The sequence below is a fragment of the Pseudomonas sp. Irchel 3H3 genome, from assembly GCF_900187635.1.
GTDB lineage: Bacteria > Pseudomonadota > Gammaproteobacteria > Pseudomonadales > Pseudomonadaceae > Aquipseudomonas.
In genome coordinates this window covers 1-55,543 of the sequence record NZ_FYEC01000026.1, presented here as the reverse complement: position 1 = coordinate 55,543, position 55,543 = coordinate 1, and the positions used below count along the sequence as shown (strand labels likewise).

At 61.8% G+C, this 55,543-nt stretch carries 53 protein-coding genes, 4 tRNA genes and 1 riboswitch; of the genes, 37 read left to right on the top strand and 20 right to left on the bottom strand.

Translation table 11 applies throughout. From position 1 onward, the window contains the following. Window positions 1-69: 69 nt before the first annotated feature. From CKW24_RS22385 to purM, 3 genes are read right to left on the bottom strand one after another with little or no spacing between them, the layout of a single operon-like run. On the bottom strand, window positions 70-783 hold the full coding sequence (locus tag CKW24_RS22385; RefSeq protein WP_095170346.1) for a DUF3108 domain-containing protein: 714 nt from the start codon (window positions 781-783) through the stop codon (window positions 70-72). An 8-nt stretch (window positions 784-791) separates the two neighbouring features. Then, complete coding sequence (gene purN, locus CKW24_RS22380) at window positions 792-1,442, bottom strand: phosphoribosylglycinamide formyltransferase (protein ID WP_095170345.1); 651 nt, start codon at window positions 1,440-1,442, stop codon at window positions 792-794. After that, window positions 1,442-2,500 carry a phosphoribosylformylglycinamidine cyclo-ligase gene (gene purM / locus CKW24_RS22375; RefSeq protein ID WP_095170344.1) on the bottom strand — a complete coding sequence of 353 codons (1,059 nt, stop codon included), beginning with the start codon at window positions 2,498-2,500 and terminating at the stop codon, window positions 1,442-1,444. Before purM ends, purN begins: the two co-directional genes overlap by 1 nt. 386 nt (window positions 2,501-2,886) lie before the next feature. On the opposite strand from purM, the gene CKW24_RS22370 reads away from it, so the two are divergent. The 6 genes from CKW24_RS22370 (at window position 2,887) to CKW24_RS22345 (ending at window position 8,178) form a co-directional block, all read left to right on the top strand. Next, complete coding sequence (locus CKW24_RS22370) at window positions 2,887-3,927, top strand: DUF2066 domain-containing protein (protein ID WP_177440692.1); 1,041 nt, start codon at window positions 2,887-2,889, stop codon at window positions 3,925-3,927. Between the two features lie 34 nt (window positions 3,928-3,961). Continuing rightward, window positions 3,962-5,035 carry an AI-2E family transporter gene (locus CKW24_RS22365; protein ID WP_095170342.1) on the top strand — a complete coding sequence of 358 codons (1,074 nt, stop codon included), beginning with the start codon at window positions 3,962-3,964 and terminating at the stop codon, window positions 5,033-5,035. Window positions 5,036-5,181: 146 nt separating this feature from the next. Next, complete coding sequence (gene hda, locus CKW24_RS22360; RefSeq protein ID WP_008033543.1) at window positions 5,182-5,886, top strand: DnaA regulatory inactivator Hda; 705 nt, start codon at window positions 5,182-5,184, stop codon at window positions 5,884-5,886. Window positions 5,887-6,099: 213 nt separating this feature from the next. Next, window positions 6,100-6,723 (top strand): C40 family peptidase, encoded by a 624-nt coding sequence (locus CKW24_RS22355; RefSeq protein WP_095170341.1) that lies wholly within the window; start codon window positions 6,100-6,102, stop codon window positions 6,721-6,723. 232 nt (window positions 6,724-6,955) lie between these two features. Continuing rightward, entirely contained in the window at window positions 6,956-7,489 is a 534-nt protein-coding gene (locus tag CKW24_RS22350) for a C40 family peptidase (protein ID WP_095170340.1), read from the top strand. Window positions 7,490-7,515: 26 nt separating this feature from the next. After that, the gene (locus tag CKW24_RS22345) at window positions 7,516-8,178 is read left to right on the top strand and encodes a class I SAM-dependent methyltransferase (protein ID WP_095170339.1); all 663 of its coding nucleotides are present in this window, start codon (window positions 7,516-7,518) and stop codon (window positions 8,176-8,178) included. A gap of 9 nt (window positions 8,179-8,187) precedes the next feature. Here CKW24_RS22345 and CKW24_RS22340 read toward each other — a convergent pair whose 3' ends face one another. Further along, a complete protein-coding gene (locus CKW24_RS22340; RefSeq protein ID WP_095170338.1) occupies window positions 8,188-9,501 on the bottom strand; it encodes a sorbosone dehydrogenase family protein in 1,314 nt (437 codons plus the stop codon). Window positions 9,502-9,638: 137 nt separating this feature from the next. Continuing rightward, window positions 9,639-9,876, top strand: a riboswitch (cobalamin riboswitch). A gap of 80 nt (window positions 9,877-9,956) precedes the next feature. Here CKW24_RS22340 and cobO point away from each other — a divergent pair. From cobO to CKW24_RS22275, 14 genes are all read left to right on the top strand, one after another. Continuing rightward, window positions 9,957-10,568, top strand: coding sequence for a cob(I)yrinic acid a,c-diamide adenosyltransferase (cobO, locus tag CKW24_RS22335; protein ID WP_095170337.1), 612 nt, complete (start codon window positions 9,957-9,959; stop codon window positions 10,566-10,568). Window positions 10,569-10,578: 10 nt separating this feature from the next. Beyond that, window positions 10,579-11,910 (top strand): cobyrinate a,c-diamide synthase, encoded by a 1,332-nt coding sequence (locus tag CKW24_RS22330; protein WP_095170336.1) that lies wholly within the window; start codon window positions 10,579-10,581, stop codon window positions 11,908-11,910. After that, window positions 11,907-12,557: a 5,6-dimethylbenzimidazole synthase gene (bluB, locus tag CKW24_RS22325; protein WP_095170335.1), complete on the top strand. Its 651-nt coding sequence runs from the start codon at window positions 11,907-11,909 to the stop codon at window positions 12,555-12,557. Before CKW24_RS22330 ends, bluB begins: the two co-directional genes overlap by 4 nt. Next, complete coding sequence (gene cbiB, locus CKW24_RS22320) at window positions 12,554-13,462, top strand: adenosylcobinamide-phosphate synthase CbiB (RefSeq protein ID WP_095170334.1); 909 nt, start codon at window positions 12,554-12,556, stop codon at window positions 13,460-13,462. Before bluB ends, cbiB begins: the two co-directional genes overlap by 4 nt. Further along, the gene (gene cobD, locus CKW24_RS22315) at window positions 13,455-14,456 is read left to right on the top strand and encodes a threonine-phosphate decarboxylase CobD (protein ID WP_095170333.1); all 1,002 of its coding nucleotides are present in this window, start codon (window positions 13,455-13,457) and stop codon (window positions 14,454-14,456) included. The genes cbiB and cobD overlap by 8 nt, the downstream gene beginning before the upstream one ends. Continuing rightward, window positions 14,444-15,895, top strand: a complete 1,452-nt coding sequence (locus tag CKW24_RS22310; protein WP_095170332.1) for a cobyric acid synthase — start codon at window positions 14,444-14,446, stop codon at window positions 15,893-15,895. Before cobD ends, CKW24_RS22310 begins: the two co-directional genes overlap by 13 nt. An 84-nt stretch (window positions 15,896-15,979) precedes the next feature. After that, the gene (cobU, locus tag CKW24_RS22305; RefSeq protein WP_095170331.1) at window positions 15,980-16,501 is read left to right on the top strand and encodes a bifunctional adenosylcobinamide kinase/adenosylcobinamide-phosphate guanylyltransferase; all 522 of its coding nucleotides are present in this window, start codon (window positions 15,980-15,982) and stop codon (window positions 16,499-16,501) included. Continuing rightward, window positions 16,498-17,553, top strand: coding sequence for a nicotinate-nucleotide--dimethylbenzimidazole phosphoribosyltransferase (gene cobT, locus CKW24_RS22300; RefSeq protein WP_095170330.1), 1,056 nt, complete (start codon window positions 16,498-16,500; stop codon window positions 17,551-17,553). The genes cobU and cobT overlap by 4 nt, the downstream gene beginning before the upstream one ends. Further along, complete coding sequence (gene cobC, locus CKW24_RS22295; RefSeq protein WP_095170329.1) at window positions 17,550-18,125, top strand: alpha-ribazole phosphatase family protein; 576 nt, start codon at window positions 17,550-17,552, stop codon at window positions 18,123-18,125. The genes cobT and cobC overlap by 4 nt, the downstream gene beginning before the upstream one ends. 2 nt (window positions 18,126-18,127) lie before the next feature. Then, window positions 18,128-18,859, top strand: a complete 732-nt coding sequence (locus CKW24_RS22290) for an adenosylcobinamide-GDP ribazoletransferase (RefSeq protein WP_095170328.1) — start codon at window positions 18,128-18,130, stop codon at window positions 18,857-18,859. 61 nt (window positions 18,860-18,920) lie between these two features. Beyond that, complete coding sequence (locus CKW24_RS22285; RefSeq protein ID WP_095170327.1) at window positions 18,921-19,325, top strand: MarR family winged helix-turn-helix transcriptional regulator; 405 nt, start codon at window positions 18,921-18,923, stop codon at window positions 19,323-19,325. Between the two features lie 61 nt (window positions 19,326-19,386). After that, window positions 19,387-20,586 carry an MFS transporter gene (locus tag CKW24_RS22280; protein WP_162530236.1) on the top strand — a complete coding sequence of 400 codons (1,200 nt, stop codon included), beginning with the start codon at window positions 19,387-19,389 and terminating at the stop codon, window positions 20,584-20,586. After that, window positions 20,583-20,705, top strand: a complete 123-nt coding sequence (locus tag CKW24_RS28505; protein ID WP_256585528.1) for a hypothetical protein — start codon at window positions 20,583-20,585, stop codon at window positions 20,703-20,705. The genes CKW24_RS22280 and CKW24_RS28505 overlap by 4 nt, the downstream gene beginning before the upstream one ends. 70 nt (window positions 20,706-20,775) lie before the next feature. Then, window positions 20,776-21,327: a glutathione peroxidase gene (locus CKW24_RS22275; RefSeq protein WP_095170325.1), complete on the top strand. Its 552-nt coding sequence runs from the start codon at window positions 20,776-20,778 to the stop codon at window positions 21,325-21,327. 87 nt (window positions 21,328-21,414) lie between these two features. Here CKW24_RS22275 and CKW24_RS22270 read toward each other — a convergent pair whose 3' ends face one another. The 3 genes from CKW24_RS22270 to CKW24_RS22260 form a co-directional block, all read right to left on the bottom strand. After that, on the bottom strand, window positions 21,415-22,686 hold the full coding sequence (locus tag CKW24_RS22270; RefSeq protein WP_095170324.1) for an OmpP1/FadL family transporter: 1,272 nt from the start codon (window positions 22,684-22,686) through the stop codon (window positions 21,415-21,417). Window positions 22,687-22,831: 145 nt separating this feature from the next. After that, window positions 22,832-23,314 (bottom strand): hypothetical protein, encoded by a 483-nt coding sequence (locus tag CKW24_RS22265; RefSeq protein ID WP_095170323.1) that lies wholly within the window; start codon window positions 23,312-23,314, stop codon window positions 22,832-22,834. A 280-nt stretch (window positions 23,315-23,594) separates the two neighbouring features. Further along, a complete protein-coding gene (locus tag CKW24_RS22260) occupies window positions 23,595-23,819 on the bottom strand; it encodes a hypothetical protein (RefSeq protein WP_007898912.1) in 225 nt (74 codons plus the stop codon). An 870-nt stretch (window positions 23,820-24,689) separates the two neighbouring features. On the opposite strand from CKW24_RS22260, the gene CKW24_RS22250 reads away from it, so the two are divergent. Then, a complete protein-coding gene (locus CKW24_RS22250; protein ID WP_095170322.1) occupies window positions 24,690-25,013 on the top strand; it encodes a hypothetical protein in 324 nt (107 codons plus the stop codon). A gap of 175 nt (window positions 25,014-25,188) precedes the next feature. Then, window positions 25,189-26,553: a DNA recombination protein RmuC gene (rmuC, locus tag CKW24_RS22245; RefSeq protein ID WP_162530235.1), complete on the top strand. Its 1,365-nt coding sequence runs from the start codon at window positions 25,189-25,191 to the stop codon at window positions 26,551-26,553. 78 nt (window positions 26,554-26,631) lie between these two features. Here the strand turns inward: rmuC and CKW24_RS22240 are convergent, their stop codons facing one another. Beyond that, window positions 26,632-30,102 carry a PAS domain-containing hybrid sensor histidine kinase/response regulator gene (locus CKW24_RS22240; protein ID WP_095170320.1) on the bottom strand — a complete coding sequence of 1,157 codons (3,471 nt, stop codon included), beginning with the start codon at window positions 30,100-30,102 and terminating at the stop codon, window positions 26,632-26,634. 198 nt (window positions 30,103-30,300) lie between these two features. On the opposite strand from CKW24_RS22240, the gene CKW24_RS22235 reads away from it, so the two are divergent. The 3 genes from CKW24_RS22235 to CKW24_RS22225 all read left to right on the top strand — a co-directional run bounded on the left by CKW24_RS22235 (window position 30,301) and on the right by CKW24_RS22225 (window position 33,817). Continuing rightward, window positions 30,301-30,612: a cupin domain-containing protein gene (locus CKW24_RS22235; RefSeq protein WP_095170319.1), complete on the top strand. Its 312-nt coding sequence runs from the start codon at window positions 30,301-30,303 to the stop codon at window positions 30,610-30,612. 106 nt (window positions 30,613-30,718) lie between these two features. Beyond that, complete coding sequence (locus tag CKW24_RS22230; RefSeq protein WP_095170318.1) at window positions 30,719-31,870, top strand: TDT family transporter; 1,152 nt, start codon at window positions 30,719-30,721, stop codon at window positions 31,868-31,870. 72 nt (window positions 31,871-31,942) lie between these two features. After that, window positions 31,943-33,817 carry an MFS transporter gene (locus CKW24_RS22225; RefSeq protein ID WP_095170317.1) on the top strand — a complete coding sequence of 625 codons (1,875 nt, stop codon included), beginning with the start codon at window positions 31,943-31,945 and terminating at the stop codon, window positions 33,815-33,817. Window positions 33,818-33,871: 54 nt separating this feature from the next. Here the strand turns inward: CKW24_RS22225 and sugE are convergent, their stop codons facing one another. From sugE to rdgC, 3 genes are all read right to left on the bottom strand, one after another. Next, window positions 33,872-34,189 (bottom strand): quaternary ammonium compound efflux SMR transporter SugE, encoded by a 318-nt coding sequence (gene sugE, locus CKW24_RS22220; protein WP_095170316.1) that lies wholly within the window; start codon window positions 34,187-34,189, stop codon window positions 33,872-33,874. Between the two features lie 118 nt (window positions 34,190-34,307). Then, window positions 34,308-35,273 (bottom strand): bile acid:sodium symporter family protein, encoded by a 966-nt coding sequence (locus CKW24_RS22215; protein WP_095170315.1) that lies wholly within the window; start codon window positions 35,271-35,273, stop codon window positions 34,308-34,310. A gap of 126 nt (window positions 35,274-35,399) precedes the next feature. Next, complete coding sequence (gene rdgC / locus CKW24_RS22210; protein WP_095170314.1) at window positions 35,400-36,320, bottom strand: recombination-associated protein RdgC; 921 nt, start codon at window positions 36,318-36,320, stop codon at window positions 35,400-35,402. A gap of 159 nt (window positions 36,321-36,479) precedes the next feature. Here rdgC and CKW24_RS22205 point away from each other — a divergent pair. From CKW24_RS22205 to CKW24_RS22185, 5 genes are all read left to right on the top strand, one after another. Next, a tRNA-Val gene (locus tag CKW24_RS22205) sits at window positions 36,480-36,555 on the top strand. A 19-nt stretch (window positions 36,556-36,574) separates the two neighbouring features. Further along, a tRNA-Asp gene (locus CKW24_RS22200) sits at window positions 36,575-36,651 on the top strand. Window positions 36,652-36,838: 187 nt separating this feature from the next. Next, window positions 36,839-36,914 (top strand) — tRNA-Val (locus CKW24_RS22195). A gap of 19 nt (window positions 36,915-36,933) precedes the next feature. Then, window positions 36,934-37,010 (top strand) — tRNA-Asp (locus CKW24_RS22190). Window positions 37,011-37,319: 309 nt separating this feature from the next. Continuing rightward, window positions 37,320-39,362 (top strand): c-type cytochrome, encoded by a 2,043-nt coding sequence (locus CKW24_RS22185; protein WP_095170313.1) that lies wholly within the window; start codon window positions 37,320-37,322, stop codon window positions 39,360-39,362. Window positions 39,363-39,409: 47 nt separating this feature from the next. On the opposite strand, the gene CKW24_RS22180 is transcribed toward CKW24_RS22185, so the two are convergent. After that, entirely contained in the window at window positions 39,410-40,546 is a 1,137-nt protein-coding gene (locus CKW24_RS22180) for a catalase family protein (RefSeq protein ID WP_095170312.1), read from the bottom strand. A 28-nt stretch (window positions 40,547-40,574) separates the two neighbouring features. Then, on the bottom strand, window positions 40,575-42,383 hold the full coding sequence (locus CKW24_RS22175; RefSeq protein WP_095170365.1) for a di-heme-cytochrome C peroxidase: 1,809 nt from the start codon (window positions 42,381-42,383) through the stop codon (window positions 40,575-40,577). A gap of 270 nt (window positions 42,384-42,653) precedes the next feature. Between CKW24_RS22175 and CKW24_RS22170 the strand changes: the two genes are divergently transcribed. The 5 genes from CKW24_RS22170 (at window position 42,654) to CKW24_RS22150 (ending at window position 45,343) form a co-directional block, all read left to right on the top strand. Then, the gene (locus CKW24_RS22170; RefSeq protein ID WP_095170311.1) at window positions 42,654-43,367 is read left to right on the top strand and encodes an FKBP-type peptidyl-prolyl cis-trans isomerase; all 714 of its coding nucleotides are present in this window, start codon (window positions 42,654-42,656) and stop codon (window positions 43,365-43,367) included. 293 nt (window positions 43,368-43,660) lie between these two features. Next, entirely contained in the window at window positions 43,661-44,116 is a 456-nt protein-coding gene (locus CKW24_RS22165) for a YkvA family protein (RefSeq protein ID WP_095170310.1), read from the top strand. A gap of 115 nt (window positions 44,117-44,231) precedes the next feature. After that, window positions 44,232-44,573, top strand: a complete 342-nt coding sequence (locus tag CKW24_RS22160; RefSeq protein ID WP_095170364.1) for a helix-turn-helix domain-containing protein — start codon at window positions 44,232-44,234, stop codon at window positions 44,571-44,573. Beyond that, complete coding sequence (locus tag CKW24_RS22155) at window positions 44,570-44,941, top strand: hypothetical protein (protein WP_003179080.1); 372 nt, start codon at window positions 44,570-44,572, stop codon at window positions 44,939-44,941. The genes CKW24_RS22160 and CKW24_RS22155 overlap by 4 nt, the downstream gene beginning before the upstream one ends. Continuing rightward, the gene (locus tag CKW24_RS22150) at window positions 44,942-45,343 is read left to right on the top strand and encodes a sel1 repeat family protein (protein WP_095170309.1); all 402 of its coding nucleotides are present in this window, start codon (window positions 44,942-44,944) and stop codon (window positions 45,341-45,343) included. A 240-nt stretch (window positions 45,344-45,583) separates the two neighbouring features. Here the strand turns inward: CKW24_RS22150 and CKW24_RS22145 are convergent, their stop codons facing one another. Further along, window positions 45,584-47,671, bottom strand: a complete 2,088-nt coding sequence (locus CKW24_RS22145; RefSeq protein WP_177440690.1) for a carboxy terminal-processing peptidase — start codon at window positions 47,669-47,671, stop codon at window positions 45,584-45,586. A gap of 138 nt (window positions 47,672-47,809) precedes the next feature. Here CKW24_RS22145 and CKW24_RS22140 point away from each other — a divergent pair, with 138 nt between their 5' ends. After that, window positions 47,810-48,772: a zinc-binding dehydrogenase gene (locus CKW24_RS22140; protein ID WP_095170307.1), complete on the top strand. Its 963-nt coding sequence runs from the start codon at window positions 47,810-47,812 to the stop codon at window positions 48,770-48,772. Window positions 48,773-48,827: 55 nt separating this feature from the next. Here the strand turns inward: CKW24_RS22140 and CKW24_RS22135 are convergent, their stop codons facing one another. From CKW24_RS22135 to CKW24_RS22110, 6 genes are all read right to left on the bottom strand, one after another. Next, complete coding sequence (locus CKW24_RS22135) at window positions 48,828-49,481, bottom strand: HAD family phosphatase (protein WP_095170306.1); 654 nt, start codon at window positions 49,479-49,481, stop codon at window positions 48,828-48,830. Between the two features lie 34 nt (window positions 49,482-49,515). Then, on the bottom strand, window positions 49,516-50,505 hold the full coding sequence (locus CKW24_RS22130) for an ABC transporter ATP-binding protein (protein WP_095170305.1): 990 nt from the start codon (window positions 50,503-50,505) through the stop codon (window positions 49,516-49,518). Then, the gene (locus CKW24_RS22125; protein ID WP_095170304.1) at window positions 50,502-51,302 is read right to left on the bottom strand and encodes an ABC transporter permease; all 801 of its coding nucleotides are present in this window, start codon (window positions 51,300-51,302) and stop codon (window positions 50,502-50,504) included. The genes CKW24_RS22130 and CKW24_RS22125 overlap by 4 nt, the downstream gene beginning before the upstream one ends. After that, window positions 51,289-52,152 carry an ABC transporter permease subunit gene (locus CKW24_RS22120; protein WP_174244591.1) on the bottom strand — a complete coding sequence of 288 codons (864 nt, stop codon included), beginning with the start codon at window positions 52,150-52,152 and terminating at the stop codon, window positions 51,289-51,291. The genes CKW24_RS22125 and CKW24_RS22120 overlap by 14 nt, the downstream gene beginning before the upstream one ends. Further along, window positions 52,131-52,937, bottom strand: coding sequence for an alkaline phosphatase family protein (locus CKW24_RS22115; RefSeq protein ID WP_095170302.1), 807 nt, complete (start codon window positions 52,935-52,937; stop codon window positions 52,131-52,133). The genes CKW24_RS22120 and CKW24_RS22115 overlap by 22 nt, the downstream gene beginning before the upstream one ends. Window positions 52,938-53,077: 140 nt before the next feature. Continuing rightward, the gene (locus CKW24_RS22110; protein ID WP_095170301.1) at window positions 53,078-54,145 is read right to left on the bottom strand and encodes an ABC transporter substrate-binding protein; all 1,068 of its coding nucleotides are present in this window, start codon (window positions 54,143-54,145) and stop codon (window positions 53,078-53,080) included. 362 nt (window positions 54,146-54,507) lie between these two features. On the opposite strand from CKW24_RS22110, the gene phnR reads away from it, so the two are divergent. Beyond that, window positions 54,508-55,221: a phosphonate utilization transcriptional regulator PhnR gene (gene phnR, locus CKW24_RS22105; protein ID WP_095170300.1), complete on the top strand. Its 714-nt coding sequence runs from the start codon at window positions 54,508-54,510 to the stop codon at window positions 55,219-55,221. The last annotated feature ends 322 nt before the right edge of the window (window positions 55,222-55,543 follow it).

The following is a 55,543-nucleotide window of genomic DNA, read 5'->3' as shown; positions in this document are numbered from 1 at the left end:
GGCCGGTGACGGCGAATCTACAGGCGAAAAAAAGCCCCGCTTTCGCGAGGCCTTTGGGTATTTCCAGGCTTAGCTGCCTTTGACCGACTTGCCGTTGACGGTGCCGTCCAGGAGCATGATGTTGTACTCCTTGCCGTCGGTTTCGACCTGTTGCAGGCGAACCAGCAGGTAGTCCCAGTCCTTGGCGAACCACATCACGGTGATGCGTTTGCTTTGTGTCGGGTCGCGTACGCGCTCCACCTTGATCGCGTCGATCTGGCCGGCCTTGGTGTCGACTTTCTCGGAGCCCAGGACGCGGAAGTCGTAGGTATCGACTTCGCCGTCATCGACCACCTGGTAGCTCATGCTTTTCTTGCCGGCGGCGACATCGTGCTGCAGGGCCAGCTGATAGGTAGATTTGTCGACCATGCCGCGGTTCAGCGGGATCTTGACCGCGTCACCGCGATCAGTGCCGGTGACCATCTTGGTGGTCCAGTCGAAATCCAGATCAGCCTTCTTGGCCTTGCCCAGGCCGCCACGCTCGAAATGATACGACTGCGGCAGCAGGGTGTCCTTGTCGAGTGTCAGGGTGCTTTCTTCGGTCAGGCTGGCAATCATCATGGAGGCCTTGAAGCTGAGCTTCCAGACACCATTGGCTTGTTTGGCCAGGCTGCGTTCGGCAGTGCCGCTCATCGGCAGCTGTTTCCAGTCGGCGGTGTAGCTGGCGGAGAACGGTTGAAGGTCTGCAGCCTGCGCGAGTGGCAGGGCGAACAGAGCGCAAGCGAAGAGCAGGGCGCGACGCATAAAATCTCCTAGTTACGAATCAAGTGACCGCTGGCCTCGAGCAACTGGCCATCCAGTAAAGCACCTTCTTCGCCAAGGCTCAGGCGGCCCTCGGCAAACCAGCGAACAGCCAACGGATAAATCTGGTGTTCGCGTACGTGTACGCGTTGCGCCAGACTTTGCGGCGAATCATGCAACTCTACCGGTATTACTGCCTGTACGACCAGTGGGCCGCCGTCGAGTTCCTCGGTAACGAAGTGCACGCTGCATCCGTGTTCAGTGTCGCCGGCCTCCAACGCTCGCTGATGAGTGTGTAACCCTTTGTATTTGGGTAGCAGCGAAGGGTGGATATTGAGCAGGCGGCCCTGATAGTGGCGCACGAAATCAGCGCTGAGAATGCGCATGAAACCGGCCAGTACCACCAGCTTGGGCTGGAATTCATCGATCAGTTCGATCAAGGCGGCATCGAAGGCCTCGCGGCCTTCGAAAGCCTTGTGATCCAGGGCGCGGGTGTCGATACCCGCGTCCCTGGCGCGCTGAAGGCCGTAGGCATCGGCGCGGTTCGAGATCACGGCGCGGATGCGGACAGGGTTGTCCGCATGCTGTGCGTCGTCGATCAAGGCCTGCAAGTTACTGCCGGTGCCGGACAACAGCACCACCACATCACAGGTCTTGGACATCAATGAGCCTTGAGGTTCTTCAGTTCAACCTGAGCCGCGCCTTCGGCAGCGGTGGAGATCTGACCGATGACCCAAGGCTGCTCGCCGGCTTCACGCAGTACGTTCAGCGCGGTTTCAACGTGCTCTTGAGCGACGCAGATGACCATGCCCACGCCGCAGTTCAGCACGCGGTGCATTTCGTTTTCGTCGACGTTGCCTTGCTCTTGCAGCCAGTCGAACACGGCAGGACGGGTCCAGCTCGCAACGTCAACCACGGCTTGTGCGCCTTTTGGCAGGACGCGCGGGATGTTGTCCAGCAGGCCACCACCGGTGATGTGGGCCATGGCTTTTACGGCGCCGGTGTCCTTGATCAGCTTGAGCAACGGCTTGACGTAGATACGGGTCGGCGCCATCAGCAGGTCGGTCAGCGGCTTGCCATCGAGTTCGATGTTCTCGATGTCGGCACCGGATACTTCGATGATCTTGCGGATCAGCGAGTAGCCATTGGAGTGCGGGCCGGACGAAGGCAGGGCGAGCAGGGCGTCGCCGGCGGCCACTTTCGAGCCGTCGATGATCTCGGCTTTCTCGACCACACCGACGCAGAAGCCGGCCAGGTCGTAGTCTTCGCCTTCGTACATGCCAGGCATTTCAGCGGTTTCGCCGCCAACCAGGGAGCAGCCGGACAGTTCGCAGCCAGCGCCGATGCCTGTGACCACCTGGGTGGCGGTTTCGACGTTGAGCTTGCCGGTGGCGTAGTAGTCCAGGAAGAACAGCGGTTCGGCGCCGCACACCACCAGGTCGTTAACGCACATGGCCACCAGGTCGATGCCGATGCTGTCGTGCTTGTTCAGGTTCAGTGCCAGGCGCAGCTTGGTGCCAACACCGTCGGTGCCGGAAACCAGTACAGGCTGCTTGTAGCCGGCCGGGATTTCGCAGAGGGCGCCGAAACCGCCCAGGCCGCCCATGACTTCCGGGCGCGCAGTGCGCTTGGCGACGCTCTTGATGCGTTCGACCAATGCTTCACCGGCGTCGATGTCTACACCGGCGTCCTTGTAGCTCAGGGAGGGTTGCTTGCTCATGATCCAGGCCTTTAGGGGGGATTCAGGGGTAACGACCGAGTCTGGCGGGAAGGCTGAAAGCGTCCTGGCGGGAGTGCCGCGCAAAACATTTCAGATCACCCGGCCATTGCCGGTCTGCGAAGGCGCGCGATTTTATCAGGCTTGAGGGGCAGCGGCCATCCTCGGGCCGACGGGCAGGGGCATATCGGCAAAAAAAAGCAAAAAATGCCGGCGTTGGTGATCTCGTGTGTCGCTGTATAAGGTAGAGCTGTTTACCGTCTATGGTTATGACGGAGTAAAAACTTCCAGCGATCGCGTGAATGTTTTGCTGGGGCGTGTGGTCACAGCCCTGTTCAAATTGATTCATGCGGTGCGTTCCAGCCGCTTTCTGTCGTCGGGAATCTTCCATGCGTCTGTGTAAATTGCTGTTTGCCGGTGTGTTGTCAGTGCTCAGCCTGGCCAGCCAGGCCCAAACCGTCAAAGGTCTCTATCAGGTGCGCGAACCGGTCAGCAACCAGACCCCGCAAGAGCGCGACCAGGCCACCCAGCGTGCGCTCGACACCCTGGTGTTGCGCCTTACCGGAGATGCCAAGGCCTTGCAGAGCCCCGGCCTGGCCGCCTTGCGCAAGGACCCGCAACAAATCATCAGCCAGTACGGCTACGATGCCGGGCCGCCGGAAAGCCTGCAGGTCGAATTCGATCCGGCGAGTACCGATCGCGCGTTGCGCCAGGCCGGGTTGGCGGTGTGGGGCGCCAATCGGCCATCGATCCTCGGTTGGTGGCTCAACGACTCCAGTGAAGGCTCGAGCCTGGTGGGCGACGGCCAGTCCAGTGCCGAGCCCTTGCGCCGTGCGGCCCAGCATCGTGGGTTACCCTTGCGCCTGCCGCTGGCCGACCTGAGCGAGCAACTGGTCGCCACCGCACCCAATCTGCAAGGTAGCGATGCCACTGCGCTGCGCAGCGCCTCCGAGCGTTATGGTGCCGATGGCCTGCTGGCGGTACATGCGCGTGAGGATGGCGGTGCATGGCAGGCCAAATGGCATCTGTGGCTGGGAGACCAGCGTGAGCAGGGCAGCGTGCAGGGGGCGGATAGCGCGGAGGTTGCCGACGCGGTGTTGCTGGCAGTGAGTGAGCGCCTGGCGCCGCGCTTTGCCTCCAAGCCGGGGGCGTCCGGCGAGCAGGTGCTTGAAGTGCAGGGCATGAACCTTGAACGTTATGCTGCGCTGGGGCGCTTGCTGGAGCCCTTTGGTGCCCGTTTGCAGCGGGTGGTGGGTGACCGGATCGTGTATCGGGTCAATGGCAGCAGCGAGCAACTGCGTGCGCAGTTGAGCCTGGCCAAGTTGCAGGAGGTGCCCGTAGCGGCGCCTGCGCCACTGGCCCCGGGCGCCGAGGGTACGCCTGCGGCAGTGGCGGCAGCACCCAAGGCGCAATTGAGTTTTCGCTGGTAGTTTTTCTTTTCCTATATAGAAGCAGGAGTGGTACATGGCCGATTCGCGGCGTTGGGTTTGGCTGGGTGGGGTCGTCCTGCTGTGTCTGTTCATTTATCTGTTGCACCCGATCCTCACGCCGTTCCTGGTGGCGCTGGGGCTGGCGTACCTGTTCGATCCGATGGTCGACCGTCTGGAAAAGTACGGTCTGTCGCGGACCTGGGGCGTGGTGGCGGTGTTTGCCGTGTTCACCTTGATCGTCATGGCCTTGTTGCTGGTGCTGGTGCCGATGCTGGCCAAGCAGTTGTTCAGCCTGTACGAACTGGCTCCGCAGATGCTCGACTGGCTGCAGCACACCGCGATGCCATGGGTGCAGGCCAAGTTGGGGCTGGCGGACGGGTTCTGGAAGTTCGACAAGGTCAAGGCTGCCATCAGTGAGCACATGGGGCAGACCACCGACATCGTCGGGGTGGTGCTGAGCCAGGCCACGGCGTCCAGCCTGGCGCTGATCGGGTTGCTGGCCAACCTGGTGTTGATCCCGGTGGTGAGCTTTTACCTGCTGCGCGATTGGGATGTGATGATGGCCAAGATCCGCAGCCTGCTGCCGCGTGATCGTGAGGCGCGGCTGGTGTCGCTGGCCGGCGAATGCCATGAGGTGCTGGGCGCCTTCGTGCGTGGGCAGTTGCTGGTGATGCTGGCGTTGGGGGTGATCTACGCGGCGGGCCTGATGCTGGTCGGCCTGCAACTGGGGTTGTTGATCGGCCTGATTGCCGGTCTGGCGGCCATCGTGCCCTACATGGGCTTTGTGATCGGGATTGGCGCGGCGTTGATTGCCGGACTGTTCCAGTTTGGTGGCGACCCGTACCCGATGATCGGGATTGTCGCGGTGTTCATGGTCGGCCAGGCCCTGGAAGGCATGGTGCTGACGCCATTGCTGGTGGGTGACCGGATTGGCCTGCATCCGGTGGCGGTGATCTTCGCGATCCTGGCCGGCGGCGAGTTGTTCGGCTTTACCGGGATCCTGCTGGCGTTACCGGTGGCGGCGGTGATCATGGTGCTGGTGCGTCACGTGCAAGATTTGTACAAGGATTCGGGAATGTATAGTGGGGCCCAGGGGCCCGAGGCGTGAGCGCGTCTGGCCCGATACTGGCAAGTTAACGCAAACCTTTGATTTTGCTTATGGTCTGTTGCATTGTGCGGCTGGCTTCACGGGTATAAACTTTGCAAACTTTACACAGAGGCCACTAACGGTTCCTTTGGAACTGTTCAGTCAGCATGAAACCGATTCAGCTGCCCCTAGGTGTGCGTCTGCGTGATGACGCCACCTTTATCAATTACTACCCTGGCGCCAACGCCGCTGCACTCGGCTATGTCGAACGCCTGTGCGAAGCCGACGCCGGCTGGACCGAAAGCCTGATCTATCTGTGGGGCAAGGACGGCGTGGGGCGTACGCACTTGTTGCAGGCGGCGTGCCTGCGCTTCGAGCAGTTGGGCGAGCCGGCGGTGTACCTGCCGTTGGCCGAATTGCTGGATCGGGGTATCGAGATCCTCGACAACCTCGAGCAGTACGAGCTGGTGTGCCTGGATGACCTGCAGGCGGTTGCCGGGCGAGCAGACTGGGAAGAGGCGCTGTTCCACCTGTTCAATCGGCTGCGCGACAGTGGTCGGCGCTTGCTGATCGCAGCGTCGACTTCGCCGCGGGAGTTGCCGGTCAAGCTGGCCGACCTCAAGTCCCGTTTGACCCTGGCGTTGATTTTCCAGATGCGTCCGCTGTCCGATGAGGACAAACTGCGCGCCCTGCAACTGCGTGCCTCGCGCCGCGGTCTACACCTGACCGACGAGGTCGGGCATTTTATCCTGACTCGCGGTACCCGCAGTATGAGTGCCCTGTTCGAGCTGCTTGAGCGCCTCGATCAGGCGTCCCTGCAGGCTCAGCGCAAGCTGACCATTCCCTTCCTCAAAGAAACCCTGGGCTGGTAAAACCGCGGCCTGTAGCGAGTTTCGGCAAATTTCAGGCGTCAGAAAAACCGCAGGCGAACGGCGTTCGTCATGCGTGCAGATTTAAAATGGGCTTAAGCGCTTAGATGGCGGGGCGAAACTGCAAAGTCACATTTAAATCGATTGAATTTGCAAATGAGGGTGATAGAAGGCATAGTCTCGGCTTCTTTACACAATTCAGCCACGGTCGTGCCCATGCTAAAGCGCTTCGCACCCCTCGTGCCTCTCGCACTCGTCACCCTGTTGTTTGGTTGCGCTGCACACTCCCCAGTGTCCCAGCAAGAGCCCCAGCAACAGGTCAAGAACTCTGTTACCGCGCAGTCTTCCGCTGTTTATCAGGAAGAACTGGCAACCGAAAAAGAGCTGGCCGCGTTTGCGGGCCGCAAGCCTTACCAGATGCCGGTCCTGGCCGACAGTATCCTCGAACGTGGCATGTCCCTGATCGGTACCCGTTACCGTTTCGGTGGTACCTCTGAAGCCGGTTTCGATTGCAGCGGCTTCATCGGCTACCTGTTTCGCGAAGAAGCGGGCATGAACCTGCCACGCTCCACCCGCGAAATGATCAACGTTGATGCGCCACTGGTTTCGCGCAGCAAGCTGGAACCGGGCGACCTGCTGTTCTTCGCCACCAATGGTCGTCGCGGGCGTGTCAGCCACGCCGGGATCTACCTCGGTGACAACCAGTTCATCCACTCCAGCAGCAGCCGCAGCGGCGGTGTCCGGGTCGATAGCCTGGGCGACAGCTACTGGAGCAAGACCTTCATCGAAGCCAAGCGCGCCCTCGCCATGGCTCCGACCACGGTCACTGCCCGCAAGTAAGCGGGCAGGCTGGCAAAGGCGCTCCAGGCGAGCGCCGGCCAGCGCAAAGACCATCTTCTCGGCAATACCCCTTCTTTTTGTAGTGCAAACTTAAAGTCTTACTTGAAGTTTGGCGCGTAGCCGCTAGAATCCTGATCTATTGTTGATCAACTAACCGCGTAAGCCCTGCTTACGCGGTTTTGTTTTCAGCCTCCCGGCAGTGACAGCCGCAGCCAGATCAGGATGTTCGGTAATGACGATGTCGGCCCGCCTTGCACTCATGTTCTGCGTCGCGCTGCTCAGCGCCTGTGCCAGCCGTACGCCGCCACCGGCCAAGGTGGTCCGCGCACCGATTTTTGCCCCTACCCAGAATTTCTCCCCGGCTGCCGAAGACGTGCTGTTTCGCGCCTTGGGCCTGGTGGGCACTCCCTATCGCTGGGGCGGCAATACTCCGGATTCGGGATTTGATTGCAGTGGCTTGATTGGCTATGTCTACCGGGATGCAGCGGGTATTTCCCTGCCGCGCACCACCGGTGAAATGATCGGCATGCAGGCCCCGAGCGTCGGCAAAGAGGCCCTGCAGACTGGCGATGTGATCTTCTTCGCGACCAACGGCGGCTCACGGGTCAGTCACGCCGGCATCTACGTCGGCGAAGGGCGCTTCGTGCACGCGCCGGCCACCGGTGGTACGGTCAAGCTCGACAGCTTGTCCAAAGCCTATTGGCAAAAAGCCTACCTGAGCGCCAAGCGCGTATTGCAACCCGAGCACCTGGCGCACAATCCCTAGTTCACAACGGGTTGGCAGAGGTGGTAATGACCGCGCGTACGCTCAATCTCGACGATGCCCTCTATCAGTACCTGCTCGACGTCTCGCTGCGCGAAACGCCGCTGCAACGTCGTCTACGTGACGAAACCCAGGCGCTGCCCATGGCGCGTTGGCAGGTAGCGCCGGAGCAGGGCCAGTTCCTCGCGTTGCTGGTCAAGCTCAGCGGTGCGCGCCGGGTGATTGAAGTGGGGACGTTCACCGGTTACAGCGCCCTGTGCATGGCCGCGGCCCTGCCGGACGACGGGCAACTGATCTGCTGCGACATCATTGGTGACTACAACGCCACAGCGCGGCGCTACTGGCAGGAAGCCGGCCTCAGCGAGCGCATCGAACTGCGCCTGGCGCCGGCGTTGCAGACCCTGGAGCAGATCGAGCAGCAAGGGCAGGGCGGCGCTTTCGACTTGATTTTCATCGATGCCGACAAGGCCAACTATCCGGCCTATCTGGAAAGTGCCCTGCGTTTGTTGCGCAGCGGCGGCCTGGCGGTATTCGACAACACCCTGTGGAGTGGCCGGGTCCTGGAGCGTCAACCCGAGAGTGCCGATACCCGCGCCATCCAGGCACTCAACCTGGCCTTGAAGGATGATCCGCGGGTCGACCTGTCGTTACTGCCCTTGGGGGATGGCCTGACGCTGTGCCGCAAACGCTAGGCGCTGGGGTCATTGGCGGGCGGATACCCGCCACACCTTGTTGCCCACATCGTCGGCCACCAGCAAGTTACCCTGCCGATCGATCACCACTCCCACCGGCCGCCCCATGGCCTCTTCGTCCTGATTGAGGAAGCCGCTGAGCACATCCAGCGGTTGCCCGCTTGGCTTGCCGGCACTGAAGGGTACGAAGATCACTTTATAGCCGCTGTGAGGTTTGCGGTTCCACGAGCCGTGCTGGCCGATAAACGCGCCTTCGGTGAACGGGGCTGGCAACGTGCTGCCTTCGGCGAAGGCCAGGCCCAGGGAGGCGGTGTGTGGGCCCACTGCGTAGTCCGGGGCGATGGCCTTGGCCACCTGATCCGGATCTTGCGGGCTGACGCGGACATCGACGTGCTGGCCGTAGTAGCTGAACGGCCAGCCATAGAAGCCGCCATCCTTGACCGACGTAATGTAGTCCGGCACCAGGTCGCTGCCGATCTCGTCTCGCTCATTGACCGCCGTCCACAGTTTGCCCGAGTTCGGCTCCCAGGCCATGCCATTGGGATTACGCAGGCCGGAAGCGAAAATCCGCTGATTGCCGGTGGCACGATCCACCTCCCAGATAGCGGCGCGGCCCTGTTCCTGCTCCAGGCCGTTTTCCCCGACATTGCTGTTGGAGCCCACCGTGACATACAACTTGCTGCCGTCCTGGCTGGCAATGACGTTTTTGGTCCAGTGGTGATTCAGCGTGCCACCGGGCAGGTCGATGACTTTCATGGGTTTGGTGGTGATCGAGGTTTGTCCCTCGACATAGTTGAAGCGCAGCAAACGATCGGTGTCGGCGACGTACAGGTCGTTGCCGACCAAGGTCATGCCAAACGGCGAATTGAGGTTTTCGATAAAACTGCTGCGGGTTTCGGCCACGCCATCGTGGTTGCTGTCGCGCAGCAGGGTGATGCGGTTGGCGCTGGGCACCGCGGCCCCAGCGCGGTCCATCACCTTGCCCATGACCCAGCCACGGATGCCCTTGCCATCTTCAGGCTTGGCTGGCGCATTGGTTTCTGCGACCAGTACATCGCCGTTGGGCAGCACGTAGAGCCAGCGCGGATGCTCCAATCCTTCGGCAAAGGCGACTACCTGGGTGCCGGGCGCTGCGGTCGGCTTGGCGCCATTGGCCCAGCCGACAGCGGGCGCGATGTTGACCGTCGGTATCAGGGTTTTGTTGGGTTCAGGCAGCTTGGGCGAAGACCCGGTGCCATCCTCGACCCTGAGGCTCGAGGATTCTCCACAGGCGACCAGGCCTGCGGCCAGGGCGATGACACCAACGAGGCGGGACGTGGACATGCGGCTCTCCCTTTGAATGCACTGCTTAAGCCATAGAGGCGTCAGCATGACCTTAGGTTCAATTCGTCAGGTGGCGCTTTGCATTCTTGCTGCCGATTAGCCCGGCTTTAATTGACGCTCCACCCCCAACCCACTAACCTTCGCGACTTGTTTCAGGTGCTCGGTGACCCCAGGGTCGATCGAGTGAAACAGGGAAGCCGGTGAGCGCGCGTTCTATGACAGAACGGGTGACGATCCCGGCGCTGCCCCCGCAACGGTAAATGAGTGAAAACGACGCTTTGAGCCACTGTATCGGTGTCCGATATGGGAAGGCGCGTCGTCCGGCCAGCGCGCCACTCATGAGCCCGGAGACCGGCCTGATCCATCCAGCGGCATCACGGTGGGCGATGCCAGGCTTCTTGCCGTCTATTTCTATGCCTGCCCGCCGTTATCCAGCCTCAACGGAGAGCTCCCCCATGACTGATTCCCCTGATCGTGACGAACGCCATCTGGCGCGCATGCAGCGCAAAAAAGCCGTGATCGATGAACGTATTGCCAACTCACCCAACGAATGTGGCCTGCTGCTGGTGCTGACCGGCAACGGCAAAGGCAAGAGCAGTTCGGCGTTCGGCATGCTCGCCCGCGCCATGGGCCATGGCATGCAGTGCGGTGTGGTGCAGTTCATCAAGGGCCGCAACAGCACGGGCGAGGAGCTGTTCTTCCGGCGCTTCCCGGAGCAGGTGCGGTTTCATGTGATGGGCGAAGGGTTCACCTGGGAAACCCAGGACCGCCAGCGCGATATCGCCGCTGCCGAGGCCGCCTGGCAGGTGTCCCGCGAACTGCTGCGCGACCCGGCCATCGGCCTGGTGGTGCTCGATGAGCTGAACATCGCCCTCAAGCATGGCTACCTCGATCTCGATCAGGTGCTCAGCGACCTGCAAGCCCGCCCGCCGATGCAACACGTGGTGGTTACCGGCCGCGCGGCCAAAGAGCAAATGATCGAACTGGCTGACACCGTCACCGAAATGGGCGTGATCAAGCATGCGTTCCAGGCCGGGATCAAGGCGCAAAAAGGCGTCGAGCTGTGAGCCTCTTTTCATGACCAGCAGTCGTTTTTGCCCGGCGGTACTGATCGCCGCGCCAGCCTCCGGGCAGGGTAAGACCACCGTCACCGCGGCCCTGGCCCGTTTGCACCGCAATCAGGGGCGCAAGGTCCGGGTGTTCAAGTGCGGCCCGGATTTTCTCGACCCGATGATCCTCGAGCGCGCCAGTGGCCAGCCGGTGTATCAGTTGGACATGTGGATGGTCGGCGAGCAGGAAAGTCGCCGGCTGTTGTGGGAAGCCGCGGCCGAGGCTGACCTGATCCTGATCGAAGGGGTCATGGGCCTGTTCGACGGTACCCCGTCCAGTGCCGACCTGGCGCGCCACTTCGGCGTGCCGGTGCTGGGGGTGATCGACGGCACCGCCATGGCCCAGACCTTTGGTGCACTGGCGTTGGGCCTGGCGCGTTATCAGCCGGACTTGCCGTTTGCCGGCGTGCTGGCCAATCGGGTGGGCACCCTGCGCCACGCTCAGTTACTCGAAGGCAGCCTTACCGAAGGCTTGCGTTGGTATGGCGCATTGTCCCGGGAGACCGGGATTGAATTGCCGAGCCGGCACCTGGGCCTGGTACAAGCCAGTGAGCTGAACGACCTCGACCTGCGCCTCGATGCAGCCGCCGAGGCCTTGGGTAGCAGTTGCCAGGTGGCCTTGCCGCCCGCAGTGGAATTTGCCGCGCCCGACGTGATCCCCGCCGAGCCTTTGCTGGCCGGTGTGCGGATCGCCGTGGCCCGGGATGAAGCCTTTGCTTTCACCTATGGCGCGAGCCTGGACTTATTGCGTGCGATGGGCGCCGAGCTGCGGTTCTTCTCGCCGATCCGCGACAGCCAGTTGCCAGAGGCAGATAGCCTGTACCTGCCTGGTGGCTACCCGGAATTGCACCATGTGGCCTTGTCAGGCAACACCGCGATGCTCGATGCCATTCGTGGCCATCACGCCGCCGGCAAGCCGCTGCTCGCCGAATGCGGCGGCATGCTGTATCTGCTGGATTCCCTGACCGACGTGCAAGGCACGCGGGCCGAACTGGTGGGTTTGCTCAAAGGCGATGCGACGATGCAAAAACGTCTGGCGGCGCTGGCGCTGCAGGCGGTCGAGCTGCCGGAAGGCGCGTTGCGTGGGCACACCTATCACCATTCCCTGACCAGCACCGAGCTTGAGCCGATTGCGCGTGGACTGAGCCCGAACGGCGGGCGAGGAGCGGAGGCGGTTTATCGTGAGGGGCGGATGACGGCTTCTTATGTGCACTTTTATTTTCCGTCCAATCCCAGCGCTGTAGCCGCGTTGTTTGCGCCAGACCCGGTGGGAGCGAGCTTGCTCGCGAAGAGGCCATGAGCAATAACGCATTCTGCGAAGCCGAACGCGCAGCGGTTTACCGCGCCATCGCCGAGCGCCGTGACATGCGCCACTTCAGCGGTGGCACGGTGGAGCCTGAGCTGCTGCGTCGTTTGCTTGAAGCTGCGCATCAGGCGCCCAGTGTTGGCCTGATGCAGCCATGGCGCTTCATTCGCATCAGCGACCGGACCTTGCGCGGGCAGCTCCAGGCGCTGGTGGAGGAGGAGCGCATCCGCACCGCCGAAGCCCTCGGCGAGCGCAGCGATGAGTTCATGAAACTCAAGGTCGAAGGCATCAATGACTGCGCCGAAGTGCTGGTTGCCGCATTGATGGACGATCGCGAACGGCATATTTTCGGCCGCCGTACCTTGCCGGAAATGGACATGGCGTCGTTGTCCTGTGCAATCCAGAACCTCTGGCTGGCCTCCCGTGCCGAAGGCCTGGGCATGGGCTGGGTTTCGCTGTTCGAGCCCCAGGCACTGGCCGATCTGTTGCAACTGCCGGCCGGAGCCAAGCCCGTGGCGATTCTCTGCCTGGGCCCGGTCAAGGCCTTTTACCCGGCGCCGATGCTGGCCCTTGAAGGCTGGGCGCACGTGCGTCCGCTGCATGAACTGCTGTACGAAAATGTCTGGGGAGTGAATCAATGAGTGTGGCGTTGTTGAGTGTCGCTGCCGTTGCGCTGGATGCGCTGCTGGGCGAACCCAAGCGCTGGCATCCGCTGGTGGCGTTCGGTCGATTTGCCGGGCGCATCGAGCAGCGTTTCAATTCTGCCGGGCGTGGCTGGCGCAGTCATGGAGTCACCGCGTGGGTGCTGGCCGTGGTGCCGCTGACCCTGCTGGCCACGGCGTTGTCCTGGCTACCCTACCTCGGCTGGATCGTCGAGATCCTGGCCCTGTATTGCGCCCTGGGCTTGCGCAGCCTGGGCGAACACGTCGAGCCGGTGGCCCAGGCGCTGCGCAGCGATGACCTGGACGAAGCGCGCACCCGTGTCAGTTACCTGGTCAGCCGCCAGACCAGTGAGCTGGACGCCACTGAAGTGGCTCGCGCGGCCACCGAGTCGGTCCTGGAAAATGGCAGCGACGCGGTGTTTGCCGCGCTGTTCTGGTTTGCCGTGGCCGGGGCGCCCGGGGTGGTGCTGTATCGCCTGAGCAATACCCTGGACGCCATGTGGGGCTATCGCAACGAACGTTTCGAGCGCTTCGGCTGGGCGGCGGCGAAAATCGACGACGTGCTCAACTACATTCCCGCACGCCTGGTGGCCCTGACCTACGCTGTGCTCGGCAAGACCCGGCTGGCCCTCAAGTGCTGGCGCACCCAGGGACCGACCTGGGACAGCCCGAATGCCGGCCCGGTGATGGCTGCCGGGGCTGGGGCGCTGGGCGTCGAGCTGGGCGGGGCGGCGATCTATCATGGCGAGCTGCACCAGCGTCCACCCTTGGGCGAAGGCGTGCCGGCGGACGCCAGCTCCATCGACCGTGGCTGGCAGTTGGTCCAGCGCGGGGTATGGTTATGGCTGTTGATCCTCTGTGTGGGGGCTGAGTTTTATGCTTGAACACGGTGGCCGCCTGCGCAAGGCGGCGTTGCACTATGGGATTGCCGAAGCCGACTGGCTCGACCTCTCCAGCGGGCTGGCGCCCTGGCCGTGGGAAATCCCGCCGATTCCCGCCAGGGCCTGGGCCCGCTTGCCGGAAACCGAGGACGGCCTGGAGCAGGCCGCCCGGCAATACTATGGCGCGACTCAGTTGCTGCCGGTCGCCGGTTCGCAGATGGCCATCCAGTTGCTGCCGCGTTTGCGGCGGGCCGGCAAGGTCGGCGTACTGTCGCCTTGTTACGCCGAACACGCCGAAGCCTGGCGGCGTAACGGTTACATCGTGCGCGAGGTGTTGGAGCAGGAGGTGGAATTTTTCATCGACAACCTCGACGTGCTGGTGGTGGTCAATCCCAACAATCCCACGGGCCTTAGCCTGACCCCGGAGCGCCTGCTCGACTGGCATGCCCGCTTGGCGCAGAGAGGCGGCTGGCTGGTGGTGGACGAAGCGTTCATGGACAACACCCCGCACCTGAGCCTGGCGTCTTTCGCCCATCAGGTCGGGCTGATCGTGTTGCGCTCCTTCGGCAAGTTCTTCGGCCTGGCCGGGGTGCGCTTGGGGTTTGTCCTGGCCGAACGGCGGCTGCTCAATCTGCTCGCCGAGCAGGTGGGCCCCTGGGCGGTTGCCGGGCCGACGCGGGTGCTGGGGCAGGCCTGCCTGCTCGACAGCGAAGGTCATCGCCGACAACGCCAGCGTAGCGAAGAGGCGAGCGAACGCCTGGTCGAACTGCTGGAGCGCCATGGTTTCAAGCCTCAGGGCGGCTGCGCGCTGTTCCAGTGGTTGAGCACCGAACGGGCCGAGCACTTGTATGAATTCATGGCGCGCCAGGGCATTTTGCTGCGCCTGTTCAGCCACAACAGCAGCCTGCGCTTTGGCCTGCCAGCCGACGAAACCGACTGGTTGCGCCTGGAGCGAGCCTTTGTCGCCTACGCCAAGGAAACCCCATGCCAACGTTGATGGTTCAAGGCACTACCTCCGATGCCGGTAAAAGCACCCTGGTCACGGCGCTCTGTCGTTGGGCGACACGCCAGGGAGTGCCGGTGGTGCCGTTCAAGCCGCAGAACATGGCACTCAACAGCGCTGTCACCGCCGACGGTGGCGAAATCGGTCGGGCCCAAGCGGTACAGGCCCAGGCTGCGAACCTCGAACCCCACACCGATATGAACCCGGTGCTGCTCAAGCCCAACAGCGATACCGGCGCCCAGGTAATCATTCACGGGCGCGCGGTGACCAGCATGAATGCCGTCGCCTACCACGACTACAAGGCCATCGCCATGCAGGCGGTGCTCGCCTCGCACCAACGCCTGAGCGCGGCCTATCCGCTGGTGATGGTGGAAGGGGCGGGCTCGCCGGCCGAGATCAACCTGCGGGCCGGCGACATCGCCAACATGGGGTTTGCCGAGGCTGTCGATTGCCCGGTGGTATTGATTGCCGACATCAATCGTGGTGGCGTCTTCGCCCATCTGGTGGGCACCCTGGAGTTGCTCTCGGCCAGTGAGCAGGCGCGGGTCAAGGGCTTCATCATCAACCGTTTTCGCGGTGACATCGCCTTGCTGCAGCCGGGCCTGGACTGGCTGGAGGCGCGGACCGGCAAGCCGGTGATCGGAGTCTTGCCGTATGTCATGGACCTGCACCTGGAGGCCGAGGACGGCATCGACCAGCGCCAGGCCGACAAGGCCGAACAGGTACTTAAGGTGGTGGTGCCGGTATTGCCGCGCATCAGCAACCACACCGACTTCGATCCGCTGCGCCTGCACCCCCAGGTCGACCTGCAATTCGTCGGGCCGGGCCAGGCGATACCGCCTGCCGACCTGATCATCCTGCCGGGCTCCAAGAGCGTGCGCAGCGACCTTACGTACCTGCGCGCCAATGGCTGGGACACCGCCATCGCCCGTCACCTGCGCTACGGCGGCAAGCTGCTGGGCATCTGCGGTGGCCTGCAAATGCTCGGCACGCAGTTGCATGATCCGCTGGGCCTGGAAGGGGCCGCGGGCTCCAGTGCCGGGCTCGGCTTGCTGGCCTTCGACACGCTGCTTGAGGCCGAGAAGCAGCTGCGCAATGTGCGTGGTCGCCTGGTCTTGGAAAACGCCGAGGTCAGTGGTTATGAAATTCATGCCGGGGTCACCCGCGGCGTGGCGCTGGAGCAGCCTGCTGTATTGCTCGACGATGGCCGCAGCGATGGCGCCCAGAGTGCCGATGGACAAGTCCTCGGGACTTACCTGCACGGCTTGTTCGAGTCCCCGGCGGCGTGCAGTGCACTGTTGCGCTGGGCCGGGCTTGCGGATGTGCAGGCAGTCGATTATCACGGCTTGCGCGAGCGCGATATCGAGCGCCTGGCGGACCTGGTGGAGAAGCATCTGGATACCGGGTTGTTGCGTGAGCTCTGTGGTTTGTAGGTTGACCGGCCTGGCCTCTTCGCGGGCAAGCCCGCTCCTACACAGAGCCGCCGACCCTGATACCGCTCATAGAAGGTTAAGACCATGCTGCAATTGATCCTCGGCGGTGCCCGTTCCGGCAAAAGCCGCCTGGCTGAAAAACTCGCCGCCGACAGCTCCCTGGCGGTGACCTACATTGCCACCAGCCAGCCGCTGGACGGCGAAATGAATGCCCGGGTCGCCCATCACCGGGCACGCCGCCCGGCCGAGTGGAGCTTGATCGAGGAACCCCTGGAGCTGGCTCGGGTACTGCGCGAAACCGCCAGTGCCGAGCGTTGCCTGTTGGTGGATTGCCTGACCCTGTGGCTGACCAACCTGCTGATGCTCGACAACCCCGAGCGTCTGGCCCAGGAGCGTGAAGCCCTGCTGGACTGCCTGGCGTCGTTGCCGGGAGAGGTGATTCTGGTCAGCAACGAAACCGGAATGGGGGTCGTGCCACTGGGCGAATTGACTCGCCGTTATGTCGATGAAGCCGGTTGGTTGCATCAAGCCCTGGCTGAGCGCTGTCAGCGTGTCGTGTTGACCGTCGCCGGCCTGCCCCTGACTTTGAAAGGTACTGCGTTATGACTCAATCCTGGTGGCTGAACCCGTGCAAGGCGGTTGATCGCCAAGCCCTGCGAGATGCAGAGCAGTTGCAGCAGCAACTGACCAAGCCGGCCGGTTCGCTGGGGCAGTTGGAAACGCTGGCGGTGCAGTTGGCGGGGTTGCAAGGCCGGCTCAAGCCGAGCGTGAACCAGTTGTGGATCGGGATTTTTGCCGGTGACCACGGGGTGGTGGCCGAAGGTGTCTCGGCCTTTCCCCAGGAAGTCACCGGGCAGATGTTGCGCAACTTCGTCAACGGCGGCGCGGCCATCAGCGTGCTGGCGCGCCAACTGCAAGCCCGGCTGGAGGTGGTCGACCTCGGCACCGTGACCCCGTCGCTGAATCTGCCGGGGGTGCGCCACCTGCACCTGGGCCCTGGCACCGCCAACTTCGCCCGTGGCCCGGCGATGACTCCGGCCCAAGGCGCACAAGCCTTGCAAGCCGGGCGCGACACGGTGTTGCGAGCCCTGGCCGAAGGCGCGGAGCTGTTCATCGGCGGCGAGATGGGCATTGGCAATACCACCGCGGCCAGTGCCTTGGCCTGTGCCTTGCTGGATTGCCCGGTGGCCCACCTCACCGGCCCGGGTACCGGCTTGGACACAGCGGGTGTCAGCCACAAGACCCAGGTCATTGAACGCGCCCTGGCCTTGCACGCGGCGCAGCGAGGTGATCCGTTGCAAACCCTGTTCAACCTCGGCGGCTTTGAAATCGCCGCGCTGGTCGGCGCTTACCTGGCCTGTGCCCAAGAGGGGCTGGCGGTGCTGGTGGACGGCTTTATCTGCAGCGTCGCGGCCCTGATTGCCGTGCGCCTCAATCCTGCGTGTCGCGAGTGGCTGCTGTTCGGCCATCGCGGGGCGGAGCCGGGTCATCGGCATGTCCTGCAAGCGTTGAACGCGCAACCGCTGCTCGAACTCGGCTTGCGCCTGGGCGAGGGCAGTGGTGCGGCGCTGGCGGTGCCCTTGTTGCGCCTGGCCTGCGACCTGCACGGGCAGATGGCGACATTTGCCGAGGCGGCGGTTGCCGATCGCCCGGCATGACCTTGCATCTGGACCTGCTACGCCACGGTGAAACCGAACTGGGCGGCGGCCTGCGCGGCAGTCTGGATGACGCGCTGACGCCACTGGGTTGGCAGCAGATGCGCGACGCCGTCGTAGGCGCTGGCCCGTGGGACCGCCTGGTGAGTTCGCCCCTGCAACGCTGTGCGCGGTTTGCCGAGGAACTGGGCGCGCAACTGGGCCTGCCGGTAAGCCTGGAGCAGGACCTGCAAGAGCTGCATTTTGGCGCCTGGGAAGGGCGCAGCGCGGCGGCGTTGATGGAGACTGACGCTGATGCCCTTGGCCGTTTCTGGTCGGACCCTTATGGTTTTACCCCGCCCGAGGGCGAGCCAGTCAGCGACTTTTCGGCGCGGGTGTTGGCGGCGGTGCAGCGCTTGCACCAGGCCTATGCCGGTGAGCGGGTGTTGCTGGTCAGTCATGGCGGTGTCATGCGCCTGCTACTGGCGCGCGCGCGCGGGCTGCCTCGCGAGCAGTTGCTGAACGTCGAAGTCGGCCACGGCGGGCTGTTTTTTCTGCGGGTCGAGGCTGACGCCATGCTTCGGGAAGAGGCGTAGACATGTTGCCAATGTGGATCGCCCTGCAATTTCTCAGCAGCCTGCCGATTCGCCTGCCGGGCATGCCGTCACCTCAGGAGCTGGGGCGCTCATTGCTGTTTTATCCGCTGGTGGGCCTGTTGTTTGGTGGGCTGTTGTGGGGCCTGAACGGACTATTGGGGGGCGCGCCGGCGCTGTTGCACGCGGCCATCCTGCTGACGGTCTGGGTGGTGCTCAGTGGCGGCTTGCACCTGGACGGCCTGGCCGACAGTGCTGATGCCTGGCTCGGTGGTTTTGGTGACCGCGAACGCACCCTGACCATCATGAAAGACCCGCGCAGCGGACCGATTGCCGTGGTCACCCTGGTGCTGGTGCTGCTACTCAAGTTCGCCGCCTTGCTGGCACTGATCGAACAGCAGGCCACGGTCGCGCTGATCCTCGCGCCACTGCTCGGGCGCACGGCCTTGCTCGGCTTGTTCCTGACGACGCCTTATGTGCGGGCGGGGGGGCTGGGGCAGGCATTGGCTGACCACTTGCCACGCCAGGCCGGCCGGTGGGTGCTGCTGCTCAGTGCGCTGGCCTGTGTACTGATCGCGGGCTGGGGTGGAGTGATTGCGCTGGTGGTGGCGGTAGGGGTGTTCGCCGGCGTGCGTCATTTGATGATGCGCCGCCTTGGCGGGACAACCGGGGATACGGCGGGGGCGTTGCTGGAATTGCTGGAAGTGGCGGTGCTGATGGCTTTGGCGCTGGCTTGAGGGGAGGCGGAAATCGTAAGCAAAGCTTGCATAAAGTTAAACGCGGGTATATACACGCACCATGCTAGCCTCTCAGTGTTTATGCACCAACCTGCGTCGCGCCGCCCGTGGCGTCAGCAGGCATTACGACGGCGCCCTCGACGGCTTCGGGATCAACGTTGCCCAGTATTCTTTGCTGTGCAATCTGCAGCGCCTGGATCAGCCGAGTATTTCCACCCTGGCCGAGGCCATGGGCCTGGATCGCAGTACTCTGGGGCGTAACCTGCGGGTGCTGGAAGGTGAGGGACTGGTGCGGATGGTCGAGGGTGAAGACCAGCGCAACCGCATCGTGCAATTGACCGAGGCCGGGCGTGAGCGCCTGGCGGCGGCTTTGCCGGCCTGGGAGGCGGCGCAACAACGTTTGATCGATCGGTTGGGCGCCGAGAAGCGCGCAACATTGCTGGCCTTGCTGGACGAACTCGCATGAAGCGGGTTTTTTCGAGTTTAAGCGGGTATATACCCGCGATTGGAGAATGACAATGACATCGATGTGGCGTACCAGCGGTTGGATTTTACTTGGGAGTGCGCTGATTCTGGCGTTGTCCCTCGGCGTGCGGCATGGCTTCGGCCTGTTCCTGCCGCCGATGAGTGAGCAGTTCGGCTGGGGGCGCGAAGTGTTCGCCTTCGCCATCGCCTTGCAGAATCTGATCTGGGGCCTGGCGCAGCCCTTTACCGGCGCGCTGGCCGATCGCTTCGGCGCCGCGAAAGTGGTGCTGGTGGGAGGTGTCTTGTATGCGGTGGGCCTGGTGTTCATGGGGCTGTCCGACTCGCCCCTGTCACTGTCGCTGAGCGCCGGCCTGTTGATTGGTATCGGCCTGTCCGGGACGTCTTTTTCGGTGATTCTCGGCGTGGTTGGGCGGGCCTTGCCGGCGGAGAAACGCAGCATGGGCATGGGGGTCGCCAGTGCTGCCGGCTCCTTCGGCCAGTTCGCCATGTTGCCCGGCACCCTGGGCCTGATCGGCTGGCTCGGCTGGTCCAGCGCGCTGCTGGTGCTGGGCGTGCTGGTAGCGCTGATTGTGCCGCTGGTGAGCATGCTCAAGGACAAGCCGCTGCCGGTGCTGGGCCATGAGCAGACGCTGAAGGAGGCCCTGCGCGAGGCCTGTTCGCACTCCGGCTTCTGGCTGCTGGCGTTCGGCTTTTTTGTCTGTGGTTTCCAGGTGGTGTTCATCGGTGTGCACTTGCCGGCCTACCTGGTGGATCAGCATCTTCCGGCCACCGTCGGCACCACGGTGCTGGCCTTGATTGGCCTGTTCAATATCTTCGGCACCTACACCGCCGGTTGGCTCGGCGGGCGGATGTCCAAGCCGCGCCTGCTGACCGGCCTGTACCTGCTGCGCGCGGTGGTGATCGGGCTGTTTCTGTGGATGCCGGTCACCCAGACCAGCGCCTACCTGTTCGGCATGGCCATGGGCTTCCTCTGGCTGTCGACGGTGCCTTTGACCAACGGTACGGTGGCGACCCTGTTCGGTGTGCGAAATCTCTCTATGCTGGGAGGTATCGTCTTCCTCTTTCACCAATTGGGCTCGTTCCTCGGTGGCTGGTTGGGCGGGGTGGTGTATGACCGAACAGGAAACTACGACTTGATCTGGCAAGTGGCGATTCTCCTCAGCCTGTTGGCGGCTGCCTTGAACTGGCCTGTGCGTGAGCGTCCGGTGGCGCGCCTGCAAGCCCAGGCGAGCGCGGCATGAGGTGGATCGCCTTGAGGCTGGTGGCGACGGCGGTTGTCGCGCTGCTGCTGGCGCTGGCCTGGTGGGGCTGGCATCAGGGCGGCCTGGCCATGATGCAGCTGGGACTGGGAGCTTGCTAAATAGCCACTTGCCATCATTCGTGCAGGGCGAGTAACGTCGCCCTCTGACGATTTCTCGAGGACACCCGATATGCTGATGCGCTGGCTAGCTGTTCCCGCCCTGCTGTTGCTGGTCGCAGGTCCGACGTTGGCCGCTGAGTGCCCGGCACTGCTGTCGGGCTCATTGCCCAAGCTGCATGCCAAGGAATCCATTGAACTGTGCCAGCGTTTTGCCGGCAAACCGCTGGTGGTGGTCAATACCGCCAGCTTCTGTGGTTTCGCTCCGCAGTTCAAAGGCCTTGAGGCGTTGTACCAGCGCTACAAGGAGCAGGGGCTGGAAGTGCTTGGCGTGCCGTCCAATGATTTCAAGCAGGAGTCCGCGGATGGCGCGGAGACGGCCAAGGTCTGCTACGTCAATTATGGCGTGACCTTCACCATGACCGAGCCGCAGAAAGTTCGCGGTGCCAGCGCCATCCATCTGTTCAAGGTGCTTGCCGAGCAAAGCAGTTCGCCGAAGTGGAATTTCTACAAGTACGTGGTGGACCGCCAGGGCAAGGTGATTGCCAACTTCTCCAGCCTGACCAAACCCGAAAGCCCGGAATTCATCGCGGCGGTGGAGCAGGCCCTGGCCTCGAAACCCTGAATGCCAGCCATTAAAAAGCCCCGCCTCTGAACCAGAGAGCGGGGCTTTTTGCTGTTCAGCAAGCGCGCCATTCAGGCGCGCCGTGAATCAGAAGCGGTAGGTCGCGCCCACACCAAAGCCGTTTGCCCAGTTTTCATACTTGGCGTTGTAGCTCTGGCCACGATCGTTCTGATTGTTGACCTTGACCGCTTCTTCCTTGAGGTAGGAGTAGGCCATGTCGATGGTCAGGTCTTCAGTTGGGCTCCAGCCGGCGCCCAGGCTGAAGATGGTACGGTCGCCAGTCGGGATGCGTGGGGAGCGATCGACGTTGTTGGTCGGGGCCTGGTCAAACGACAGGCCGGTACGCAGTACCCACTGTTTGTTCAGCTTGTACGAAGCACCGACGGCGTGCGCCCAGGTGTCATGCCAGTTCTGCTCTTCGGTGATTTCACCGAACTGCGAGCCCAGCACGCCAGGTACACCCTTGTTCTCTACGGTGATTTCTTTCAGGCGGCTCCAGCGGGTCCAGGTGCTGCCTGCGTACAGGGTCCACTGGTCGTCCAGAGCGTGGGTCACCGAGAAGTCCACCGACTCAGGGGTGGTCAGGTCCAGGGACGCGTCGTACTTCTGGTCCTTGCTCTGGCCAGCCAGTGGCAGCAGGCCGTAGTTGACCTTGGTGTTGCCTTCGAGCTTGTACTTCACTTTCGAGTGGTAGGTCAGGCCGACGCGGGTGCTGTCGGTCAACTGGGCCAGGATCCCGATGTTGTAGCCCAGGGCGGTATCGTCGCCCTTGATGCGCACGTGGCCATCGGGAGCAGCCTGGGTAATCGACAGGTCGGATTCCAGCTTGCCTTGGATACGGTTGATGGTCGGACCAAAACCGATGGAGACCTTGTCATTGAATGCGTAGGAAACAGTTGGCTGCAGGGTCACGACTTTAACGTCGCTCTTGCTGCCGAAGTATTTGCCGGCAAAACCGTTCTCGTAGTCGGTGACCAGGCCAAATGGCGCGTACATGCCAACGCCGACGGCCCATTGGTCATCGATCGGCTTGACGTAGTAGCCCATGGGAACGGCAATGAACGGAACCATGTCGCCCTGGTTGGTGCCATTGTTAGGGCTGGAGCTGGCATTGCTGATGTCAGTGTGGGCATCGAGCATGGCGACCCCGCCAGTGACTTGTTCGCGCTTGAGGCGCGCCATGCCGGCAGGGTTACCGAAAACTGTGCTTGCATCATCGGCGACAGAAGAACGCCCGGCGAAACCAGTACCCATCCCACTGATGCTTTGTTCGTTGATGGCAAAGCCAGCTGCGAAGATCTGGGTGGATGCCAAGGTAACGGCGAGGCTAAGGGTGGTTTTGAGCATGACTTTTTTCATTATTAGAACTCCGGGTGATCACCGGGGCGAAAATTACCAACATTTTCGACTCAGCGCTATAGCCGGTAATGCTTGAGATAGAGCGGTTTTGTAGGACAATCCGACCATAATCGCGGGATTTTCCCCGATCTTGCAAATTGCCCGGTCAGCAGGCGACCTGATTCATCGGTGAAACACAGTCGCGCCATGCACAAGTGAAGTCGCGCAGGCGTCCTTGGGGTTGGAAGGTCTGGCGCCAGATTCGGGCCATTCCCAACAGGTCGTCGGGTTCGGGCAGCGGGGTGTTTTGCTCTTCGATCAGCAGCCAGGCAATGGCCGTGGCATAACGCAGATTGACCGTCAGTTCCAGGTGCGGGCCACTGAGAAAGGCATGCTGGCTGGCGAGGCCGCGCACCAGGCTGGCACGTTCCGGATCCAGGGCCAGGTAGTCATCCCACAGGGCCTGGTGGCGAAGCTCGGCAATCCGGTACAGGCCGTGGCCACGGCGGTCATGCAGGGCGGAGCCGAGGGCTGACTGGCTGGCGGCGACACCCAGCAGCAGGGATTCGGCAGTCGTGCTATGTCGTCCCAGGTAAATCAGGGTAGGACGGATCACAAAACGGCACAGTTCGCTGGCAGCGATACCCATAAGGCCCTCGAAACGTTAAGTGAGCGGCGATACCTGAATGGGGGGGGGCTTGGCAGCGGTAGGTCGACTCAGGCTCGCCGGAAGCGGATCATGCCGCTTGAGTTGAAGTGTAGTGTCATATTCTTGCTGTAAAGGACTGTTTTTAAAATATTTCCAGCTCGCAGTTATAACCGTTATATCGGTTGGTGCTTAAGCCAGGGTGGGGCGATGGGAAATATCAGGCAATAAAAAGCCCCGCATTTTCAGCGGGGCTTTTGTGGTGTTCAGTCTTTCTCGCGTCTCAGGCAACCAGTGCCTGGCGAGTACGCTCGATCACGGCCTGCAGCGGCTCGGCGCTGGAGTACTGGTCGGGATACAGGCGTTCGCTGTGACGAGCGATCCCGTGTTCGTTGACCAGCGTGAAGCTGAAGCAGCCTTTGCGAGCGGCCATGATCAGGCAGTTCATTGGGGCAAAAGCGTTGGTTAGGGTGCGAATGGCATCCTGAGTATGGATTTGAGTCGACATAATTATTGGTGTTCCTGCAAATGACACGGAATCTGATCCGTGCAGCGTTAAAACGTTCCAGTAACGTCGATCACCATTGATCGAACGAAGAACCCGACTGGAACAAAGCAGCCAGTTGAAGCGCTATTAAATGTGCGCGCTTGGGCCGGCAGGTAGGTACTTAGGAGGGCAGGCAACACATCAAGGGCAAAGGTTCTGGGCCCGGGGTGAAGATCCTGATCAATTTGCAGGTTGGTTCGGTCAGAGTAAGTGAGCTTCGCAACACCCTTTGCATTCGATTCAAAGGCTGTGTTGTCGCAAGCGTTACCTGGAAACCATCGAGGTGGTCGATCCCGTGATGTCGGTAGAAGCTTCTCTTTAGGGAAGGTATACCGCGGGAGGTGTTCGACCAGAATTGACTTTCAGCTTGGTACTAACGCTGCGGATACTAACGGATTGAAATGCTTAAGGGAAGTGTGTTAGGCAAAAAACATTTGCTTACGTTTGCTGGGTTGTTACCTCTGCTTGGCAAAACGCACGCAAAAAGTGCGGTGATATAACCAGTGCACAGGTACTTGTGCACAATAGCCGGGCAGGGTGTCACCCCGCCGACATTTCCCCACTGGGTACAGTGGGTGCCTGTAGTGAAAATTTAAGTCAATGAAAAACATCGCTTTTTTTTACTGGTGAAAAAATCGTCAGTTTGAGCGGGAGCCCCATTCCACAGGGCTTCTGGCGAGTTCGGGGCGGGTTGTCCACTGAGTTATCCACAGCTTCTGTGGATTGTCCCGAGCGCTTGCTCTAGGACGGGCGTGCTGGGTTTTTTTCGGCTTTACCCGTACGAAAAAAGGAGTAAAGTGGCGCGCCTTCCGATCTGTCCCACAGTGCTTTATGAAGTTTCGCTCAGTATCAACTTCTGTTACCTCCCCACCCTCAGGTGTTACCGCCCCCAAGCGCATGTCAATGCGAGTGGCCGAGTGGCTGCTTGACAGTCCCCGCCTGGGCGATAACCCCAACGTCAAACATTTTGCCGGGCGTTTGCTCAAGGCACCTGCCCGTGAAGGGGTGGTGGCCGCGCAAAGTCGCCTGGGTCAATTGATGTGCCGCGAATGTGGCAATGCCCGCGACCGCCGCATTGGCCAGGACCTGCTGCGCCAGGCTGCACGTGCCGGTGACCGGCGGGCCCTGCGCGAGCTCGGGCAGATCGAAGACTGAGCTGTCCAAGCCCGGGCGGCTTGGTTAACCTTCGGGCTTTAATTCTTCGGCAGGAGTCGTCATGGCTATGGACTTGACCAGTGTGTTGCTCGGTCTGGCGGGCGCTGGGTTGCCGTTGTTGTTTCTGGCGTGGCAACTGCAGCGGCGCTTGAGCCTGGCACAGGCCGACCGGGCGCTGCTGGAAGAGCGCCTGGGTACCGCCCAGTTGGCCCAGGACGGCCTGAGCGCGCAACTGGACGCCTGCCGCGATGAAATCAGCGACCTGGGACAAGCCAACGCCAGCAAGCAAGCCGAACTGGCGGCTGTGCGCCGGGAAGTCGAACTGCTGCAGATAGAGCGCGACAACGCCCGTGACGCGGCCCATGCCTGGAACCTCGAACGCAACAGCAAAGAGACCGAGCTGCGGCGCCTGGACGCCCAGGCCGCTTCGCTGAATGCCGAATTGCGTGAGCAACAGGACAGCCATCAGCAACGCCTCAACGACCTGCAAGGTTCGCGCGATGAGCTGCGCGCGCAGTTCGCCGAGTTGGCGGGGAAGATCTTCGATGAGCGCGAGCAGCGCTTTGCCGAGACCAGCCAGCAGCGCCTGGGCCAGTTGCTCGACCCGCTGAAGGAGCGCATTCAATCCTTCGAAAAACGCGTCGAGGAAAGTTATCAGGCCGAGGCGCGCGAGCGTTTCTCCCTGGGCAAGGAGCTGGAGCGCCTGCAACAACTGAACCTGCGCCTGAGTGACGAGGCCACCAATCTCACCCGAGCCCTCAAGGGCCAGAAAACCCAGGGCAACTGGGGCGAGTTGATTCTGGAGCGGGTGCTGGAGCATGCGGGCCTGGAGAAGGGTCGCGAGTACCAGACCCAGGTCAATCTCAAGGGCCCGGATGGCGAGCGTTTCCAGCCGGACGTGTTGATCTACCTGCCGGGCGACAGGCAAGTGGTGGTCGACTCCAAGGTCAGCCTCACGGCCTATCAACAGTACGTGGCTGCCGAGGATGCGGCGCTGGGCCAGGCGGCTCTCAAGCAGCATGTGCAATCCTTGCGCAACCACGTCAAAGGCTTGTCCGACAAGGATTACAAACGCCTGGAAGGCCTGCACAGCCTCGACTTCGTGTTGTTGTTCGTGCCCATCGAAGCGGCATTTTCGGCAGCGCTGCAGGCGGAGCCGAACCTGTTTCAAGAGGCCTTCGATCGGCACATCGTGATCGTCAGCCCGACCACCCTGCTGGCGACCCTGCGGGTGATCGACAGCCTGTGGAAGCAGGAGCGCCAGAGCCAGAACGCCCGGGAAATCGCCGAGCGTGCGGGCTGGCTGTACGACAAGTTCGTGTTGTTCATCCAGGACCTGGACGAAGTCGGCAATCGCCTGCAGCAGTTGGATAAAGCCTACAGCGCAGCCCGCAACAAGCTGACCGAGGGCCGTGGCAACCTGGTCAGCCGCAGCGAGCAGCTCAAGCTGCTCGGCGCACGGGCCAGCAAGAGCCTGCCAGCGGACTTGCTGGAGCGGGCGATGACCGATGTTGATGGCTTGGCTGAATTGCCCGAGTAACGCTAGTCGTCCCCGGCGCTGTCGGTCGCAGCCTCGCGTTGCTCGACAGCTGCTACGGGTTCGTCGCCCGGGTGATGGTCAAAGCGGCAAATGCCGACTCAACAAGGCTCGCAAGGCCGCCGGTTTCACTGGTTTGGCCAGGTAATCCAGCCCCGCGGCATGCACTTGGGCGACCATCTCGGGGCGGCCGTCGGCGCTGATCACCACGCCTGGCACCGGCTCACCCAGGCGGGTGCGCAGCCAGGCCATCAATTGAGTCCCGGTTTCGCCGTCATCGAGGTGGTAGTCCACCAGTGCCAGTTGCGGGCGCATGCCGTCGTTGAGCAGGTTCGCGCATTCCTCGCGGTTACGCGCGGTGTACACCTGGCAGCCCCAGCGCGTGAGCAGGCTATTCATGCCGATCAGGATGCTGTCTTCGTTATCCACGCACAGCACCTGCGCGCCCGTGGGCAGGCGGCCGTTGAGCTCGGCGACTTTGCCGGGCGCGCTGGCCTGGGCGCGGGCCAGCGGCACGCTGACGCTGAACACGCTGCCTTTGCCCGGCCATGAGCGTACTTGCAGTTGATGGCCGAGTACCCGGCACAAGCCGTCGGCAATCGCCAGGCCCAGGCCCAGGCCTTTCTCGGCGCGGGTCTGGTGGCTGTCCAGGCGCTTGAACTCTTCGAAGATCACCTGGCGCTTGTCTTCCGGGATCCCCGGGCCACGGTCCCAGACTTCCAGGCACAGTTGGTCGCCCTTGCGGCGCACCCCCAGCAGCACCGGGCCCTTGGCGTAGCGGAAGGCATTGGTGAGGAAATTCTGCAGCACCCGGCGCAGCAGTTTGCTGTCGCTGTCGACCCGCAGGCGGCTGCCGCGCAAGCGGAATTTCAAGCCTTGCTCGCGGGCCAGGGCCTTGAATTCAGCGCCCAGGGTGTCGAACAGTTCGTTGAGCACGAAGGGTTGGCGATCCGGGTTGATCTTGCCGTTTTCCAGGCGCGAGATGTCCAGCAGATCGCTGATCAGGTCTTCGGCCGAGCGCAGCGAACTGTCCAGGTGATGCACCAGTTGCTGGGTTTCCGGGCTCAGGTCTTCGTCGCGGTGGGACAGGGCGGCGGAGAACAGGCGCGCGGCATTCAAAGGCTGCATCAAGTCATGGCTGACCGCCGCGAGGAAACGGGTCTTCGACTGGTTGGCCGACTCGGCCGTGCCCTTGGCTTCGGTCAGGGCGACGTTCAGTTGCGACAGTTCGTGGGTCCGCTCGGTGACGCGGCGCTCCAGGCCTTCGTTGGCCTCGGTCAGCGCCTGTTCGGCTTCGCGGAATGCGGTGATGTCGGTGAAACTCATGACAAAACCACCACCCGGCATCGGGTTGCCGATCAACTCGATCACCCGCCCGTTGGGGAACAGTCGCTCGGAGGTGTGGGCGCGACCCTGGCGCATCCAGTGCAGGCGGCGGGCCACGTGCACTTCCGCTTCGCCGGGGCCACACAGGCCGCGCTCGGCATTGTGGCGAATGATGTCGGCAATCGGCCGGCCGACGCTGATCAAGCCGTCGGGATAGTTGAACAGTTCCAGGTAGCGGCGGTTCCAGGCCACTAGCTTGAGCGACTGGTCGACCACGCTGATGCCCTGGGTGATGTTTTCGATCGCGCCTTGCAGCAGTGCGCGGTTGAACTGCAGCACTTCCGAGGCTTCGTCGGCGATGCGTACCACGTCTTCGAGCTGCATTTCCCGGCCTTCAATCGCGGCTTTCACCACGGCGCGGGTCGATGAAGCCCCCAGGACACCGGCGAGCAACCGCTCGGTGTGGGCGATCCATTCACCGTCGGCATTCTGGTTCGGGTTGAAGCCTTTGCCCTGGCGATAGGCGAAGCGGATGAAGCTCTGCCGCGCCCGCTCTTCGCCGACGAAGCGGGCCGCCAGTTGCAGCAGGTCGTCGATCTGCACCGCGAGCAGCGAGCGGCCACTGGGCCGCGCGCTGATCTCCTGGCCGATGAAGCGCCCGGCTTGCCAGTGTTCCGAGACCCGGGTGCGGGACAGCACCGAGACCCAGGCAAACAGGGTGAAGTTACCCGCCAGTGACAGCACCACACCCTGGGTCAGCGGGGTGATCGGCAGGTTCAGCGGGTTGCTGTGCAGCCAGCCGAGACCGGGGAAGGTGCTCAGCGACCAGCCCATGCTGTGGGCGGCAATCGGCAGGATCAGCGTGTAGAACCACAGGAAGGTGCCCGCGGCGAGGCCGGCGAATACGCCGCGGCGGTTGGCCTGTTTCCAGTACAGCGCGCCAAGCATCGCGGGGGCCAGTTGGGTGACCGCGGCAAAGGCGATCTGGCCGATGGTGGCCAGGCTGGCGGTCGAGCCAAGCAGGCGATAGGCGACATAGGCCAGCAGCAGAATCACCACGATGCTCACGCGACGGACCGAGAGCATCCAGTGGCGGAACACTTCGAACGGGCGCTCGGCGTTTTTGCGCCGCAGCAGCCACGGCAGCAGCATGTCGTTGGAAACCATGGTCGACAGCGCGACACTGGCGACGATCACCATGCCGGTGGCGGCCGAGGCACCGCCGATGAATGCCAGCAGCGCCAGGGCCGGATGGGCCTGGGCCAATGGCAGGCTGATGACGAAAGAGTCTGGCAGCACGGAGCTGGGCAGCAGCATTTGCCCGGCCAGGGCTATCGGCACCACGAACAGCGCGGCCAGCGCCAGGTAGGCGGGGAATACCCATTTCGCCAGGCGCAGGTCCTGGGGTTCGATGTTCTCCACCACCGTGACGTGAAACTGCCGGGGCAGGCAGATGATCGCCATCATCGCCACACCGGTCTGCACCACCATCGACGGCCAGTTGATGGTTTCCTTCCAGTATTGCTCCAGGCGCGGGGCGAGCATGGCCTGGTCGAACAGGTCATCGAAACCGTCGTACAGGCCATAGGTGACAAATGCGCCGACGGCAAGAAAAGCGAACAGCTTGACCAGCGACTCAAAGGCAATCGCCAGCACCATGCCCCGGTGGTGCTCGGTGGCATCCAGGTTGCGGGTGCCAAAGACGATGGTGAACAGCGCCAGGATCAACGACACGATCAGCGCCGTGTCCTGGGCGCGGGTGCCCATGGCGTCGGCACCGGCGCCGATCAGCAGGTTGACCCCCAGGACGATACCTTTGAGCTGCAAGGCAATGTAAGGCAACACGCCGACCAGGCAGATTAGCGCCACCACCACCGCCAGCGACTGGGATTTACCGTAGCGGGCGGCGATGAAGTCGGCAATCGAGGTGATGTTCTCCTGCTTGCTGATCATCACCATCTTTTGCAGGACCCAAGGCGCGAACACCAGCAACAGGATCGGCCCCAGGTAAATCGGCAGGAACGACCAGAGCTGTTCGGCGGCCTGGCCTACCGCACCAAAGAAGGTCCAGCTGGTGCAATAGACGGCCAGCGACAGGCTGTACACCCAGGCGCGCATGCGCGGCGGCAGCGGCGTGCTGCGGCGGTCGCCATAAAAGGCGATGGCGAACATGATGGCCATATAGGCCAGGGCGACGGCGGCGATCAGCCCGCTGGACAACGACATGGAAACTCCTGGCAAAAGACCCCCGGGACTGCAGTCCGGTCGAACAGTCTCGCACGATGTTCAGGCGGCGTCAGTGTCGACCAAGGTCTCAGCGTGGCGGGGTGTCGCAGGGCGATCTTGAGCGAGCCGAGCCTGAGCAGGGCATTTGCGTTAGCCTTGGCCATCAATCAGTACTGACCCCAAGGATTGCCCCCACCCATGAAGATCATCCGCAGCAAAGCGTTTACCGGCGAGCGGGCCTGGGCGGCGCTGGATATCGCCAACATGAATGGCATCACCACCCGCCTGCACTGGACGGATCAGCCATACAAATGGCACGTCAACGATGGTCAGGAAGTGTTTGTAGTGCTCGATGGACAGGTGCAGATGCGCTACCGCGAGAACGGTGTCGAGCAAGCCGTTGTGCTGGAGGTCGGGGACATTTTCTACGCCGCGGTGGGGACCGAGCACGTGGCGCATCCACAAGGCCCGGCGCGGGTGCTGGTGATCGAATCCGAGGGCAGTGTATAGAGCGCATATCTGCAAAATAGATAACAGTTAGAGATATTACCCGTTATATAGATATTCGATCTGCTTCTATCATGGGCCCTACCTCATCAGGGGACAGGAGCTCAGCATGCAATGCGCCAATAGCAGCAAAATTCTCAACCGGCCCTTGAGCCAGTTACAGCACCCGCGCGAAGTGATTCGCCAGTTCACGCCCAACTGGTTCGCCGCCACCATGGGCACCGGGGTGCTGGCATTGGCCTTGGTCCAGTTGCCGCTGGCAATCCCCGGACTGCGGGTGTTCGCCGAAGGCCTGTGGCTGTTCAATATTGGTCTGTTTCTGTTGTTCAGCGTGCTGTATGCCGCGCGCTGGGTGTTGTTCTTCGATGAGGCGCGGAGGATTTTCGCCCACTCCACGGTGTCGATGTTTTTCGGCACCATTCCCATGGGCCTGGCCACCATCATTAATGGTTTCCTGGTGTTTGGCGTGCCGCGGTGGGGGCAGGATGTGGTCCAGGTGGCCGAGGTCCTGTGGTGGCTGGACGTCGCCATGTCGCTGGCCTGCGGCGTGCTGATCCCGTACATGATGTTCACGCGGCAGGAGCACAGCATCGACCAGATGACCGCGGTGTGGTTGTTGCCGGTGGTGGCGGCGGAAGTGGCTGCAGCCAGCGGGGGCCTGCTGGCCCCGCACCTGGCGGACGCCCATGGGCAACTGGTGATGCTCTGCACCAGCTACGTGCTGTGGGCGTTCTCGTTGCCAGTGGCGTTCAGCATCCTGACCATCCTGTTGTTGCGTATGGCCTTGCACAAGTTGCCCCACGAGAACATGGCGGCGTCGAGTTGGCTGGCGCTGGGGCCGATTGGCACCGGAGCGCTGGGCATGTTGCTGCTGGGCGGTGACGGGCCGGCGATCTTCGCGGCTAATGGCCTGCCGGGAGTCGGTGAAGTGGCGGCGGGGCTGGGGCTGATCGGCGGCATCACCCTGTGGGGTTTTGGCCTGTGGTGGATGCTGATGGCGGTGCTGATTACCCTGCGCTACTTGCGCGACGGCATTCCCTTCAACCTCGGTTGGTGGGGCTTTACCTTCCCCCTGGGCGTTTATTCGCTGGCCACCTTGAAGCTGGCCAGCACCCTGGGCCTGGCCTTCTTCAGCCTGTTCGGTTCGGTGCTGGTGGTGCTGCTGGCGAGCCTGTGGCTGATCGTCGCCAAACGTACGGTGCAGGGAGCATGGCGCGGTGAGTTGTTTGTCTCGCCGTGCATCGCCGGATTGAAGAAATAGTCTTAAGGTTGTGGCCTGGATCGCTGAGCGACATTCCAATAAGAGCATCCAAGCCACTCAGGGACATGGAAGATGAGTCAACCTTCGCAGTTCACCTTGCTTCGCAAGCGGCGCTTCCTACCGTTTTTTCTTACGCAATCGCTCGGGGCGTTCAACGACAACATCTTCAAGCAGTCGTTGATCCTCGCCATTCTGTACAAGCTGGCCATTGAGGGCGACCGCTCGATCTGGGTCAACCTGTGCGCGTTGCTGTTTATCCTGCCGTTCTTTCTGTTTTCGGCGCTGGCCGGACAGTTCGGGGAAAAGTTCGCCAAGGACGCGTTGATCCGTCTGATCAAGCTGGGGGAAATCGCCATTATGGCGGTAGGCGCGGTCGGCTTCATGTTCAATCACCTATGGCTGATGCTGCTGGCGTTGTTTGCCATGGGCACTCACTCGGCGCTGTTCGGTCCGGTGAAGTATTCGATTTTGCCCCAGGCGCTGCGCGAAGAAGAATTGGTCGGCGGTAATGGCCTGGTGGAAATGGGCACCTTCCTGGCGATCCTCGCCGGGACCATCGGTGCCGGGATCATGATGTCCTCCAGTCACTACGCGCCCATTGTCTCCACGGCGATCATCGCCATCGCCGTGCTCGGTTACCTGGCCAGTCGTGGCATTCCCCGCGCAGCAGCCTCTACGCCTGGGCTGCGGCTGAACTGGAATATCTTCAGTGAGTCCTGGGCCACCTTGCGCCTGGGCCTGGGGCAGACACCAGCGGTGTCGCGCTCGATTGTCGGCAACTCATGGTTCTGGTTCGTCGGAGCGATTTACCTGACGCAGATCCCGGCATACGCCAAGGAGTGGATGCACGGCGACGAAACCGTGGTGACCCTGATCCTCACGGTGTTTTCGGTGGGGATTGCCCTGGGCTCGATGCTCTGCGAGAAACTCTCCGGGCGTAAAGTCGAGATCGGCCTGGTGCCCTTTGGCTCCTTCGGCCTGACGGTGTTCGGCCTGCTGCTGTGGTGGCACTCGGGCGGTATCCCGGACAGCGTCGAAGGCCATGGCTGGCTCGAAGTGCTCGGCTTCGCCCATACCTGGCTGGTGCTCCTGGACATCCTCGGGCTGGGGGTGTTTGGTGGTTTCTACATCGTGCCGCTGTATGCGTTGATCCAGTCGCGCACCGCCGAACACGAGCGGGCGCGGGTGATAGCTGCCAACAACATCCTCAATGCGCTGTTCATGGTGGTGTCGGCGATTGTCAGCATCGTCTTGCTGAGCCTGGCCAAGTTGACGATTCCCCAGTTGTTCCTGGTGGTGTCGCTGCTCAATATCGGGGTCAACACCTACATCTTCCGCATTGTCCCCGAGTTCAGCATGCGCTTCATGATCTGGCTGCTCAGCCATTCCATGTACCGCGTCCAGCACCGGAACCTGGAGCTGATTCCCGATGAGGGGGCGGCGCTGCTGGTGTGCAATCACGTATCGTTTGTCGACGCCTTGCTGATTGGCGGCGCGGTGCGTCGGCCGATTCGCTTCGTGATGTACTACAAGATCTACAACCTGCCGGTATTGAACTTCATCTTCCGCACTGCCGGGACGATTCCCATCGCCGGGCGCCAGGAAGACATCCAGATCTACGAAAGGGCCTTCAGCCGCATCGCCCAGTATCTGAAGGACGGCGAACTGGTGTGCATCTTCCCGGAAGGCAAGCTGACCGCTGACGGTGAGATCGATGAGTTCAAGGGCGGGCTGACGCGGATTCTCGAACAGACTCCGGTGCCGGTGATTCCCTTGGCCCTGCAAGGGTTGTGGGGCAGCTTTTTCAGCCGCGACCCAAACAAGGGTTTTTTCCATCGGCTATGGTCGCGGGTGACCCTGGTGGCAGGCCCGCCGGTAGCCGCCGAGGCGGCAGCGCCGGCGCAGTTGCAGGCACGGGTCAGCGAGTTGCGGGGGGCGGTGCGCTAGAAGTGCACAGATAAAAAAACGCCCGCGTAATGCGGGCGTTTTTTATCCAGTTGATCAGGCCGCGCTGATTTTCAGCCCGACCAGTCCGGCAATGATCAGCGCAACGCTGGCCAGGCGGAACAGCGCCATGGATTCACCAAACAGGATGATCCCGGCGATGACTGTGCCCACTGCGCCAACGCCAGTCCAGATCGCGTAGGCGGTGCCCAGCGGCAACTCCTTCATCGCCAGCCCGAGCAAGCCGAGGCTGATGACCATGGCGGTGATTGTCAGGGCGGTGGGCAGGGGGCGGCTGAAGCCGTCAGTGTATTTCAGGCCAACGGCCCAGCCGACTTCAAACAGACCGGCGAAAAACAGAATGATCCAGGCCATGCAAACCTCCATCGATTGACGGGGTCGTCCCCAGATTAATGACTCGATCGAGCCGCGAGGTCGTCCTCGCGTTGCGCAGTATAGTGCCCATCATTAGTCCGGGGATCAAGCTCCCACGTCAGTCAGCCGCTTGTTGTGCCGCCAGTTCCCGGTCCTGTTTCTCACTCATGCGTCGGAAGTAGGTCGAGAGCAGGGCGCCGGAAATGTTGTGCCAGACGCTGAACAGGGCGCTGGGCACCGCCGCCAGCGGCGAGAAGTGCGCGCTGGCCAGTGCCGCCCCGAGCCCCGAGTTCTGCATACCGACTTCCAGGGCGAGGGATTTGCGTTGTGCCAGGGGCAGGTTGAACACTCGTCCGGTGAAGTAGCCCAGGAGGAAGCCGAAGCTGTTGTGCAGCATCACCACCGCCATGATCAACAGGCCGGACTCGGCGATTTTGGCTTGGCTGGCGGCAACCACCGCGGCCACGATGATCACAATACTCACCACCGAGACCAGCGGCAGTACTTCGACCGCGTGGCGCACCCGGTTGCCCAGCAGGCGCTGCGCGACCACACCCAGCACGATAGGCAGCAGCACCACCTGCAGGATCGACCAGAACAGCTCCATAAAGGAAACCGGCAGCCAGGCCGAAGCCAGCAGCCAGATCAAGGCTGGCGTCAGCAATGGGGCGAGCAGGGTGGTGACTGCGGCAATCGCCACGGACAGCGCCAGGTCGCCGCGTGCCAGCCAGGTCATCACGTTCGACGAAGTGCCACTTGGGCAGCAACCCACCAGAATCACCCCGACGGCAATTTCCGGGGGCAGGTGGAACACCTGGCACAGCACCCATGCCACGCCGGGCATGATCACAAAGTGCGCGACCACACCCAACGCCACGCGCCACGGATGACGTGCGACTTCGGCGAAGTCTTCGAGTTTGAGGGTCAGGCCCATGCCGAACATCACCAGCCCCAGCAGCGGCACGATGAAGCTTTTCAGGTCGATGAACCAAGACGGTTGCAGGAATGCCGCGACCGCAAAAATCAGTACCCAGTAAGCAAAGGTGTTGCCGACAAAACGACTCAGTGCTGCCAATGCGCGCATGACCTGTTCCTTATTATTAGTTACACCATAAAACACTTGTAGGAGCGAGCTTGCTCGCGATGGTGTATCAGACGTCAGACACACCATCGCGAGCAAGCTCGCTCCTACAAGAGAGATCGCCAGCCTTTAGATGCCCTGCGGAATCTCTTCGCCGCCCAGCGCTTCCACCAGTGCCGGGAGGAATTCGCCGAAGGTCAGCATCATCAGGGTGAAGCTGGCGTCCAGTTGGCCCAGGGCTTCGTCGCCACCGTCCTGTTCCGCCTGGTCTTGCAGCAGGTCTTCGAACTTCAGGCGCTTGACCACCATCTTGTCGTCGAGGACAAACGACAGTTTGTCTTGCCAGGCCAGGGACAGCTGGGTCACCACTTTACCGGTGCTCAGGTGCAGCTGGATTTCTTCGCTGGTCAGGTCCTGGCGTTTGCAGCGCACGATGCCGCCGTCTTCGTGGGTGTCGCGCAGTTCGCACTCGTCCAGCACAAAGAAGTCGTCCGCGGCTTTCTGGGTAGTGACCCATTCGGTCATGGTTGCGGTCGGCGACATTTTCACTGTCAGCGGACGCACCGGCAGGGTGCCGATCACTTCACGCAGGGTCGACAGCAGGTCTTCGGCACGTTTCGGGCTGGCCGAGTTGACGAGGATCAGGCCCTGCTTCGGCGCGATGGCAGCGAAGGTCGACGAGCGGCGGATAAAGGCGCGCGGCAGGAACGCCTGGATGATTTCATCCTTGAGCTGGTCGCGTTCCTTCTTATAGACCTTGCGCATTTGCTCGGCTTCGATCTCTTCGACCTTTTCCTTGAGCGCGTCACGCACGACGCTGCCTGGCAGGATGCGCTCTTCCTTGCGTGCGCTGATCAGCAGGAAGTCACCGCTGACATGCACCAATGGTGCATCTTCGCCTTTGCCAAACGGCGCGACGAAACCGTAGGTGGTCAACTCCTGGCTTGCACATGGACGCGCCAGCTTGGTGGCCAGTGCAGTTTCCAACGCCTCGGCATCAACAGGCAGATCTTGGGTCAGGCGATAGATAAGCAGGTTTTTGAACCACATGGGGTGAGTCTCTCCTTTATACAAAGGGGGGCATTATTCTCCGCGCAGCTCAATAGGCCAACCCTTCGCTAAGCCTTTGGAAGGCCTGAAAAAATTATTTAAAAAAGTGCTTGCCAGAGGTGGGGTCGCTCCGTAGAATGCGCGCCACACCGAAGCGAAGGGTGATTAGCTCAGCTGGGAGAGCGTCTGCCTTACAAGCAGAATGTCGGCGGTTCGATCCCGTCATCACCCACCATTCGTTTTCAGTGTTATGCGCAGCGGTAGTTCAGTCGGTTAGAATACCGGCCTGTCACGCCGGGGGTCGCGGGTTCGAGTCCCGTCCGCTGCGCCATATTCGGTAACCTGGATCGCTGAACGCCAGGTCACCACGGAAAAGCCCGCTTAGGCGGGTTTTTTTCTGTCCGAAGTTCCTGCAGGAAGCATGTTTCACCGGTTTTTAGATTTATTTGAAAAATACTTCAATTAAATCAACACTTTATAAAAACCTGTGGCATAATGTGTCCCGCAACGAAGGTAAAGGGTGATTAGCTCAGCTGGGAGAGCGTCTGCCTTACAAGCAGAATGTCGGCGGTTCGATCCCGTCATCACCCACCATTTACTTTCAACGCTTAGCGCAGCGGTAGTTCAGTCGGTTAGAATACCGGCCTGTCACGCCGGGGGTCGCGGGTTCGAGTCCCGTCCGCTGCGCCATATTCGGTAACCTGGACCACTGAACGCCAGGTCACCACAGAAAGCCCGCCTAGTGCGGGCTTTTTGCTGTCTGGGATTTGGCAAACTTCCCTTCGCCCCTCCTCGCAACACCTTGGCCGTCCGCGCCAAACCTCTTTGTCGCCAGCCATTCGGACTGCGCCTGATACATGTCAACGACCACACCGGCCAATTCCTATAGAAAGTACCTGGGACCTGCACATCGCGGTTGCCGTTTGCTGAACCTATAAAAACGAAGTGGTGCCTGGCCAACGGGAAAACCCGACGCAGGCGCCATAAGGGGTGTTTTCAATGGATCTGAATTTGCCGCGACTGGCCGTGTTGGTTTCGTCGTTATTGTTTGTGCACCACCTCAACGCCAGTGAGCCGCCGTCGGCAGCGGCCACCGAGGCTGACCCGTTGATCGCCCAAGGCAAGTACGTGGCCCAGCTCGGCGACTGTATTGCCTGCCACACCGCCAAGGACGGTGCGGTGATGGCCGGCGGCCTGGAACTGACAACGCCTATGGGCACCCTGTATTCCAGCAACATCACCCCCGATCCAGAAACGGGCATTGGCCGCTACACCTTCGAACAGTTTGACCGTGCCATGCGCCAGGGCGTGACGCCAGCGGGCGACAACCTGTACCCGGCGATGCCGTACCCGTCCTACGCCAAGATGAGCGAAACAGATATGCGGGCCTTGTATGCCTACCTGCTGCAGGGGGTCAGCCCGGTCAAGCAGGCCAATCTGCAGGCAGACATGAGCTGGCCGTTCAACCAGCGCTGGGGGCTGTGGTTCTGGAACAAGGTGTTCGTCGATGACGCTCCCTTCGCTGCGGACCCGGCCAAGGACCCACAGGTGAACCGTGGCGCCTACCTGGTGCAGGGCTTGGGTCACTGCGGCGCTTGCCATACCCCACGGGGTATCGCCTTCCAGGAAAAGGCCATGAGTGATGCCGGTGCCAGTGGCAAGCATTACCTGGCCGGGGAGACCGTCGAGCATTGGCGCGCACTCAGCTTGCGCAACCTGTGGACGGTGGAAGACACCGTGCAGTTGCTCAAGACCGGGCAGAACCGATTTGCCACGGTGTCCGGCAACATGGCGGAGGTGATCCATCACAGCACCCAGCATTTTACCGATGATGACCTGAACGCCATCGCGACCTACCTCAAGTCGCTGCCAGCCGGCCCGGATGACCTGCCGCCACCGTCCTTGCCACTGGCCCCGGCGGCGCCTCCGGCGACGCTGTTCAGCAGCCGTGGTGGCCTGGGCTACACGCAGTTCTGTGCCGACTGCCACCGTGCGGATGGCGGTGGTGTACCGGCGATGTTCCCGCCGCTGGCGGGCAACCCGAGCGTGGCCTCGGCCGATCCGACTTCGTTGCTGCACATCACCCTGACGGGCTGGAAAACCGCCGAGACCCAGACCCACCCGCGGGTCTACACCATGCCCGGATTCGCCCGGCTGGCCGATGACGAGATCGCCGAAATCCTCAGCTTCGTGCGCACCAGTTGGGGCAATAGCGGCTCAGTGATCAGCGCTGCCCAGGTCAAGCAGCTGCGTGGCCAACTCAAGCCGGTGGACGGGCCTGTCACCTTCGAAACCCCACGCCTGGCCGATATGCTAGTGGCGCCCAATGCGCCACAGGTAGTGCGGGGCATGCGCCTGCACCTGCAGACCAAGGCCCTGTTGCCGGACAACGTCGGTAACGCCTTGAACTGCACCAGTTGCCACCTGAATGCGGGCACTGTTGCCGATGGTTCGCCGTTTGTCGGGGTCTCGGCGTTCTTCCCGGGCTATGCACCGCGTGTGGGACGGGAAATTACCCTGGCCGAGCGCATCAATGGTTGCTTCCGCCGTTCGATGGACGGCAAGCCGCTGCCCGTCGAGTCGGCGGACATGCAGGCGATGATTGCCTACTTCGACTGGATGAAGCGCAACACCCAGCCCGGGGATAAAGTGGCCGGGCGCGGCGTCGGCAAGATCGATCCGGCGATCAAGCCTGACCGCGCCAACGGTGAGCGGGTCTACGCCAAGCAATGCGCGGTATGCCATGGCACTGAGGGCGAAGGCTTGAAGAGCGCCAAGGGCGAGTGGGTATTCCCGCCGCTGTGGGGCGAGGAGTCGTTCAACATTGGCGCCGGCATGGCGCGCACCTATGCCGCGGCGGCGTTCGTCAAACGCAACATGCCGATCGGCTTTCACGAGCAGTTCCCATTGGGGCAGGGCGGGCTGTCCGATCAGGAAGCGGTAGACGTCGCCGAGTACTTCTCCCATCAACCGCGGCCGGACTTCCCGGACAAGCACAAGGACTGGCCAAAAGGTGGCAAACCACAGGATGCCCGGTACTGAGCCTTGATCGCCGCACGCCCGTCGTCTGACGGGCGTGCGGCCTGGCCTTACTGTTCGGCGTTGCGCGCGTGCCGGTAGTCGCTGACCGCTTCGTACACGGCTTTGCGCAATCGATTGATCCCACCGATGGGGCGATGCGCCTCCAGCCCGAACCAGGGATTGAACGACTGATTGTCACATTGCAGATTCAGCGCCGGGGTGTCGAAGTCCTGGGCGGGAATCCGGATGCGCGCCACGGTTTCGAACGGCGCGTCGCTTTCCTGCCATTCAATGCTGGTGTCTTCGATGGGCATGTATGCGCCCGGGTCCTGACGTTGGATCTGCAGGACAAAGCAGGCCGCGACCCGGTCCGTCGACAGCTGCTGGTTCAGCGCACTGCGCAGGAAGTTCGGCAAGGCCTGGTTCTGCGCGGGGAGGGTGTAGCTCGGGCAACTGCCTGGGTCTGGAGCCACGCGAAATTTTGCGTTGGCGTTGCCAAACTTGTAGGGCGAGACGGAAAAATAGGTGCTCTGGGTGGGGCTCGTCGGTGCCGGCGCCAGCGTCGCCAAGGCGATGAACAGATGGCGCACCTGCCAGCTGCGCGGGTCCCAGCCGGGAAAGAATGCGAGGACTTTTTTGCCGTCGGCCTGGGCCGCGACGTTCTGCCGGTACTCGGCAACGTCACTGACGAAAAAGTTCGGGTGGTTGAACATGACAAAGTCCTGTTCGCCACGGCCTTGACGGTCCTTGAGTAACTGCGTGCCGGGTACGTCGAGTAACTTCAGGGCCATGCCCCGGGCATCGCGCATGCTGTCGAACTGCGGGTAGGCATTGCCGTTGGATAGACGCAGGGTCGCTTGCCAGGTCTTGCCGGCTTCGCTGAATACGCCCTGGCGCAGTTCCAGGGCCAGGTCGGTCAATACCTGGACCTCGGCCTGCAAGCAGCCGTGCGCCTTGGCGTGGGCGTCACGCAGGTAACGGGTGTTGTCGCGGTGCTGGTCGACGATGCGCACGGCAGTCTGGATCACCTCCTGGGTCATCGCGGCTTCGCCGGCCGGTATCTGCTCCTGGGCGGACACCGGCCCGCTGTGCTGCCAGGCCCACCAGGCGCTGGCCAGGGCCCAGCCGAGCAGGCCGAGTCCGAGTAACCACAGCAGGCATTTACCCAACAACGCCGCGAGGCGCAGCCATAGGCTCATCAACATGTAAAACTCCTTCCTGACTGTCTGCGGCTCATGGCAATTGCGCCTCCAATGGGCCGCCCAGCACCTTCAGGTACTCCAGCAGTGCCCAGCGTTCTTGAGGTAGCAACAGGCGCCCGATGACCCCGTTACCCCGTTCGCCAGCGCGAAACTCGTGGCCGCTGTTGTGGTTGCCGGTAACGCGCGTATCGAACACAAACCCGTTGTCGAAGGCTTCGGTGCGATAACCCAGGTGTTTGGGGTCGTACTCGAAGGTGCCTTTATAGAAGGTGCTCGCGCGTTCACTTTGCGGTGACAGCAGTTGGTAGAGGCTCGGCACCGAACCGTTATGCAGGAAGGGCGCAGTGGCCCAGACACCGGCCAGCGGCCGGGCCTTGTAGGCCACGCGCTCGCGTACGCCGATCGGCAGGGCAAAACCATCCATGTCCGGCCGCTCCTTAGGGGTGACGTTGGCCTCGCGGTAGGCGCGGTTCTCGACGAAGGCGGTGACGTAGGCCAGGCCCTTGGCGACTGACAACTGGCTCAGGTCCAGCGGCTCGGTGGGCGTGGGTTGCAGCTTGACGTCGAGGTCGGCCAATTCCGTCGGGTCCCATTGCAGTGGGGTGACGTCGAAGCGGTGCTGCGCGATGTTGTTGGCGCTGGCGGGGTCCGTGCCGATCACTGCCACCGGCAGCATTTTCAACTGCTGCTCGGGGCGCCCGTTGGCCTGGATCACCTTGGGCACGTGGCAACCGGCGCAGTTCTCGGCAAACAGCGCGCGGCCCTGGGCAGCCAGGGGCTTGTCGACGGTGCCCAGCAGCGCTTCGGGCCAGGCGGGCGGCTTGAGGCGCTTGAGGGTTTCTTCGATCAGGTGCAGGTCACGTACGCGCACGCTGGAGGGGTAGCGCGCATCGCCCTTGAGCGGTTGACCGTTGGCGTCGAAGAAACTCAGGGTTGCGCCCACCCCCAGGGCTTCACCGACGTTGCGCGCCATGGGCTGCTGCGCCGAGCCGTTCCACTGTACCCAGTCGAAGGTCCAGATATCCCACAGTTGTGGGTAGTCCACTGGGGCGTTGGCAACCCGATAATTGTCCGGGGAAATGGCGTCGCCAAAGGTGGCATTGGCGATACGGCCGAAGGCGTCGGTGCGCCCGGGGCCTTCCTCGGTGGGATAGAGACCGCGATGGGTGTCGTTCCAGGCCACGCGCAGGAAGGTGTCCAGCGAAGCCTTGAAGTCCTTGCGCAGTTGTCCGTGCCCGGCGTCGTAATCCTGTCCCAGCACATTGCGGGCGAAACGTTCGAATTTCCACGGGTTGTAATAGGTCGAGGCAAGGCTGGCCACCAGTGCCTGGCCGAAGCTGCCGCCGCGTAACGTGGGGACGCTGGAGGGCAGCACGTGCTGCGCCGTACCGCCATCGATGCGCAGGGCCTGGCCCTGGTAGCGCAACTCGCCGGTGTGGCAGGCGGCGCAGGTAATATCCAGATACTCTTCTTTGCTGCCAGGATTCTGGTGCCTGGCGAAGCCCACCGGCAGGTTGCCCGGATTACTGGAGGTGGCCGTTTGCGTCGGGTCCACCAAAAAGCCGAAGCGCGCCAGGTACTGCGGCGCGGCAAAGCGTTGCTCGGAAAACGGCAGCTCAAGGGCCTTGAACCAGTCGTACCGCAAGCCCTTTACCTGGGTGCCCTGGGGGGTGAAGTAATAGGTCTGGCGATCGGCCGCGCTCCACTGGTCGAGGTAGTTCACCTGGGTCACAGGCGTATAAACCGGCAGTTTGGGGTTGGCCACGTAATACAGCACAACGGCCAGCGCGACCCCCAACAGGGTCAGAATCAGCAGTAAAAAACGGAGCAGCAGGCGCACGATAAACATCCTTGTAGATTGATCGGGGTGTTATGCCTGAGCTCAAGTTTGGCAGCAAGAGGCCATTACGCCATAGGCTGTGGGAACAGGCTGCGTCTGCCCTCGGCTGAAGCTGACAGAAACTTCACCCTATTCATGGGTAAAACGCGTTAAAAGACCTGAACTTATCGGAGCTTTCCTGCTCTCATGCCGGTAGCCATTGGTCGTGGCGGCCTGATAAGCTCGCGGCTTTATTCGATTGCCCTTTAGGCGCATGAACAAGGAAATAGCATGAAACAGCATCGGTTGGCGGCGGCGGTGGCCCTGGTTAGCCTGGTACTTGCGGGTTGTGACTCGCAGACCAGCGTAGAGCTGAAAACCCCGGCGCAAAAAGCTTCCTACGGTATCGGCCTGAACATGGGCAAGAGCCTGGCTCAGGAAGGCATGGATGACCTGGACTCCAAAGCCGTAGCCCAAGGCATCGAAGATGCTGTCGGCAAGAAAGAACAGAAGCTCAAGGATGAAGAGTTGGTCGAAGCCTTCGCTGCGCTGCAAAAGCGCGCTGAAGAGCGTATGGCCAAGATGAGCGAAGAGTCGGCCGCAGCCGGCAAGAAATTCCTCGAAGACAACGCCAAGAAAGCCGGTGTGACCACCACGGCTTCCGGTCTGCAGTACGAAGTCGTGAAGAAGGCCGACGGCGCTCAGCCTAAGCCTACCGACGTAGTGACTGTGCACTACACTGGCACCCTGACCAACGGCACTGTGTTTGACAGCTCGGTCGAGCGTGGCAGCCCAATCGATCTGCCGGTCAGCGGCGTGATCCCGGGTTGGGTCGAAGGCCTGCAACTGATGCACGTAGGCGAGAAGTACAAGCTGTACATTCCTAGCGAACTGGCCTACGGCGCACAAAGCCCTAGCCCGGCAATCCCGGCCAACTCGGTGCTGGTGTTCGACCTGGAACTGCTGGCGATCAAAGATCCAGCCAAGCAAGACGACGCCAAGTAAGCTGCGTCGGATTGAAAAACAACGCCCCGTTTATCCGGGGCGTTGTTGTATCTGGCGGTCGGTGGGGGAAAATCCAGTAGAACCGACACCGGTTGTAGCAGTCATAGCATTGAAGGCGCCGCCGTTAGCCGCACCAGGCCGCCAAGTCAATGAAATGTTGGGGTTTTTTTATGTGAGTAAAAAACGCCCGATCTGACTCGAGCCCTTGTAAGACGGGGCTTTGAGGCCTGAAAAGCGGCTCTGTTCACAAGGTTATCCACAATTTGTGTGGATAACATTTCAGTGGAGGCATGATGAAAACACCCTGGAATTTCGCTCGGTTCCTGCCCCTGGCCGGTCGCTTGATCAGTCGTGGCCGTTTGCCGACTCTGCTCTTCGCAGTGGCCAGCAAGGGCGCCACTCAGGGTTTCCGGCTGGGCAAGCTCAAGGACGACCTGCGCTTGCTGCAGGCGTTGTGCCTGGCGTACTGGCGTGGCGAGTACCGGGCCATCAGTCCCAAGGCCCTGGTATCGGTGGTGGCCGGCCTGATGTACTTCCTTAGCCCCTTGGATGCCGTTCCAGATTTCATCCCGATGTTCGGCATGCTCGACGATATCGCCGTACTGGCATGGCTGATGAAAACCCTGGATGACGAGTTGACTGCCTTTCGCCTCTGGCGCAACCGCCAGCACCCGGAAAAACTGGTGAACGTCGAGCGCCTGCCCGATTCGCCGGAGCAGTTGTTGCTTCAACACCCGAAAAAAACCTGAATCGAATCAGATCTATCCAGAGATTGATACGCCCCAGCGACCTTAGCGACTGTTAGGATTACACTTCAATGGAAAAGTGCCGACTCGCTAAGTGTTGTTGTCCTACGGGGTAGTCATGGATATTCAGATAATCACACGTGATGGTGAACCCGAGTACGCGGTGTTGCCATGGGCGCAGTATCAAGCATTATTAAAAGCGGCAGGCGTCAAGGAGCAACCACCGCGTGCAGCTACAGTCCCGCACGCGGCCACCTCGAACCCGGTTCTTCCGGGCCTCGATCAACTGCGTCATCTACGCGAAGAGCAGGGCATTGCCATTGAGGCGTTGGCCCGCACCGTAGGCATCAGCCCTTCCTACCTGGCCTTGATCGAAAGTGGCGAGCGCCAGCCCGACGCCGCGATTCGTCGCAGCCTGGCCTGGGAGTTGAAGGTGCAGGGTTGGAGGGATGAATCGTGAGCGTACGGATCAGTCGTCAACATTGGGACGGTTTGCTCGGTGAACTGGATCAGGCGCGCCGCCAGCGCCACCTGCTGACCTATCGTGCGCTGCTGGAGCGGTTGCAGTTGCCGAGCCCGGCGATGCAAACCCTGACGGCCGCCCTCGAGCACCTGGCGGCGTTGGACGCTCGGGCTGAGCAGCCGCTGCGCAGCTCGCTGGTGATCAGCCAGGGCGCGAGCCGGTTGCCGCGCACGGGGTTCTTCGAGTGTGTGGAGCGCCTGGGACGCTTCTCCGGGCCGTCCGACGGCGTAGCTGCAGCGTCCTGGCATGCTTCGGAAGTGGTTCGGGTGTTTGAGTACGAATACCCTGAATCTGCGGAGGCCTGAGTGTTGCTACGACTCAAGGCACATGTCAGCTACTGGCTGGCTCGTCGGTTGTTTCACTGGTCCTGGTTTGTCCGTCAGCCGCGGGGCTGGGCCTGGCTGGAAGGGCAGTTTGCGCGCATGGCCAACTTGGGTGATGTGGGCGCGCAGAGCTTCTATGGTCACATCCTGACGTTTCGCGGGGTCGGTCTTGGGGCTCGCGAGGAGGGTGTGCGTTTGTTGCGCCTGGCGGCGTTGGCGGGCGATGGCAAGGCGGCCTATCAGGTGGGTGTGATCAGTCTGGCGGGGACGCCGAGCAAGGCTCCGGATCCGCTGGAGGCGGCTCGCTGGTGGGGGTTGGCGGAAAAGGCCGGGCATCCGTTGGCTGCGATCAAGTTGCGGGAGTTGGCTGCGCGGGCTGGTTGATCTGGGTGTAGATCCGCTCCTGCGGTTATGGCGGCTTAGGGTTGGGTCCCCTTGTGGGAGCGGGCTCGCCCGCGATGGCGATCTCCGACAAACCACAAATCTGGCGAATACCCCCAATCCCCTGCAGCAGCTGCCGAGCCCCCCAGGGTCTGTATACGACCTGATCAGACAAGAAACTAACGACCAGAAAAAACCGGGCAAGCCCGGTCTTTTCTGGTCAGCGTGTTGCTTGGGTGGCCATTACTTCCTGTTGCTGGCGACCGCGGTGTTGAGTTTCAGGTAGTCCAGCAGGATCCGCCCGGTTTCGCTGAGGTAGGCGTCGTCTTCCGGCTTGGTCTTGTCTGGCTCGGCCGCGATGGCGTCCTCGTCTTCTTTTTTCAGTTCCTTGAGCGGCTCTTCGCCTTTGGCTTTGCGGCGGATGTTTTCCATCGTCAGCTGTTGGGCTTCGATATCGGCATGTTGTGCGCGGCGTTCGGCTTCGTTGAGGCTGACGGTTTTTTCCGCCATCAGCTTCTGGGCCAGGGCCAGTTTGTCGCGGATGAAGACAAACTCGGCATCCTTGGCGGTGCGCTCGTCATGCTCGGACTTGAGCTGGGCGAGGAAGGGTTTGAACGGGTCGACGGCCGGTTTGATCGCCGGGCGGATGGTGTCCCACGGCATGGCTTCCGGCAGGGCGCTTTCGCCGATTTCCTTGGTGTCGATGATCGACGGGTAATCGATGTCCGGCAGTACGCCCTGGTGTTGGGTGCTCTGCCCGGAAACCCGGTAGAACTTGGCCAGGGTCAGTTTCAGTTCGCCATGATTGAGCGGCTGAATGGTCTGTACCGTGCCTTTGCCGAAGGTCTGGCCGCCGATGATCAGTGCGCGGTGGTAGTCCTGCATGGCGCCGGCAAAAATCTCCGAAGCCGAGGCTGACAGGCGGTTGACCAGCAAGGCCATCGGGCCTTTGTAGAACGCCCCCGGGTTTTCGTCTTCGAGTACATCGACCCGGCCATCGGCGTTGCGCACCAGGACGGTCGGGCCCTTGTCGATGAACAGGCTGGTCAGTTCGGTGGCTTCCTGCAGGGAGCCGCCGCCGTTGTTGCGCAGGTCGATGACCACGCCGTCGACTTTTTCCTTTTGCAGTTCGGTCAGCAATTTCTTGACGTCGCGGGTGGTGCTCTTGTAGTCCGGATCACCGGCACGGAACGCCTTGAAGTCGAGGTAGAAGGCCGGGATCTCGATTACGCCGAGTTTGTAGTCCTTGCCATCCTGCTTGAGGTTGAGCACGGATTTTTTCACCGCCTGGTCTTCAAGCTTCACCGCTTCGCGGGTGATCGGCACGATCTTGCTGGTCTGGTCGTTGGGCGCATTGCTGGCCGGAATCACTTCCAGGCGGACCACGGTGCCTTTCGGCCCACGGATCAGCTTGACCACTTCGTCCAGGCGCCAGCCGACCACATCGACCATTTCCTTGTTGCCCTGGGCGACACCGATGATCTTGTCCGCCGGCGCGACCAGTTTGGTCTTGTCGGCTGGACCTGCAGGCACCAGGCGCACGACCTTGACCTGGTCGTTGTCGCTCTGCAACACGGCGCCGATGCCCTCGAGGGACAGGCTCATGTTGATGTCGAAGTTTTCCGCGTTATCCGGTGACAGATAGTTGGTATGCGGATCGTAGGACATGGCGAAGGTGTTGATGTACGCCTGGAAGATGTCCTCGGCGCGGGTCTGGTCCAGGCGCGACAATTGGTTCTTGTAGCGTTTGGTCAGGGTTTCCTGGATCTGCTTGGAGTCCTTGCCGGCAATTTTCATGCGCAGCACTTCGTCCTTGACGCGTTTGCGCCACAGGTCGTCGAGCTCGGCATTGGATTTGAGCCACGGGGCCTCTTTGCGATCGATCAGCAAGGTTTCCTTGGCGTTGAAGTCGATCTTGTCCACGCCTTTGTTGAGTTCTGCCAGGGCGAACTGCAGACGCGATTTGACCCGGTCCAGGTAGCGCTTGTAGATGGTGAACCCGGGGTTCAGGTCGCCACTCTTGAGGAAGTCGTCAAACTGGGTTTTCCATTTGTCGAATTCACCAATGTCGCTGGCCATGAAGTAGCTGCGCGATGGATCCAGCAGCTTGAGGTAGCTGTCGTAGATGATCACCGAGCGCGCATCATCAAGGGGCGGCTTGCTGTAGTGGTGGCGCTTGAGCAGCTCGACGACGTTCAGGCTGGCGATCACCTCGTCACGGTCGGGCTGAAGCTTGTCCCAGCTATTGGCTGCGAATGTATCGGGCGCGAGCGATAAGCTGCCCAGGCCGATGAGGAGAGCGAGTGCGGTGCTGGGGAACAAATGCTTCATGCCGATTCGACGCGGGGACAATTGATAACGCATATTAGGCCGTCTTTGAAGTCGCCGGTTCCACAAGGACCGGTCGCATAATGCAAAAAGCCCGGCGCTATAGCATCGGGCTCAGTCCAGACTCACTATGGAGGCACTGTGAAGGCATTGCAAGGCGTTGAGGGACATGTGGAGTGGGTTGAAGAGCCGGCTCCGGTCTGTGATGTGGGGCAAGTTCGCATCCGTGTTGCGGCCGCGGGGTTGAACCGGGCCGATCTGCTGCAGCGAGCGGGGCTCTATCCTGCGCCTGCGGGTGCCAGCCAGGTGCTGGGGCTGGAGTGCTCGGGGGTCATCAGCGAGGTGGGCCCGGGCTCGACCTGGCAGATTGGTGACCGGGTGTGCGCGCTGCTGGCCGGGGGCGGGATGGCCGAGGAGGTGGTGGTCGATGGTCGCCACGTCCTGCCGGTACCTGAGGGCTTGTCGTTGGTCGAAGCGGCGGCGCTTCCGGAGGTGTACAGCACTGCCTGGCTGAATCTGTTTCAACTGGCTGCGCTCAAGCCCGGGGAAAAAGTCTTGCTGCATGCCGGCGCCAGTGGCGTAGGGTCGGCAGCTATCCAGCTGTGCAAGGCGTTTGGCAACCCGTGCTGGGTCAGTGTCGGCTCGGCCGATCGGTTGGCCTATTGCGAAGCGCTGGGCGCCCAGGGCGGGGTGGTGCGCACCGATGGTCTGGAGGGGTTGAGCGATCTGGGACCGTTCGATGTGATCCTCGACCCGGTCGGCGCCAACTACGCGGCGTTGAACCTGAAAGTGTTGGCTCGGGACGGACGCTGGGTGTTGATTGGCCTGATGGGCGGCCGTGATGCCAAGCTCGACCTGGCGCAAGTGCTGGCCAAGCGGATCCAGCTGTTGGGTTCGACCCTGCGCAGCCGCGACGAGCAGTTCAAGGCCGATCTGTTCAGCGATCTCAGCCAGCACGTCTGGCCATTGTTCGCCGAAGGCCGCTTGAGCCCGCAACTGGCCAAGACCTTCCCGATCAAGGATGCCGAGGCGGCGTTTGCCGAACTGGCGACCAATCAGGTGTCGGGCAAGCTGGTGTTGGTGATTGACGAGAGCCTGACCTGACGACATTGCACTGAAACGGTGGGAGCGAGCAGGCCGCTCCCACACAGGTATTCGATTACTTCCAGTGGTGAATCGGCCAGCCGGCTTGTTGCGCATGCTCGCGCAGCACTGGGTCCGGGTTGACCACGTGGGGGAAGTCGACCTTGAGCAGCAAGGGCAGGTCGTTGCGGGAGTCGGAATAGAAACTCGCGCCCTCGAGATTTTCTGCTTCGGCGTCCAGCCATTCCAACAGGCGGGTGATTTTGCCTTCGCGGTAGGTCAGGGTGCCGACGGTATGGCCGCTGTAGAAACCGTTGACCAGCTCCAGTTCGATACCCAGCACCTCATCGATGCCCAGGCGCTCGGCGATGGGCTTGACCAGGTGGGTGCCCGAGGCGGAAATCACCAGGATCCGGTCGCCGGCCTTGCGGTGGGCGGCGATGGTCTTGGTGGCATCGCTGAAAATGATCGGCTCGATAAAGTCTTCGACCCAGGGCCCTACAAGGTGCTCGACCTCTTGCGGGGTACGGCCGATCAAGGGTTCCAGGCTGAAGGCCATGAACTCTTCCATGGCCAGCTTGCCGTGGCTGTAGGCGTCCATCAGTTCGTTGTTGCGGCGCATGAACGACTCGCCGTCGACCCAGCCCAGGCGGGCCATCTGCTCACTCCAGAGGGTGGCGCAGTCACCGTGGATCAGGGTTTCGTCCAGATCAAAAATTGCCAGGGCCATCAGTGCTCTCTCTTCAGCTCATTCGTTGACATCATCAGGCGACCTCACACAGGGCGCTCGGATCAATGGACAGTGCCAGGCGTTGACCGTCGGCATGCAAGTCAGCCGCCGAACGGTTCAGTACATCCACCACCAACTCCACACCGCGCGACTCGACCCGATAGCGAATCACGTTGCCCAGCAGACTGTGGCTGCGGATCAGGGTATCGGGTTCGCCCGTGCGGCTCAGCACGATGGCCTCCGGGCGAATCGCGATGCGGCTGTTGACGGGACGTTGCAGCAGTTTACTGGCACTGGCGGCATCAAGCAGGTTGTAGTTGCCGATGAATCCGGCGGCAAACACATCCACTGGCGCAGTGTAGAGGGTCTCTGCGTCGCCACTTTGTACGATTTTTCCCTGGTTCATGAGGAATATTCGATCAGACATGGTCAGGGCCTCCTCCTGATCGTGAGTGACGAAAATAGTCGTCAGCCCCAGCTCACGCTGGATCTGGCGGATCTGTTCGCGCAGGTGCTTGCGAATCCGCGCATCCAGTGCCGACAGCGGCTCATCGAGCAGCAGCAGGCGTGGACGGGTGACCAGGGAGCGGGCCAGGGCCACGCGCTGGCATTGGCCGCCGGACAACTGGTGCGGATAACGCGCGGCAAAGTCAGTCAGCTCCACCAGTTGCAGTACTTCCTGTACGCGCTTGTGGCTGTCGTCGGCATTGACCTTTTGCATGCGCAAGCCGAAGGCGACGTTCTGTTCCACGGTCATGTTGGGGAACAGCGCATAGCTCTGGAACACCATGCCGATCCCACGTTTTTGTGGGCTCAGGGGCACCAGGTCCTGGCCCTCGAGCAGGATCTTGCCGCCATCCACCGCGGTCAGCCCGGCAATGCAGCGCAGCAGGGTGGACTTGCCGCAACCCGAAGGGCCGAGCAGGGTGACGAACTCGCCCTTGTGGATTTCGCAGTTGATGTCGCTGAACACCGTGGTGCCGGAGTAGTTTTTTTGCAGGTGTTGGACGCTGACATAGCTCATTGGCTTTTGTCCTTGTTCAAGATATTGGCAGCCCAGGTCAGAACCAGCACAAAGAGGAAGTAGGAGATCACCAGCGCGCTGGTGAAGTGGCCACTGCTGTTACGCATGTTGTTGAGGTACACCTGCAGGGTTTCGTAGCGGGTGCCGACCAGGATGTTGGCGAATACAAACTCGCCAAACAGGAACGAGAACGACAGCAGCAACGCCACCATCAGACCCTTGCGCAGGTTCGGCAGCACCACCAGGAACGCCGCCTGGAAGGTGCTGGCGCCGAGTAACTGGGCGGCGTCCATCAGGTCGCGCAGGTTGATTGCCTGCAGGTTGTTGGTGATTGCCCGGTACATGAACGGCAGCGCCACGGTGAAGTAGCAGCCCACCAGGATCCAGGGCGTACCGACCATGGCGAACGGCCCGGAACCGTAGAGTTGCAACAGGCCCACCGAGGACACCACCGGCGGCACCGCGAACGGCAGCAGGATCAGGATGTTCATCAGCGCATCGAGTTTCGGGAAGTGGTAGTGCACCACGAACAGCAGCGGCAGGATCAGCACCACCGACAGGATCAGCGCCCCGACGCAGACCAGCAGCGACTGGCCGAAGGCGTTGAGAAAACGCGGGTCGCTCCACAGTTGCAGGTACCACTTGAAGCTGAAGCCCGAGGGCAGGATGGTCGCCGACCAACTGCTGGAAATCGAGTAGATCAGAGTGCCAACCAGCGGCAGTAACAAGATGGCAAACAGCAGGTAGACCACCACGCGGTGATAAAGGGCCGCAGAGCCGGGTTCAGCGCGAGACATGGTAGCTCCTCTTCAACAGTAACTGATGGACCACGGTCACCACGGTCATCAAGGCCACCAGCACCACGGCCAGGGCACTGGCCAGATTCGGGTCCAGGGAAATGTCACCTGAAACCATCGCCGCGATGCGGATCGGCAACACGTTGAAGTTGCCGGTGGTCAGGGCGTACACCGTGGCGTAGGCGCCCAGGGCATTGGCCAGCAGGATCACGAAAGTGCCGAGCAGGGCTGGAGTCAGCACTGGCAGGCCGATGTGGCGCCAGTACTGCCAGCCGTTGGCCCCCAGCAACTCGGCGGATTCGCGCCAGTCTTCGCGCAGGGCGTCGAACGCCGGGTACAACAGCAGTACGCCCAGGGGAATCTGGAAGTAGGTATAGAGGATGATCAGCCCGGTTTTTGAGTACAGGTTGAAGTCCTCGATGATCCCGGCCTGCTTGAGCATGATGGTGATGCTGCCGTTGAAGCCCAGCAGGATGATGAAGGCGAAGGCCAGGGGCACGCCGGAAAAGTTGCTGGTCATGTTGGCGAAAGCGTTGACGAAGTTGCGCAACCTGGAGTCGACCCGACGCAGCGAGTAGGCGCCGAGGATGGCGATGACAATGCCGAACAGGCTGGAGTAGAAACTGATTTCCAGACTGTGCTGGATCGCTTGCAGGTAGAACCTGGAGCTAAAGATCTTGTTGAAGTTGGCCAGGCCCCAGCCGAACTCTTCCGATTGCAGGCTGTTGATCAGCACCCAGCACAGCGGGGCGATCTGGAACACGAAAAAGAAGATCGCAAAGGGCACCAGGCACAACGCTGCCAGCCATTTGCCGCGTGTGATGGCATTCACTTGAGCAACTCCCGGCATACAGGTTTGTCGTGGGGTATGCCGAGCAACTGGCACACCGTGCCGCACAGTTCGAGCTGCCTGGGAGCGGCATCGGGGTCGAGGCTGAAGGCATCGCCAATCACAAACAGCGGGACCTCCCGTTCCTCGGCCAGCAGGCCATTGTGGGAGCGGTCGTTGTTCATGCCGTGGTCGGCGGTCACCAGCACCTGGTAACCGGCGTCGAGCCAGCCTTGCAGGTAGTCGGCCAGGATGATGTCGGCCGAGCGGGCACTGTTACGGTACTGCGGGGTGTCGAGGCCGTGCTTGTGCCCGGCGTCGTCGATGTTCATCGGGTGCACCAGCAGAAAGTGCGGGGCATGTTGCAGGCGCAGGTGCTCGGCGTCGGCGAACAGGTGCGAATCCGGGTAATGGTCGGACCAATAGAAGTGGCCGTACTGGATCGGCAGTGCGGGCTCGGCGGTGTGGCGATCCCGGGCTGCGACGAAAGGGCAGCGGTTGTACAGCTCGCTGACCCAGTGATAGGCCGCGGCGGCGGTGGTCAGGCCGGCGTCACGGGCGTAGTGATAAATGCTGCGCTGGTGCGACAGACGCGCGACGTTGTTGTGGACGATGCCGCTGTCGATGGGCGTGACCCCGGTCAGGATCGTTTCGTAGAGCGGGCGCGACAGCGCAGGAAGCTCGCAGGTGAGTTTGTACAGGGCAGCTCTTTGCGCCTGCACATAGGCCTGCAAATGCCCCATGGCATGCCGCGCGACTTCGTAGTTGAGACCGTCGAGAACGACAAGGATGACGTTGTGACTCATGGCACTGAAACTCCGTACATCGGTAACTCGAAACATCGTAATTCGTTGTAGGAGCGAGCTTGCTCGCGAGAACGGCCTGACACCCGAGAGGGTCTTCGAATGTCAGGTCGCCATCGCGAGCAGGCTCGCTCCTACGGGGGTTATTTCATTTCGACGATGACTTCTTCGTTCCACTTCTGTGGCAAGGCCTTGGAGGTTTTTTCCCAGGCGTCGGCGTCCTTGATCGGGGTCACGCCTTTGTACTGCTCGTTCGGCAGCAGCTTGGCCTGGATCTCGGCGGGCAGGGTCAGGTGTTCGGCACGGATTGGCCGGGCGTTGCCTTTGGCCAGGTTGATCTGGCCCGCATCGCTGAAGATGTACTCACGGGTCAGCTTGGCGGCGTTGGGGTTCTTCGCGTATTTGTTGATGATCGTGGTGTAGCCGGAAATCACCGAGCCATCGGACGGGATCAGCACGGTGTAGTCATCCGGGTTGGCCATCTTGGCCTTGTAGCTCAAGCCGTTGAAGTCCCAGACCACGCCAACCTCGACCTCGCCTTTCTCCATGGTAGCGATGGTCGGGTTGGCCATCGACAGGCGGCCCTGCTTGGCGATTTCGGCAAACATCAGCAGTGCTGGTTGCAGGTTCTTCTCGTCACCGCCGTTGGCCAGGGCCGCTGCCAGTACACCGTTGGCAGCCTGGGCGGCGGTGCTCACGTCACCGATGGAAACCTTGTATTTGCCGGTCTTGAGATCGGCCCACTTAGTCGGCGCAGGGGAGCCGTGCAGCAGCTTCTTGTTGACGATAAAGGCGATGGTGCCGGTGTAGGCCAGGGCCCAGTTGCCATCTTTATCCTTGGCCCAGGCCGGTACCTGGTCCCAGGTCGAAGGCTTGTAGGGTTGCACCACACCTTGCTTGACTGCGATCGGGCCGAAGGCCGCTCCGACGTCGCCGATGTCGGCGCTGGCGTTGTCTTTTTCCGCGGCAAACTTGGCGATTTCCTGCGCCGAGCTCATGTCGGTATCGATGTGCTTGAGGCCGTAGGTCTTGGCCAGGTCTTCCCAGGTGCCTTTCCAGTTGGCCCAGTCATCGGGCATGCCGACACTGTTGACCGCGCCTTCCGCTCGCGCAGCGGCTTCCAGGGTTTTCAGATCGGTATCAGCAGCCATGGCGGCGGTGCACATGGCAATGGTCGAGCCTAACAGGGATGCCAGGAAAAGCTGTTTCATCGAAAGCTCCTTTGGGCGTATTCAACGCTGCGTTTTTATCGAACGTTTGCGGTTGGGTTGGTCTAGGTCAGCAATACCTGAGCCAATTTAGGTGGGCTGGATGACACTTTGATGTCGGCGGCCCCAGCCCAGGGCTTTTTTTCGCTCGCTAGGGGTGACAACGAGATAAGCGTAGACCATCGGGAGGAGGCCGGTTTAACGGGACTTGGCCGCACAATTGCAGTGCTTAGATGCTGCCGTTGGGCGGCTTTGTCATCGATCAGTCATATGTTGTGCCTAGGCTTGCACTAGCTTAGAGGAGGCGTTTTTTGGCGCACTCCGGCCCCGAAACAGTGCTGGTCTAGTCCAGAAAGGTAACCTTGATGCGTGAAGAGGCAACCCGCGCGGTGACAGCCATTGGCCAAGTCCTGCAAGAGCAGATCGACCACGGTCTGCTGGCGCCTGCCAGCAAGCTGCCGGCCGAGCGCAAGCTCAGTGAGCTGTTCGGCACCACACGCATTACCGTGCGTGAAGCGCTGTTGCAACTGGAGGCCCAAGGCCAGATTTATCGGGAGGAGCGCCGTGGCTGGTTCGTCTCGCCACCCCGGCTGGCTTACAACCTGATGCAGCGCAGTCACTTTCACGCCATGGTCAGTGCCCAGGGGCGGGAGCCGTCGACCGAGGTTATCTCGGCGCGTCTGCAGCCGGCGTCGGCAGCCGTGTGTGCTTGGCTGCAGCTGCCGGCGCTGTCGAGTGTGATCCAGATCTGCCGCGCTCGGCGTATTGATGGGCGACTGGTGCTGTATGTGGAGCACTACCTGAACCCGCAGTATTTCCCGGGGATTCTGCAGCTGGATCTGAATCAGTCGATTACCGAGTTGTATGCCCGGCATTACGATTTGCACTATGGGCGGGTGCGCTTCGAGATCGTGCCGACCTCACTGCCGGTGGATGCGGCGGCGGCCTTGCGGGTGTCGCTGGGCAGCCCGGGGTTGCGCATCGCCCGGGTCAACTACGATCAGCATCAGCGGTTGATCGATTGTGACCTGGAGTTCTGGCGGCATGATGCGATTCATGTCGGGGTGGATGTGGTCTAGCTGCCGCCACAATGTTGAATGCTCCGTTTCCATTGCGGTATCGGTATCTACATAACTGTGGTGCGACGTTGCATTTGTGGGCCTCTGGGGTGTTGGATCAGGCGGAGTACATATCCATTCTTGCGGTAACGGCCTCCTATGGTTCCGCCTGACGGCGGCTCACTTTTGAACAGCGCAAAAGTAAGCAAAACGCTCTTACCCCACCACTCGGTGCCTCGCTTAGGCTCGGCATGCCCGTACTCCGACATTGATTTGGGGGGCCGCCGCAATGGGCCCTCCCTGGCCCAGTGCGGCTAAACCGGCGTCCTGCCGGTTTACCCCC

Coding starts and splice junctions, on each gene's coding strand:
- CKW24_RS22160 (WP_095170364.1), top strand. CDS start 44,232: ATGGATATTCAGATAATCACACGTGATGGTGAACCCGAGTACGCGGTG.
- CKW24_RS22370 (WP_177440692.1), top strand. CDS start 2,887: ATGCGTCTGTGTAAATTGCTGTTTGCCGGTGTGTTGTCAGTGCTCAGC.
- sugE (WP_095170316.1), bottom strand. CDS start 34,189: ATGGCCTGGATCATTCTGTTTTTCGCCGGTCTGTTTGAAGTCGGCTGG.
- phnR (WP_095170300.1), top strand. CDS start 54,508: ATGCGTGAAGAGGCAACCCGCGCGGTGACAGCCATTGGCCAAGTCCTG.
- CKW24_RS22385 (WP_095170346.1), bottom strand. CDS start 783: ATGCGTCGCGCCCTGCTCTTCGCTTGCGCTCTGTTCGCCCTGCCACTC.
- CKW24_RS22290 (WP_095170328.1), top strand. CDS start 18,128: ATGTTGCCAATGTGGATCGCCCTGCAATTTCTCAGCAGCCTGCCGATT.
- purM (WP_095170344.1), bottom strand. CDS start 2,500: ATGAGCAAGCAACCCTCCCTGAGCTACAAGGACGCCGGTGTAGACATC.
- CKW24_RS22355 (WP_095170341.1), top strand. CDS start 6,100: ATGCTAAAGCGCTTCGCACCCCTCGTGCCTCTCGCACTCGTCACCCTG.
- rdgC (WP_095170314.1), bottom strand. CDS start 36,320: ATGTGGTTCAAAAACCTGCTTATCTATCGCCTGACCCAAGATCTGCCT.
- bluB (WP_095170335.1), top strand. CDS start 11,907: ATGAGCAATAACGCATTCTGCGAAGCCGAACGCGCAGCGGTTTACCGC.
- CKW24_RS22345 (WP_095170339.1), top strand. CDS start 7,516: ATGACCGCGCGTACGCTCAATCTCGACGATGCCCTCTATCAGTACCTG.
- CKW24_RS22110 (WP_095170301.1), bottom strand. CDS start 54,145: ATGAAACAGCTTTTCCTGGCATCCCTGTTAGGCTCGACCATTGCCATG.
- CKW24_RS22270 (WP_095170324.1), bottom strand. CDS start 22,686: ATGAAAAAAGTCATGCTCAAAACCACCCTTAGCCTCGCCGTTACCTTG.
- cbiB (WP_095170334.1), top strand. CDS start 12,554: ATGAGTGTGGCGTTGTTGAGTGTCGCTGCCGTTGCGCTGGATGCGCTG.
- cobT (WP_095170330.1), top strand. CDS start 16,498: ATGACTCAATCCTGGTGGCTGAACCCGTGCAAGGCGGTTGATCGCCAA.
- cobD (WP_095170333.1), top strand. CDS start 13,455: ATGCTTGAACACGGTGGCCGCCTGCGCAAGGCGGCGTTGCACTATGGG.
- CKW24_RS22170 (WP_095170311.1), top strand. CDS start 42,654: ATGAAACAGCATCGGTTGGCGGCGGCGGTGGCCCTGGTTAGCCTGGTA.
- CKW24_RS22350 (WP_095170340.1), top strand. CDS start 6,956: ATGACGATGTCGGCCCGCCTTGCACTCATGTTCTGCGTCGCGCTGCTC.
- CKW24_RS22275 (WP_095170325.1), top strand. CDS start 20,776: ATGCTGATGCGCTGGCTAGCTGTTCCCGCCCTGCTGTTGCTGGTCGCA.
- CKW24_RS22130 (WP_095170305.1), bottom strand. CDS start 50,505: ATGAGCTATGTCAGCGTCCAACACCTGCAAAAAAACTACTCCGGCACC.
- CKW24_RS22215 (WP_095170315.1), bottom strand. CDS start 35,273: ATGCGCGCATTGGCAGCACTGAGTCGTTTTGTCGGCAACACCTTTGCT.
- CKW24_RS22330 (WP_095170336.1), top strand. CDS start 10,579: ATGACCAGCAGTCGTTTTTGCCCGGCGGTACTGATCGCCGCGCCAGCC.
- CKW24_RS22115 (WP_095170302.1), bottom strand. CDS start 52,937: ATGAGTCACAACGTCATCCTTGTCGTTCTCGACGGTCTCAACTACGAA.
- CKW24_RS28505 (WP_256585528.1), top strand. CDS start 20,583: ATGAGGTGGATCGCCTTGAGGCTGGTGGCGACGGCGGTTGTCGCGCTG.
- CKW24_RS22225 (WP_095170317.1), top strand. CDS start 31,943: ATGAGTCAACCTTCGCAGTTCACCTTGCTTCGCAAGCGGCGCTTCCTA.
- CKW24_RS22310 (WP_095170332.1), top strand. CDS start 14,444: ATGCCAACGTTGATGGTTCAAGGCACTACCTCCGATGCCGGTAAAAGC.
- CKW24_RS22145 (WP_177440690.1), bottom strand. CDS start 47,671: ATGAAGCATTTGTTCCCCAGCACCGCACTCGCTCTCCTCATCGGCCTG.
- cobU (WP_095170331.1), top strand. CDS start 15,980: ATGCTGCAATTGATCCTCGGCGGTGCCCGTTCCGGCAAAAGCCGCCTG.
- CKW24_RS22135 (WP_095170306.1), bottom strand. CDS start 49,481: ATGGCCCTGGCAATTTTTGATCTGGACGAAACCCTGATCCACGGTGAC.
- CKW24_RS22365 (WP_095170342.1), top strand. CDS start 3,962: ATGGCCGATTCGCGGCGTTGGGTTTGGCTGGGTGGGGTCGTCCTGCTG.
- CKW24_RS22265 (WP_095170323.1), bottom strand. CDS start 23,314: ATGGGTATCGCTGCCAGCGAACTGTGCCGTTTTGTGATCCGTCCTACC.
- CKW24_RS22260 (WP_007898912.1), bottom strand. CDS start 23,819: ATGTCGACTCAAATCCATACTCAGGATGCCATTCGCACCCTAACCAAC.
- hda (WP_008033543.1), top strand. CDS start 5,182: ATGAAACCGATTCAGCTGCCCCTAGGTGTGCGTCTGCGTGATGACGCC.
- CKW24_RS22180 (WP_095170312.1), bottom strand. CDS start 40,546: ATGTTGATGAGCCTATGGCTGCGCCTCGCGGCGTTGTTGGGTAAATGC.
- cobC (WP_095170329.1), top strand. CDS start 17,550: ATGACCTTGCATCTGGACCTGCTACGCCACGGTGAAACCGAACTGGGC.
- cobO (WP_095170337.1), top strand. CDS start 9,957: ATGACTGATTCCCCTGATCGTGACGAACGCCATCTGGCGCGCATGCAG.
- CKW24_RS22340 (WP_095170338.1), bottom strand. CDS start 9,501: ATGTCCACGTCCCGCCTCGTTGGTGTCATCGCCCTGGCCGCAGGCCTG.
- CKW24_RS22120 (WP_174244591.1), bottom strand. CDS start 52,152: ATGCCGGGAGTTGCTCAAGTGAATGCCATCACACGCGGCAAATGGCTG.
- CKW24_RS22230 (WP_095170318.1), top strand. CDS start 30,719: ATGCAATGCGCCAATAGCAGCAAAATTCTCAACCGGCCCTTGAGCCAG.
- CKW24_RS22125 (WP_095170304.1), bottom strand. CDS start 51,302: ATGTCTCGCGCTGAACCCGGCTCTGCGGCCCTTTATCACCGCGTGGTG.
- CKW24_RS22165 (WP_095170310.1), top strand. CDS start 43,661: ATGAAAACACCCTGGAATTTCGCTCGGTTCCTGCCCCTGGCCGGTCGC.
- CKW24_RS22240 (WP_095170320.1), bottom strand. CDS start 30,102: ATGTCGTTGTCCAGCGGGCTGATCGCCGCCGTCGCCCTGGCCTATATG.
- CKW24_RS22280 (WP_162530236.1), top strand. CDS start 19,387: ATGTGGCGTACCAGCGGTTGGATTTTACTTGGGAGTGCGCTGATTCTG.
- purN (WP_095170345.1), bottom strand. CDS start 1,442: ATGTCCAAGACCTGTGATGTGGTGGTGCTGTTGTCCGGCACCGGCAGT.
- CKW24_RS22250 (WP_095170322.1), top strand. CDS start 24,690: ATGAAGTTTCGCTCAGTATCAACTTCTGTTACCTCCCCACCCTCAGGT.
- CKW24_RS22185 (WP_095170313.1), top strand. CDS start 37,320: ATGGATCTGAATTTGCCGCGACTGGCCGTGTTGGTTTCGTCGTTATTG.
- CKW24_RS22235 (WP_095170319.1), top strand. CDS start 30,301: ATGAAGATCATCCGCAGCAAAGCGTTTACCGGCGAGCGGGCCTGGGCG.
- CKW24_RS22285 (WP_095170327.1), top strand. CDS start 18,921: ATGCTAGCCTCTCAGTGTTTATGCACCAACCTGCGTCGCGCCGCCCGT.